This window comes from Burkholderia sp. BCC0398, from assembly GCF_902833245.1.
Classification (GTDB): domain Bacteria; phylum Pseudomonadota; class Gammaproteobacteria; order Burkholderiales; family Burkholderiaceae; genus Burkholderia; species Burkholderia sola.
Map to the genome: position 1 here is coordinate 283,347 of NZ_CADFEM010000002.1, position 56,338 is coordinate 339,684.

General features: G+C 67.5%; 55 protein-coding genes (1 of these 55 running past the window's edge). 20 read left to right on the forward strand and 35 right to left on the reverse strand.

The annotated features are described in order from the left end of the window. The first annotated feature begins 2 nt into the window (after positions 1-2). Positions 3-431 carry a ferric iron uptake transcriptional regulator gene (gene fur / locus HWX76_RS05130; protein WP_006400349.1) on the forward strand — a complete coding sequence of 143 codons (429 nt, stop codon included), beginning with the start codon at positions 3-5 and terminating at the stop codon, positions 429-431. 91 nt (positions 432-522) lie between these two features. Here fur and HWX76_RS05135 read toward each other — a convergent pair whose 3' ends face one another. From HWX76_RS05135 to HWX76_RS05145, 3 genes are all read right to left on the reverse strand, one after another. Beyond that, positions 523-1,056 carry an ureidoglycolate lyase gene (locus HWX76_RS05135; RefSeq protein WP_050013834.1) on the reverse strand — a complete coding sequence of 178 codons (534 nt, stop codon included), beginning with the start codon at positions 1,054-1,056 and terminating at the stop codon, positions 523-525. Between the two features lie 14 nt (positions 1,057-1,070). Beyond that, on the reverse strand, positions 1,071-2,078 hold the full coding sequence (gene alc, locus HWX76_RS05140) for an allantoicase (RefSeq protein WP_050013835.1): 1,008 nt from the start codon (positions 2,076-2,078) through the stop codon (positions 1,071-1,073). A gap of 104 nt (positions 2,079-2,182) precedes the next feature. Beyond that, positions 2,183-3,502, reverse strand: coding sequence for a C4-dicarboxylate transporter DctA (locus HWX76_RS05145; RefSeq protein WP_050013920.1), 1,320 nt, complete (start codon positions 3,500-3,502; stop codon positions 2,183-2,185). A gap of 211 nt (positions 3,503-3,713) precedes the next feature. Between HWX76_RS05145 and HWX76_RS05150 the strand changes: the two genes are divergently transcribed. Continuing rightward, complete coding sequence (locus tag HWX76_RS05150; RefSeq protein WP_176015575.1) at positions 3,714-4,436, forward strand: FCD domain-containing protein; 723 nt, start codon at positions 3,714-3,716, stop codon at positions 4,434-4,436. A 157-nt stretch (positions 4,437-4,593) separates the two neighbouring features. Here the strand turns inward: HWX76_RS05150 and HWX76_RS05155 are convergent, their stop codons facing one another. Further along, positions 4,594-5,652: an L-idonate 5-dehydrogenase gene (locus HWX76_RS05155; protein ID WP_050013837.1), complete on the reverse strand. Its 1,059-nt coding sequence runs from the start codon at positions 5,650-5,652 to the stop codon at positions 4,594-4,596. Positions 5,653-5,665: 13 nt separating this feature from the next. Next, positions 5,666-6,439 carry an SDR family NAD(P)-dependent oxidoreductase gene (locus HWX76_RS05160; RefSeq protein ID WP_050013838.1) on the reverse strand — a complete coding sequence of 258 codons (774 nt, stop codon included), beginning with the start codon at positions 6,437-6,439 and terminating at the stop codon, positions 5,666-5,668. A 151-nt stretch (positions 6,440-6,590) separates the two neighbouring features. On the opposite strand from HWX76_RS05160, the gene HWX76_RS05165 reads away from it, so the two are divergent. After that, entirely contained in the window at positions 6,591-7,481 is an 891-nt protein-coding gene (locus HWX76_RS05165; RefSeq protein ID WP_050013839.1) for a LysR family transcriptional regulator, read from the forward strand. A gap of 77 nt (positions 7,482-7,558) precedes the next feature. Here HWX76_RS05165 and gap read toward each other — a convergent pair whose 3' ends face one another. Both gap and tkt read right to left on the reverse strand, forming a co-directional pair. Then, positions 7,559-8,569 carry a type I glyceraldehyde-3-phosphate dehydrogenase gene (gap, locus tag HWX76_RS05170; protein ID WP_006476940.1) on the reverse strand — a complete coding sequence of 337 codons (1,011 nt, stop codon included), beginning with the start codon at positions 8,567-8,569 and terminating at the stop codon, positions 7,559-7,561. Between the two features lie 86 nt (positions 8,570-8,655). After that, positions 8,656-10,728: a transketolase gene (gene tkt, locus HWX76_RS05175; RefSeq protein ID WP_006485709.1), complete on the reverse strand. Its 2,073-nt coding sequence runs from the start codon at positions 10,726-10,728 to the stop codon at positions 8,656-8,658. A gap of 215 nt (positions 10,729-10,943) precedes the next feature. On the opposite strand from tkt, the gene speE reads away from it, so the two are divergent. From speE to HWX76_RS05190, 3 genes are all read left to right on the forward strand, one after another. Then, positions 10,944-11,801 carry a polyamine aminopropyltransferase gene (gene speE, locus HWX76_RS05180; RefSeq protein WP_050013840.1) on the forward strand — a complete coding sequence of 286 codons (858 nt, stop codon included), beginning with the start codon at positions 10,944-10,946 and terminating at the stop codon, positions 11,799-11,801. A gap of 87 nt (positions 11,802-11,888) precedes the next feature. Next, a complete protein-coding gene (locus HWX76_RS05185) occupies positions 11,889-12,305 on the forward strand; it encodes a glyoxalase/bleomycin resistance/extradiol dioxygenase family protein (RefSeq protein ID WP_089488163.1) in 417 nt (138 codons plus the stop codon). Positions 12,306-12,322: 17 nt separating this feature from the next. Beyond that, on the forward strand, positions 12,323-13,090 hold the full coding sequence (locus HWX76_RS05190; protein ID WP_050013842.1) for a 16S rRNA (uracil(1498)-N(3))-methyltransferase: 768 nt from the start codon (positions 12,323-12,325) through the stop codon (positions 13,088-13,090). A 107-nt stretch (positions 13,091-13,197) separates the two neighbouring features. On the opposite strand, the gene HWX76_RS05195 is transcribed toward HWX76_RS05190, so the two are convergent. The 3 genes from HWX76_RS05195 to HWX76_RS05205 all read right to left on the reverse strand — a co-directional run bounded on the left by HWX76_RS05195 (position 13,198) and on the right by HWX76_RS05205 (position 16,888). Next, entirely contained in the window at positions 13,198-13,761 is a 564-nt protein-coding gene (locus HWX76_RS05195) for a barstar family protein (protein WP_006476945.1), read from the reverse strand. 16 nt (positions 13,762-13,777) lie between these two features. Beyond that, the gene (locus HWX76_RS05200) at positions 13,778-14,209 is read right to left on the reverse strand and encodes a ribonuclease (RefSeq protein WP_050013843.1); all 432 of its coding nucleotides are present in this window, start codon (positions 14,207-14,209) and stop codon (positions 13,778-13,780) included. Between the two features lie 378 nt (positions 14,210-14,587). Next, positions 14,588-16,888, reverse strand: coding sequence for an NADP-dependent malic enzyme (locus HWX76_RS05205; RefSeq protein ID WP_050013844.1), 2,301 nt, complete (start codon positions 16,886-16,888; stop codon positions 14,588-14,590). Between the two features lie 176 nt (positions 16,889-17,064). Between HWX76_RS05205 and thiL the strand changes: the two genes are divergently transcribed. The 3 genes from thiL to HWX76_RS05220 are packed head-to-tail and all read left to right on the forward strand — an operon-like array spanning position 17,065 to position 19,130. Beyond that, positions 17,065-18,063, forward strand: coding sequence for a thiamine-phosphate kinase (thiL, locus tag HWX76_RS05210; RefSeq protein WP_050013845.1), 999 nt, complete (start codon positions 17,065-17,067; stop codon positions 18,061-18,063). Next, positions 18,053-18,598, forward strand: coding sequence for a phosphatidylglycerophosphatase A (locus HWX76_RS05215; RefSeq protein WP_050013846.1), 546 nt, complete (start codon positions 18,053-18,055; stop codon positions 18,596-18,598). Before thiL ends, HWX76_RS05215 begins: the two co-directional genes overlap by 11 nt. 31 nt (positions 18,599-18,629) lie before the next feature. Further along, positions 18,630-19,130 (forward strand): CinA family protein, encoded by a 501-nt coding sequence (locus tag HWX76_RS05220; RefSeq protein ID WP_050013847.1) that lies wholly within the window; start codon positions 18,630-18,632, stop codon positions 19,128-19,130. Positions 19,131-19,167: 37 nt separating this feature from the next. Here the strand turns inward: HWX76_RS05220 and HWX76_RS05225 are convergent, their stop codons facing one another. The 18 genes from HWX76_RS05225 to mpl all read right to left on the reverse strand — a co-directional run bounded on the left by HWX76_RS05225 (position 19,168) and on the right by mpl (position 39,034). Next, on the reverse strand, positions 19,168-20,226 hold the full coding sequence (locus HWX76_RS05225) for a hypothetical protein (protein WP_050013848.1): 1,059 nt from the start codon (positions 20,224-20,226) through the stop codon (positions 19,168-19,170). 199 nt (positions 20,227-20,425) lie between these two features. Beyond that, positions 20,426-21,253, reverse strand: a complete 828-nt coding sequence (pyrF, locus tag HWX76_RS05230) for an orotidine-5'-phosphate decarboxylase (RefSeq protein WP_050013849.1) — start codon at positions 21,251-21,253, stop codon at positions 20,426-20,428. Positions 21,254-21,292: 39 nt separating this feature from the next. Then, on the reverse strand, positions 21,293-22,354 hold the full coding sequence (locus tag HWX76_RS05235; protein ID WP_176015576.1) for an aldose 1-epimerase: 1,062 nt from the start codon (positions 22,352-22,354) through the stop codon (positions 21,293-21,295). A gap of 49 nt (positions 22,355-22,403) precedes the next feature. Next, positions 22,404-23,213: an SDR family oxidoreductase gene (locus HWX76_RS05240; protein ID WP_050013851.1), complete on the reverse strand. Its 810-nt coding sequence runs from the start codon at positions 23,211-23,213 to the stop codon at positions 22,404-22,406. A gap of 28 nt (positions 23,214-23,241) precedes the next feature. Continuing rightward, a complete protein-coding gene (araH, locus tag HWX76_RS05245) occupies positions 23,242-24,255 on the reverse strand; it encodes an L-arabinose ABC transporter permease AraH (protein ID WP_050013852.1) in 1,014 nt (337 codons plus the stop codon). A gap of 88 nt (positions 24,256-24,343) precedes the next feature. Next, on the reverse strand, positions 24,344-25,855 hold the full coding sequence (gene araG, locus HWX76_RS05250) for an L-arabinose ABC transporter ATP-binding protein AraG (RefSeq protein ID WP_050013853.1): 1,512 nt from the start codon (positions 25,853-25,855) through the stop codon (positions 24,344-24,346). 67 nt (positions 25,856-25,922) lie between these two features. Further along, a complete protein-coding gene (locus HWX76_RS05255; RefSeq protein ID WP_050013854.1) occupies positions 25,923-26,918 on the reverse strand; it encodes an arabinose ABC transporter substrate-binding protein in 996 nt (331 codons plus the stop codon). A 111-nt stretch (positions 26,919-27,029) separates the two neighbouring features. Continuing rightward, positions 27,030-27,809 carry an SDR family oxidoreductase gene (locus HWX76_RS05260; RefSeq protein WP_050013855.1) on the reverse strand — a complete coding sequence of 260 codons (780 nt, stop codon included), beginning with the start codon at positions 27,807-27,809 and terminating at the stop codon, positions 27,030-27,032. Further along, positions 27,809-28,486 carry a 2-dehydro-3-deoxy-6-phosphogalactonate aldolase gene (locus HWX76_RS05265; RefSeq protein WP_176015611.1) on the reverse strand — a complete coding sequence of 226 codons (678 nt, stop codon included), beginning with the start codon at positions 28,484-28,486 and terminating at the stop codon, positions 27,809-27,811. The genes HWX76_RS05260 and HWX76_RS05265 overlap by 1 nt, the downstream gene beginning before the upstream one ends. Positions 28,487-28,508: 22 nt before the next feature. Next, a complete protein-coding gene (locus HWX76_RS05270; protein ID WP_050013857.1) occupies positions 28,509-29,534 on the reverse strand; it encodes a 2-dehydro-3-deoxygalactonokinase in 1,026 nt (341 codons plus the stop codon). Next, positions 29,531-30,430 carry an IclR family transcriptional regulator gene (locus HWX76_RS05275; protein WP_050013858.1) on the reverse strand — a complete coding sequence of 300 codons (900 nt, stop codon included), beginning with the start codon at positions 30,428-30,430 and terminating at the stop codon, positions 29,531-29,533. The genes HWX76_RS05270 and HWX76_RS05275 overlap by 4 nt, the downstream gene beginning before the upstream one ends. Positions 30,431-30,780: 350 nt before the next feature. Then, positions 30,781-31,182 (reverse strand): EF-hand domain-containing protein, encoded by a 402-nt coding sequence (locus tag HWX76_RS05280; RefSeq protein WP_050013859.1) that lies wholly within the window; start codon positions 31,180-31,182, stop codon positions 30,781-30,783. An 80-nt stretch (positions 31,183-31,262) separates the two neighbouring features. After that, positions 31,263-32,873 carry a peptidase S10 gene (locus HWX76_RS05285; protein WP_176015577.1) on the reverse strand — a complete coding sequence of 537 codons (1,611 nt, stop codon included), beginning with the start codon at positions 32,871-32,873 and terminating at the stop codon, positions 31,263-31,265. 423 nt (positions 32,874-33,296) lie between these two features. Continuing rightward, the gene (gene mtgA / locus HWX76_RS05290) at positions 33,297-34,034 is read right to left on the reverse strand and encodes a monofunctional biosynthetic peptidoglycan transglycosylase (RefSeq protein WP_050013861.1); all 738 of its coding nucleotides are present in this window, start codon (positions 34,032-34,034) and stop codon (positions 33,297-33,299) included. A 14-nt stretch (positions 34,035-34,048) separates the two neighbouring features. Then, complete coding sequence (gene aroE / locus HWX76_RS05295; protein WP_050013862.1) at positions 34,049-34,915, reverse strand: shikimate dehydrogenase; 867 nt, start codon at positions 34,913-34,915, stop codon at positions 34,049-34,051. After that, positions 34,912-37,002 (reverse strand): RNB domain-containing ribonuclease, encoded by a 2,091-nt coding sequence (locus HWX76_RS05300; protein WP_050013863.1) that lies wholly within the window; start codon positions 37,000-37,002, stop codon positions 34,912-34,914. Before HWX76_RS05300 ends, aroE begins: the two co-directional genes overlap by 4 nt. 80 nt (positions 37,003-37,082) lie before the next feature. Continuing rightward, the gene (locus HWX76_RS05305) at positions 37,083-37,652 is read right to left on the reverse strand and encodes a YqiA/YcfP family alpha/beta fold hydrolase (RefSeq protein ID WP_050013864.1); all 570 of its coding nucleotides are present in this window, start codon (positions 37,650-37,652) and stop codon (positions 37,083-37,085) included. Beyond that, a complete protein-coding gene (gene mpl, locus HWX76_RS05310) occupies positions 37,649-39,034 on the reverse strand; it encodes a UDP-N-acetylmuramate:L-alanyl-gamma-D-glutamyl-meso-diaminopimelate ligase (protein ID WP_176015578.1) in 1,386 nt (461 codons plus the stop codon). Before mpl ends, HWX76_RS05305 begins: the two co-directional genes overlap by 4 nt. Before the next feature lie 246 nt (positions 39,035-39,280). Between mpl and HWX76_RS05315 the strand changes: the two genes are divergently transcribed. The 10 genes from HWX76_RS05315 to HWX76_RS05360 all read left to right on the forward strand — a co-directional run bounded on the left by HWX76_RS05315 (position 39,281) and on the right by HWX76_RS05360 (position 47,629). Then, positions 39,281-39,925: a UDP-N-acetylmuramate--alanine ligase gene (locus HWX76_RS05315; RefSeq protein WP_124556634.1), complete on the forward strand. Its 645-nt coding sequence runs from the start codon at positions 39,281-39,283 to the stop codon at positions 39,923-39,925. Between the two features lie 7 nt (positions 39,926-39,932). Next, positions 39,933-40,487, forward strand: a complete 555-nt coding sequence (locus HWX76_RS05320) for a TlpA disulfide reductase family protein (protein WP_176015579.1) — start codon at positions 39,933-39,935, stop codon at positions 40,485-40,487. Positions 40,488-40,681: 194 nt separating this feature from the next. After that, the gene (aroQ, locus tag HWX76_RS05325) at positions 40,682-41,134 is read left to right on the forward strand and encodes a type II 3-dehydroquinate dehydratase (RefSeq protein WP_027783493.1); all 453 of its coding nucleotides are present in this window, start codon (positions 40,682-40,684) and stop codon (positions 41,132-41,134) included. A 66-nt stretch (positions 41,135-41,200) separates the two neighbouring features. Beyond that, a complete protein-coding gene (gene accB / locus HWX76_RS05330; RefSeq protein WP_050013868.1) occupies positions 41,201-41,671 on the forward strand; it encodes an acetyl-CoA carboxylase biotin carboxyl carrier protein in 471 nt (156 codons plus the stop codon). A gap of 87 nt (positions 41,672-41,758) precedes the next feature. Continuing rightward, positions 41,759-43,126, forward strand: a complete 1,368-nt coding sequence (gene accC, locus HWX76_RS05335; RefSeq protein ID WP_050013869.1) for an acetyl-CoA carboxylase biotin carboxylase subunit — start codon at positions 41,759-41,761, stop codon at positions 43,124-43,126. Positions 43,127-43,128: 2 nt separating this feature from the next. Next, positions 43,129-44,031 carry a 50S ribosomal protein L11 methyltransferase gene (gene prmA / locus HWX76_RS05340; protein WP_006496752.1) on the forward strand — a complete coding sequence of 301 codons (903 nt, stop codon included), beginning with the start codon at positions 43,129-43,131 and terminating at the stop codon, positions 44,029-44,031. 45 nt (positions 44,032-44,076) lie between these two features. Beyond that, on the forward strand, positions 44,077-45,537 hold the full coding sequence (locus tag HWX76_RS05345) for a zinc-ribbon and DUF3426 domain-containing protein (protein WP_176015580.1): 1,461 nt from the start codon (positions 44,077-44,079) through the stop codon (positions 45,535-45,537). A 71-nt stretch (positions 45,538-45,608) separates the two neighbouring features. Next, entirely contained in the window at positions 45,609-46,112 is a 504-nt protein-coding gene (gene tpx, locus HWX76_RS05350) for a thiol peroxidase (protein WP_050013872.1), read from the forward strand. An 85-nt stretch (positions 46,113-46,197) separates the two neighbouring features. Continuing rightward, entirely contained in the window at positions 46,198-47,136 is a 939-nt protein-coding gene (locus HWX76_RS05355) for a carbohydrate kinase family protein (protein ID WP_176015581.1), read from the forward strand. 19 nt (positions 47,137-47,155) lie between these two features. Further along, a complete protein-coding gene (locus HWX76_RS05360) occupies positions 47,156-47,629 on the forward strand; it encodes a glycine zipper 2TM domain-containing protein (RefSeq protein WP_176015582.1) in 474 nt (157 codons plus the stop codon). A 230-nt stretch (positions 47,630-47,859) separates the two neighbouring features. Here HWX76_RS05360 and HWX76_RS05365 read toward each other — a convergent pair whose 3' ends face one another. The 7 genes from HWX76_RS05365 to ccsA all read right to left on the reverse strand — a co-directional run bounded on the left by HWX76_RS05365 (position 47,860) and on the right by ccsA (position 55,809). Next, entirely contained in the window at positions 47,860-48,525 is a 666-nt protein-coding gene (locus tag HWX76_RS05365) for a histone H1-like DNA-binding protein (RefSeq protein WP_176015583.1), read from the reverse strand. A gap of 28 nt (positions 48,526-48,553) precedes the next feature. After that, on the reverse strand, positions 48,554-48,880 hold the full coding sequence (locus HWX76_RS05370) for a hypothetical protein (RefSeq protein WP_080334256.1): 327 nt from the start codon (positions 48,878-48,880) through the stop codon (positions 48,554-48,556). Positions 48,881-48,962: 82 nt separating this feature from the next. Then, positions 48,963-50,174 (reverse strand): ribonucleotide-diphosphate reductase subunit beta, encoded by a 1,212-nt coding sequence (locus tag HWX76_RS05375; protein WP_014898151.1) that lies wholly within the window; start codon positions 50,172-50,174, stop codon positions 48,963-48,965. Between the two features lie 365 nt (positions 50,175-50,539). Further along, on the reverse strand, positions 50,540-53,542 hold the full coding sequence (locus HWX76_RS05380) for a ribonucleoside-diphosphate reductase subunit alpha (protein ID WP_050013876.1): 3,003 nt from the start codon (positions 53,540-53,542) through the stop codon (positions 50,540-50,542). 452 nt (positions 53,543-53,994) lie between these two features. After that, entirely contained in the window at positions 53,995-54,585 is a 591-nt protein-coding gene (ampD, locus tag HWX76_RS05385) for a 1,6-anhydro-N-acetylmuramyl-L-alanine amidase AmpD (RefSeq protein ID WP_050013877.1), read from the reverse strand. After that, on the reverse strand, positions 54,582-54,902 hold the full coding sequence (locus HWX76_RS05390; RefSeq protein WP_124630573.1) for a PP0621 family protein: 321 nt from the start codon (positions 54,900-54,902) through the stop codon (positions 54,582-54,584). Before HWX76_RS05390 ends, ampD begins: the two co-directional genes overlap by 4 nt. A gap of 13 nt (positions 54,903-54,915) precedes the next feature. After that, on the reverse strand, positions 54,916-55,809 hold the full coding sequence (ccsA, locus tag HWX76_RS05395) for a cytochrome c biogenesis protein CcsA (RefSeq protein WP_050013879.1): 894 nt from the start codon (positions 55,807-55,809) through the stop codon (positions 54,916-54,918). Between the two features lie 89 nt (positions 55,810-55,898). Here ccsA and ffh point away from each other — a divergent pair, with 89 nt between their 5' ends. Then, positions 55,899-56,338 carry the 5' end (the start) of a signal recognition particle protein gene (gene ffh, locus HWX76_RS05400; RefSeq protein ID WP_050013880.1) on the forward strand. Its footprint extends 928 nt past the window's final position, so the window shows 440 of its 1,368 coding nt (coding positions 1-440); it begins with the start codon at positions 55,899-55,901; its stop codon lies beyond the right edge, outside the window.

Here is a 56,338-nt window from a genome sequence, read left to right on the forward strand (position 1 = left end):
CCATGACCAATCCGACGGATCTCAAGAATATCGGGCTAAAGGCCACCCTACCGCGCCTCAAGATTCTCGAGATCTTCCAGCAGAGCCCCGTGCGCCACCTGACGGCCGAAGACGTCTACCGCAACCTGCTCAACGAGCAGCTCGACATCGGGCTCGCCACCGTCTATCGCGTGCTCACGCAGTTCGAGCAGGCCGGCCTGCTGTCGCGCAGCAACTTCGAGTCCGGCAAGGCGGTGTTCGAGCTGAACGAAGGTTCGCACCACGACCACCTCGTGTGCCTCGATTGCGGCCGCGTCGAGGAATTCTTCGACGCCGAGATCGAGAGCCGCCAGCAGGCAATCGCGAAGGAGCGCGGCTTCCGGCTCCAGGAGCACTCGCTCGCGATGTACGGTTCGTGCACGACCGAGAACTGCCCGCACCGCAAGCACTGAATCGCGCCACCCGCACACGGCACGGCCCGGCCGGCATCTCGCCGCCCGGGCCGTGTGCTTTTTCGGCGCGCGTGCCGCGCGCCCGGCATGCTTACGAAAGCCCTTCGGCGCGCGCGCAGGCCGGCTCGAAATCGAGCGCCCACGCGCGTTCCAGCGGGATCTCGTCGCAGTTCGGCTGCGGGCCGCCACGATCGACGATCACGAAATCGCTGACCGCATCGAGCGCGAGCAGCGGATGGTGCCAGACGCCCTTCGCATAATTGACGCCCTGCCAGCCCTCGGCCAGGAACGCGCGCATCGCGTCGGGCCGGAATTCGCCGGCCGGCGCGACGACGATCGCGTAGCGCGACACCGCCGCGAGCGGGATGAATGCCTGGCTGCCGTGCGGGTGGCGCTCCATCAGCGTGACCGCGACCGGCAGCGCGCGCGGCTGCGCACGAAACACGCTGACGAGCGGCCGGCCGCCGTCCGCGCACACGTCGATCGTCGCGAGATCGTGAAAGCGCTCGGTCGTGCCGCCGTTGATCGGGAAATGCCGCGCGCCTTCGAGCGCGATCACGTCGCCGAACGGCGCGAACGCTTCGCGGGTCAGGCGCTCGACGCGCAGGATCGGAGTTCCGCTCATGCCGCTGCCCTCCTTCAAGCCGGCTCGCCCCACAGACGCAGGCGCGACACGCCGCCGTCCGGGAAGATGTTGAACCGCACGTGCGTGACGGGGCCGAGCGCCGCGAGCTGATCGAACGTGTGCACGTGGTCCATCTGCAGCTTCTGCTCGCCGAGCAGTTCGGCCCAGAACATCGCCTGCGTGACGAGCGAATCGTCGGTGCCGCCCGTCACGTGCGCGGCCTGCAGCGAGCAGCGGTCGGGGAAATTGCCCTTGAAGAACGCCGTGTCGACCTCGACGCGCCGGATGATGCCCGGCCGCGCGAGCGCGACGATCGCCCAGTCGTTGCCCGGCTCGCGGCGGCGCCGCGTTTCCCAGCCGTCGCCCATGTTCGCGCCGCGCCCCGGCATCAGCATCTGCGAGGCCGGGCCGAAGTGCTGGTTGTTCGCGGCCACCAGATAGCCGCCGTTCTCGATCGCCGCGAGATCGACGAGCTCGCCCGCCGGCACGTGGCGCCAGTCGCGCTGCGGCTGGCCGTACACGCGCAGCCGCGCGAGCCCGCCGTCCGGATACAGGTTCACACGCAGGTGCGTGACCGGCCGCGCATCGTCGACGCTCACGTAGTGATGCGAATTGCCCTGCAGCGTCGTCGCGGGGACGATCGTGCGCCACTCGGCGTCGTCCGGCGGCGTGTCGCCGTCCACCGCGCACGCGTCGATCGACGCGGCCGGCGGGAAGTTGCCGGTGAAGTGGCTCGTATCGAGATCGACGCCATAAATCACGCCCGGCCGCGCGAGACGCACCACGCAGAAGTCGTGGCCGGTCGTACGCTTGCGGCGCGTTTCCCAGCCGTCCATCCACTTGCCGTGGTCGTCGTACTTGCCGGGAATGAACACGGCCGGCTCGGGATTGAGCATCCGCTCCTTCGGCGCGAAGAATTCGTCGCTGGCGAAGAGCGCCTGCGCGCCCAAGCGCGGGTCGGCGAGGTTCATGTAGCGCCGCGTGAAAGCCGGCGCGTTCGGATCGAGGATGGGGGCTGCCATGTCGTCTCCATTATTTTGAGAGGCGCCGGCGCGTCAGCGCGCCGGTCGCATGAAGGTCGGTCGCGCGGTGCGGCCGGGGAAGCCGCGCCGCGCGAGAGCGGTGTTCAGAGCGCGTGGGCCTGATCGCCGGCGACCGGTGCGGCGGCGCCCGGCGCGTCGGCCACGTAGCGCAGCTCGCGGTTCAGCACGCGCGTCGCCCGAGCGCGGTCGATGTCGTTCTCCCACACCGCGACGACCACCGTCGCGACGCAGTTGCCGATCAGGTTGGTCAGCGCGCGGGCGATGCCGACGAACCAGTCGACCGGCAGGATCAGCACGAGGCCGAGCACCGGAATCGCGGGAATCGCCGACAGCGTCGCCGCGAGAATCACGATCGCCGAGCCGGGGATGCCGTGCGCGCCCTTCGACGTGACGAGCGACACGAGCAGCACGACGATCAGGTCGTGCGTGGACAGCGGCGTGTTGGTGGCCTGCGCGATGAACAGCACCGCGAGCGTCAGGTAGATCGAGAAGCCGTCGAGGTTGAACGAATAGCCGGTCGGGATCACGAGGCCGACCGTCGAATCCTTGATGCCCATGTATTCGAGCTTGCTCATCACCTGCGGCAGCACCGCATCCGACGACGCCGTGCCGAGCACGATCGACAGTTCCTCGCGCAGGTAGCGGATCAGCTTGAACACCGAGAAGCCCGCGAGCCGCATCACCACGCCGAGCACGACCGTGACGAACACGAAGCAGCTCAGGTAGAACACCGCGACGAGGTAGCCGAGCTGCTTGAGCGACGCGACGCCGTACTTGCCGGTCGTGAACGCGATCGCGCCGAGCACGCCGAGCGGCGCGAGCTTGATGATGAAGCCGATGATCCTGAAGAACACGTGCGACAGTTCCTCGATCAGCGAATTGACGCGCTGCGCCTTGTCGCCGAGCAGCGACAGCGCGGAGCCGAACAGCACCGCGAACACGAGGATCTGCAGGATGTCGCCCTTCGCGAACGCGTCGATCGCGGTGTCGGGGATGATCTTCATCAGATAGCCGGCCGTGTCCTTCAGGCTTTCGGCGTTCTTCGCGTACGTCGACAGCGACGCCGCGTCGAGCGAGCGCAGGTCGATGTTCATCCCGACGCCCGGGCGCGTGACCCAGGCGAGGACGAGCCCGATGCCGAGCGCGAGCGTCGTCATCACCTCGAAGTAGACGACGGCCTTCAGGCCGACCCGGCCGACCTTCTTCAGGTCGCCCGCATTGGCCATCCCGCTGACCACGACGCAGAACACGATCGGGCCGATGACCATCTTGATCAGCTTCAGGAAGCCGTCGCCGAGCGGACGCAGCGACTCGGCGAAATGCGGGAAGAACGCGCCGAGCGCGACCCCTAGTATCAATGCGACGACTACCCGGCCAAACAGCGAATTGAGGAATTTCGACACGGCGCTCTCCCGATCCAACGGTTGCAGTTTCGTCTGTTCATACTGGTAAGACCAGTGATGTTATGGTGGATAGTAGGAAGCCGATATAGTCGCGTCAAGGACGAACAAAATAGGGATTTCCCGCCCCTCCAGCGGGGCCGGAACGCACCGGAATCGGCTTGATCGTGGCTTACCCGTAGGCCGCTCATGCGCCGAGCGCGTGCGGATTACAATGCTGGTCAGACCGGCCATCACTCATATCATGAAGAACGTTCCGCACACCGTGACCGACGCCGCCATCGCGACGATCCGCGACCGGATCGAGGCAGGCGTGTATCCGGTCGGCAGCCTGCTGCCGGCCCAGCGCCAGCTCTCCGAGGAGCTGGAGATCAGCCGCGCGTCGCTGCGCGAGGCGCTGTCGACGCTCGAGGCGCTCGGGATGCTGCGCATCCGCGCGGGCAAGGGCGTGTACGTCGAAAGCGCGCAGGCGTCGGCCGCGCATCCGTGGCAATTCGCCGAGCAGTCGTCGCCGCCCGATACGTACCAGATGCGCTATGCGCTCGAAGGCTTCGCCGCACGGATGGCCGCGCACGTCGTCAGCGACGATGACATCGCGTGGTTCGAGGACAACCTCGCCGACCTGCACGTCGCGCTGACCGAAAGCGCGCTCGACGAGGCATCGCGGCTCGACTTCGACTTCCACATGCGGATCATCCATCTGGCCGGGAATGCGGCGATCGAGTCGATCCTGCGCAGCAGCGCGGACATCATGAAGGAAAGCCAGCGCATGCCGTTCTACCGGCGCGAGTTGCTGCTGTCGACGTGGCACGAGCACCGCGCGATCGTCGACGCGCTGATCGCGCGCGATGCGGCCGCCGCCGGCACCGCGATCGAAACGCACATCGCGAACGCCGCGCAGCGCGCAGGCGTGTTCTTCCCGACGCCCGGCGCGTAATCCTCCCGCGCCGCGTTGGCACGCGGCCGGTCACGCAGTCATGCGGCGGGCCGGCGATCCGTTTCCGCCGCACGACGAAAAAGGCACGCGCCGCGCATCGCGGGCGTGCCTTTTTTGCAAAGGGCGCCGCTGCCGTCGCGACGCTAACGCCGCACCGTCACGCGGCCTCGTTCGCGAAATCGATCAGCACCTTCATCGCACGTTGGCGATCGCCTGCCAGTTCGAACGCGAGGTTCGCGTCGCGCATCGGGAACACGCGCGTGACGGCCGGCCGCAGGTCGACGCGCCCCGCGTTGATCAGTTGCACCGCGAGCGCGAATTCCGTGTGAAAGCGGAACGAGCCGCAGATCGACAGCTCCTTCGCGACCACCACATTCTGCGGCAGGCTCACGTCGCCGCCGAGCCCGAGCTGCACGACGACACCGCGCGGACGCATCACGTCGAGCCCATCACGCAGCGCGCGCGCATTGCCCGAACACTCGATCATCACGTCGAACGTGCCCTTGTCGGCGCTGTAGCGCTCGACCCAGCCGGTATCGGCCGCCGCATTGATCGTGCGGTCCGCGCCGAGCGCGCTCGCCACCGCCAGCGGCGCTTCGACGACATCCGTCGCGACGATCTCCGCCGCGCCGTGCACGCGCGCCGCCGCGACCGCCAGCACGCCGATCGGCCCGCAACCCGACACGAGCACGCGCTTGCCGATCAGCGGGCCCGCGCGCGACACCGCGTGCAGCCCGACCGCGAACGGCTCGGCCAGCGCCGCGAGCGACAGCGGCACGTGATCGGCGACCTTCACGCATTGCACCGCGTCGCACACGAGCGCATTGCGGAACGCGCCCTGCACGTGCGGCATCCGCATCGCACTGCCGTAGAAGCGCATGTCGAGACACTGGTTCGGCAGCCCTTCGAGACAGTAGCGGCATGCGCCGCACGGCCGGCTCGGATTGACCGCGACGCGATCGCCGACCTTCACCGACGTCACGTCCGGCGCCACTTCCGCGACCGTGCCGGCGACCTCGTGGCCGAGCACCATCGGCTGCCGCAGCCGGATCGCGCCGAAGCCGCCATGCCGAAAGTAATGGAGGTCGGAGCCGCAGATGCCGCCCATCGCGACGTCGACGCGCACCTGGCCCGGGCCGATCTCGCCCGCGTCCTGCTCCTCGACCCGCAGGTCGTTCGGCCCGTGGATCACCACACACATGCAACGCATACGCACGACATTCTCCTTGTCAGACCGCACTCGTCAGCCCGCCGTCGACGAACAGCGTCTGCCCGTTCACGAAATCGGATGCGGCCGACGCGAGGAAGATCGCCGCGCCGCACAGCTCGTCGACCTGCCCCCAGCGGCCGGCCGGCGTGCGCTTGCACAGCCAGTCCGAAAACGCCGCGTCGTCGACCAGCGCGCGATTCAGTTCGGTTTCGAAATAGCCGGGTGCAAGGCCGTTCGCCTGGATCCCGTGGCGCGCCCAGTCCGCGCACATCCCTTTGGTCAGCATCCGCACCGCGCCCTTGGTCGCCGCATACGGCGCGATCGTCGGCCGCGCGAGCTCGCTCTGCACCGAGCAGATGTTGATGATCTTGCCGCGGCCGCGCGCGATCATGTGCCGCGCGACCGCCTGCGCGACGTTGAACACGCCGTCGAGATTCACGCGCATCAGCGCATGCCAGTCGGCCGGGTCGAAGGCGTCGAGCGGCGCGCGACGCTGGATGCCCGCGTTGTTCACGAGAATGTCGATCGCGCCGACGCGCGCCTCGAAATCGTCGACCGCCGCGCGTACCTGCGCGTGCTCAGCCACGTCGAACACCGCATGGTCGGCCGCGAAGCCTTCATCGCGAAACTGGCGCGCGAGCGTCGCGGCCTTCTCTTCATTGCGATCGTTGATGACGATTGCCGCTCCGGCTTCCGCGAGCCCACGGGCGAGCGTCAGCCCGATCCCGCGGCCGGAGCCGGTAATCAGCGCGCGGCGGCCGTCGAGGCGGAACCGGTCAAGCGCGTGAGTCATGGATGTCTCCTCGTGCCAGTCGAGCCGGCTGCCCGTCGCGGCCGGTCTCGCGTTGACGGTATCTTCGACCGCCGGCCGGGTCCGCGCCAATGGTCTTTTTTGATCCGGTTATCATGAAAATTGATTACCACTCTCTCGTGCCCGCCGCCCCATGGAACTCAAGCAATTGCGCGCGTTCGTCACGCTCGCGGAAGACCTGCATTTCGGGCGCGCCGCGCAGCGCCTGTGCATCGTGCAGCCCGCGCTGAGCATGCAGATCAAGGCGCTCGAGGCGGAACTCGGCGCGCGCCTGTTCGAGCGCGACCGGCACAAGGTCGAGCTGAGCGACACCGGGCGCGTGTTCCTGCCCGAAGCGCGGGCAACGCTACAGCAGGCCGCGCGCGCGGAACAGATGGCGCGGCTGTCGAGCCGCGGCGAAATCGGCACGCTGCGGATCGCGTTCGTGTCGTCGGTGTTGCCGGCGCTGCTGCCGGCCGTGCTGCGCACGATGCGCGAACGCTATCCGTCGATCGCGCTCGAACTGAAGGACATGCCGACGCCCGACCAGATCGCCGCGCTACGCGACCGGCGGATCGACTTCGGGATGATCCGGCTGCCGGCCGCGTATGCGGGCATCGACACGCGCGTGGTGCTCGAGGAAGGGTTCGTCGTCGCGCTGCCGCTCGACCATCCGCTGGCCGCGCGCGATGCGATCGCGCCGGCCGACCTGCGCGGCCACCCCGCGTTCGTGCTCGCACGCCGCTATGCGCCTGGCTTTCACGACGACATGCTGCTCGCGCTGAGCCGTGCAGGCACGACGCTCGAGATTGCGCAGGACTTCGGCGAATTCACGACGATGCTCGCGCTCGTCGCGGCGGGAATGGGGATCGGGCTGATCCCGGCGCAGGCGGCGAGCGCGCTGCCGCCGAACGTGCTCGCGCGGCCACTCGATCTGGCCGGTCACCGCAGCGGCATCGGCCTCGCGTGGGCCGATCTCGACAGCCCGCTCAAACGGGCTTTCGTCGATGCGATCGAGCACGTGACGGCGAACGCCGGGCAATAAAAAACCCGGCCGGAAAACTCCGGGCCGGGTTCGTTCGCCACGCCGGCCGCCTTCCAGCGGCCGAGCGACGTACGCGATTACTTCGCGTTCGCGAATGCGATTGCCGTATCGAGCATGCGGTTCGAGAAACCCCACTCGTTGTCGTACCAGCTCGACACCTTCACGAGGCGGCCCGACACCTTGGTCAGCGTCGCGTCGAACGTCGACGAAGCCGGGTTGTGGTTGAAGTCGATCGACACCAGCGGTGCGTCGTTGTAGCCGAGGATGCCCTTCAGCGCGCCTTCCGATGCTTCCTTCATGATCGCGTTGACTTCCTCGACCGTCGTGTCGCGCTTCGCGATGAACGACAGGTCGACGATCGACACGTTGATCGTCGGGACGCGGATTGCGTAACCGTCGAGCTTGCCGTTCAGTTCCGGCAGCACGAGGCCGACGGCCGATGCCGCCCCCGTCTTCGTCGGGATCTGGCTGTGCGTCGCCGAACGCGCGCGGCGCAGGTCTTCGTGATAGACGTCCGTCAGCACCTGGTCGTTCGTGTACGCGTGGATCGTCGTCATCAGGCCGGTTTCGAGGCCGATCTTGTCGTTCAGCGGCTTGACGAGCGGCGCGAGGCAGTTCGTCGTGCACGATGCGTTCGAGATGACCGTGTGCTCGGCCTTCAGCACGTCGTGGTTCACGCCGTAGACGATCGTCGCGTCGACGTCCTTGCCGCCCGGCGCCGAGATGATCACCTTCTTCGCACCGCCCTTCAGGTGCGCGCTCGCCTTTTCCTTCGTCGTGAAGAAGCCCGTGCATTCCATCACGACGTCGACGCCCAGCTCGCCCCACGGCAGTTCGGCCGGGTTGCGGTTCGCCAGCACGCGGATCTTGTCGCCGTTCACGACGAGGTAGTCGCCGTCGACCGACACTTCGCCCGGAAACTTGCCGTGCGCGGTGTCGTACTGGGTCAGGTGCGCGTTGGTCTTCGCATCGCCCAGGTCGTTGATCGCGACGATCTCGAGATCGTGCTTCTTGCCGTTTTCATAGAACGCGCGCAGCGTGTTGCGGCCGATACGGCCGTAGCCGTTGATTGCGACGCGAATCGTCATGGTTATCTCCTGATGGCTGAAAAAATTCGTTTCGTGCAGCTTCACGGTGCGACGCGCGCAACGGGTGGCGCGCGCCGCGTAGGCTTTTAGGCCAGCACGGCCTTGGCCGTCTCGACGACGTGCTCGACGGTGAAGCCGAAGTACTTGAACAGCACGCCGGCCGGCGCCGATTCGCCGAACGTGTCGATCCCGACGACGCCGCCTTCGAGGCCGACGTACTTGTGCCAGAAGCTCGTCACGCCCGCTTCGATCGCGACGCGGCGCACGCCGTGCGGCAGCACGCGTTCGCGGTATTCGGCGTCCTGGCGATCGAACACGTTGGTCGACGGCATCGACACGACGCGCGCCGCGATGCCCTGCTGCGCGAGCGGTTCGACGGCCTTCATCGCGAGTTCGACTTCCGAGCCCGTCGCGATCAGGATGATCTTGCGCGCGACGATCTCTTCATCCCAGTCCTTCAGCACGTAGCCGCCCTTCTCGATGTTGGCGATCTGCGCATCGGTACGCGGGTTGAACGCGAGGTTCTGGCGGCTGAAGATCAGGCTCGACGGACGGTCGGCGGCGACCGCGTGGGTCCATGCGACGGCCGTCTCGACCGTATCGGCCGGACGCCAGACGTCGTGGTTCGGGATCAGGCGCAGGCTCGACACGTGCTCGATCGACTGGTGCGTCGGGCCGTCCTCGCCGAGGCCGATCGAATCGTGCGTGAACACGAAGATCGACGGCACCTTCATCAGCGCGGCCACGCGCAGCGCGTTGCGGCTGTAGTCGGAGAACGTCAGGAACGTGCCGCCGAACGGCTTGTGGCCGCCGTGCAGCGCGAGGCCGTTGATCGCGGCGCTCATGCCGAATTCGCGCACGCCGTAGTTGATGTGGTTGCCGAGCAGCACGCCCGCGCCTTCCGGATTCGCGCGCACCGCCTTTGACGCCTTCCAGTTGGTCAGGTTCGAGCCGGTCAGGTCGGCCGAGCCGCCGAGCAGCTCGGGCAGCGCGGCAGCGAGGCCTTCGATCGCCTGCTGCGACGCCTTGCGGGTCGCGACCGTCTCGGCGCGCTCGTTCGCGCCGGCGATGATCGCGGCTGCCTTCTCGGCCCAGTCGGCCGGCAGCTTGTTCGCCATCCGGCGCTCGAATTCGGCGGCTTCTGCCGGGAACTTCGCGCGATAGGCCGCGAACGTCGCGTCCCATTCGGACTCGGCGCGCTTGCCGGCTTCCTTCGCGTCCCATGCCGCGTAGACTTCCTGCGGAATCACGAACGGCTCCCACTTCCAGCCAAGTGCTTCGCGCGTCTTCGCGATTTCTTCCGCGCCGAGCGCGGCGCCATGCACGTCGTGGCCGCCGGCCTTGGTCGCCGCGCCCTTGCCGATCACCGTCTTGCAGCAGATCAGCGTCGGCTTGTCCGACAGCTTCGCCTTCGCGATGGCTGCGTCGACCGCATCGACGTCGTGGCCGTTCACGTTCGGGATCACGTTCCAGCCGTACGCTTCGAAGCGCTTCGGCGTGTCGTCGTGGAACCAGTTCACGACGTCGCCGTCGATCGAGATGCCGTTGTCGTCGTACAGCGCGATCAGCTTGTTCAGCTTCAGCGTGCCCGCGAGCGAGCAGGCTTCGTGCGAGATGCCCTCCATCAGGCAGCCGTCGCCGAGGAACACGTACGTGTGGTGATCGACGATCTTTGCGCCGTCACGGTTGAACTCGTCGGCCATCAGCGCTTCGCCGAGCGCCATGCCGACCGCGTTCGCGAGACCCTGGCCGAGCGGGCCGGTGGTCGTCTCGACGCCCGGCGTGATCCCGTATTCCGGGTGGCCCGGCGTCTTCGAGTGCAGCTGGCGGAAGTTCTTCAGCTCTTCGATCGGCAGGTCGTAGCCGGTCAGGTGCAGCAGCGAGTACAGCAGCATCGAGCCATGGCCGTTCGACAGCACGAAACGGTCGCGGTCGGCCCAGTGCGGGTTCGTCGGGTTGTGCTTCAGATGGCGCGACCACAGCGCGACGCCGATTTCGGCCATGCCCATCGGCATGCCGGGGTGGCCGGAGTTCGCTTGCTGGACGGCGTCCATCGCGAGCGCACGGATCGCGTTGGCCATCAGGGTGGTGGAGGCGGGAGACGAAGTCGTCATGTCGAGTCCGGAGAACGAGTCGAGGAAACGGGGGCACGGCGGCATCCGGAAGCTCGAGCGTCAATCGTTCCCGGCGCGCGGTGCGGCGCCTGACGGACGCGAAGCGGACGGAGCCAACGGACGGGGCTGCAAAGCTCGTCATTTTAACAGATGGGCCGACATTTCCCTTGTCGGCGCGTAGTGTTCCGGCACGGTTTTCCGTCGAACCGCCCGCCTCCTATAATTCAGGCGTCGGAACTGCCTGCCCCAGCGGCCCGCCCGTGAGCACCACCCTTCTCTTTCACCCGACGCCCGACGCCACCTACGGCTTCCCGAATGCGCGGCGGCTCGCGCACGTCGCGTCCGCGCACCAGCAGATCGAAGTCTGGGAAACGCCGCAGCTCGGCCGGCTGTTCACGCTGGACGGCCGGCCGATGACGTCGGTCGGCGACGAGTTCGTCTATCACGAGTGCATGACGCACCCGGCCGCGCTCGCGCATCCGTGCCCGAGGAAGGCGCTCGTGCTCGGCGGCGGCGACGGCGGCGCCGCGCGCCAGTTGCTCAAGCACGCGTGCATCGAGCGGATCGTGATCGCCGAACTCGACGACGAGGTGGTCGGGATGGCGCGCCGCTATCTCGACGACGTGCACCAGGGCGCGCTCGACGACCCGCGCGTCGAGGTCGTGATCGGCGACGCCGCGCATTTCGTCGAGTCGACGGTCGAACATTTCGATCTCGTCGTGTTCGACCTCACGCCGCCCGATTCGCCGGCGGCCGGCCTCTACACGCGCGACTTCTACGCACGGCTCAAGCGGATCCTGACGCCGCGCGGCGTGATCTCGATGCATCTCGGCTCGCCGGTGTTCCATGCCGCGCGCATCGCCGCGCTGCTCGACGACCTGCGCGCGCGCTTCGCGGTCGTCGATCTGCTGTCCGCGCACGTGCCGCTGTACGGCTCGCAGTGGCTGATGGCGATCGCGAGCGACACGCTCGATGCGGCGGCGCTGTTCGCGCACGACGTCGACGAACGGCTCGCGGCCCGCCGCGTCGGCGGCTTGCGCTATTACGATGCGCGGCTGCATGCGTCCCTCTTTACCCTGCCGCGCGCACTGCGCGATACACTGGGCGTTCGCCGCTGAACATCAGGACGGCTGCACCGTTCCGCTGCTCCAGCATGAGACCGGCGCAGGCGCCGACGCGCCGACACCGAGCAACAGGAGATTTTCATGACCGATCCACGTCCGGCCAACGTGCCTTGGTTGACGCCCTACCTGGCCGTACGCAACGCGCGCGCGGCCATCGAGTTCTTCAAGGCCGCATTCGGCTTCACCGTACGCGACGTGCACGACGAGGACGGCGCGATCATGCACGTCGAGATGGCCTATCGCGGCCAGCTGATCGTGATGTTCGCGCCCGAAGGCGCGTTCGGTTCGCCCGCGCTCACGCCGAAGCACGCGAACGCCACCGCGCCGCAATCGTTCTATCTGTATGTCGACGACGTCGACGCCACCTGGCAGCGCGCGCTCGATGCGGGCGCGAAATCGCTGAGCGCGCCGCAGGACCAGTTCTGGGGCGACCGGTTCGCGCAGATCGAGGATCTCGACGGCTACCGCTGGGCGCTCGGGTGCCGTCTCGACGCATGACCGAAACCGCCACACGCATGAACGAAGCCACCACCACCGCGGCCGTGCCGCGCTTTTTCGTCGATGTCGCGCTGCGCGCCGACGCCACGCTCGCATTGCCGGCCGACGTCGCGCGCCACGTGCAGGTGCTGCGCCTGCAGCCGGGCGACGTGCTGGCGTTGTTCGACGGCACGGGCGGCCAGTACCGCGCACGGCTCGTCGAGGTCGACAAGCGCAGCGCGCTCGTGCAGGTCGATACGTTCGAGCCCGTCGAGGCCGAGCCGCCCTATCGCGTGACGCTCGCGCAGGGGATCGCGGGCGGCGACAAGATGGACTGGGTGATCGAGAAGGCCGTCGAGCTCGGCGTCGCGGCGGTCGTGCCGCTGTCGACCGCGCGCGGCGTCGTGAAGCTGTCCGGCGAACGGGCGGACAAGCGCGTCGCGCACTGGCGCGGCGTCGTACGCGCGTCGTGCGAGCAATGCGGACGCAACCGCGTGCCCGACGTCGCACCGGTGGCCGGCTTCCACGCATGGCTCGATGCGCGGCAGGCCGCGCCGGCCGACGGCGAGCTGCGGCTGCTGCTGTCCCCGCGCGCGAGCATCCCGTTCGCGTCGCTGCCCGACGCGCCGCCCGCGGCGGCCGTCACGCTGCTGATCGGGCCCGAAGGCGGGCTGTCGCCCGACGAGGAAAATGCAGCCCGCGCACGGGGGTTCACCGCGCTGTCGCTCGGGCCGCGCGTGCTGCGTACCGAGACGGCCGGCGCGGCCGTGCTCGCGGCGTTGGCGGCGCGCTGGGGCGGGTGGTAAAGCGCGTCAGCGCGCCGCGCCATGCAGCCGAGCGCGAATCGCACACGCAAAAAAGCCCGCTCGAAGCGGGCTTGTTACCGAATCGGCCGCGCGGGCCGACCGTGCGCTTACGCGAACGAGTAGAACACGCGGAACGCGACCTTGCGCTCGGCCCAGAATTCGGCCGCCTCGCGGAACACGTCGAGCAGCGTTTCGCGCCCTTCCTTGTCGAATTTCTGCGCGATCGGCAGCCCTTCGAGGACGATCACGAAACCGGGCTGCGCGCCGGCCTTCGCGACGAGGTCGGTGAGGCAGTCGTACAGCGCGTCGTAGTTCTTCCCGAAATGCTTCGGAAACAGGAACGAGGTCGCGATCGTTTCCATCACTTCCTGCTTCGACTGCGCGGCGCCGCAATACGCATACAGGAAATGCTGGCCGAGCCGACCGGCTTCGTCGGCGAGATCCTGCACGCGGAACGCGCGGATCGACTGCACGAGATTGGGTCGCACGGTCGTGAAAAGGCTCATAGGCTCCTCGTTCGATGAAAGCCCGGGCTCGGCTTCCTGTTGCTCCGGCGTGCCGCCGGCCTGCGCCGCCGCGTGCAACTGAATCACACGCTGAAACAGATTGCCGTCGCCGGCCGCGAACAGTTCCGCCGCCGCCGTATCGTGCGCGTAGATGGAGTCGCTCATGCCATTCGTCCCGAAGTCATTCAACAATACGTTTAAAACTGGTGTAGTGGTCGCCCGTGTAATAACAGTTGTCGATCCGGCGCAACGGCCCGCCACAGACGATCCGGCGCGCGCCGCGATTGCGCGCACGCGGCGTCGGCACCGTGTACTCATGGTAGTAGCCGCGCTTCGCCTTCGGCAGGATCCGCTCGCGGTTGCCGAACACGACGCCGTCCTTCTCGTACGGATAGGGGCCGCCGGCGCCGATCAGGCCCAGCGTGGTCACGGCCTCGCGCGGAAGACGGGCGGTCGGGATCGTATCGAGCCCGCTCGCGGCCACGTCGGCCGGAACGGCCTCCCGTGCGTAAGCGGCGGAAACCAGACTGCCCGTCGGCGTGCCGACGATACCCATCGCGAACATCGCGAAGACGGACGCGAGCGCGCCGTTGCGGAGCCACTTGCGTGCCATGAACCAGGGTTCCCGCTGTTAAATCAAGTAGTTGACGACCAACAAAGGCGTTAGCGTAGCGTTATTGGCCGCGCGAATCAATGTCCGTTTGGGAATCGAAAGCCTCTCGGCACTCGAGATTCCGTATTTCTTACCGAAATTACACTACACTTATCTTACATGAGATAAAATGCGGGCGGCATCGCTCGTATGGCAAGACCCTGCCTCCTTGCCACACTCGCTACCCGGAGTGGAGAGATGCTGCTGTTGCTTTATGGGAAGCGCGGTTGCGCCCTACCCGCGGCGTGCCCCTTGCGGGCACGCCTCTTTTTGCCTTTGTTTACAATTTCGCCCGACCCGGGACGCCGGTTCGACCGGCGCCCGCGGGTTCGTTCCGGCTCAGCGTGCGGCGTTGACGTCGGCGACCAGCAGCGCCGCCATGTTGACGATGCGACGAACGGTCGCCGATTCGGTCAGCACGTGCACGGGCTCCGCGGCGCCCAGCAGAATCGGCCCGATCGCGATGTTGTTGCCCGCGGCCGTCTTCAGCAGGTTGTACGCGATATTCGCGGCGTCGATGTTCGGCAGGATCAGCAGGTTCGCGTCGCCTTCCAGCGTCGATTCCGGCAGGATTTCCTTGCGCAGCGCCGCGTCGAGCGCGACGTCGCCGTGCATTTCGCCGTCCACCTTCAGCTCCGGCGCGGTTTCCTGCAGGATCGCGAGCGTATCGCGCATCTTCTTCGCCGAAGGGGCGTTGCTCGTGCCGAAATTCGAATGCGACAGCAGCGCGACCTTCGGCTCGATGCCGAAGCGGCGCACTTCTTCCGCGGCCATGATCGTGATTTCGGCCAGTTCCTCAGGGGTCGGATCGACGTTCACGTGCGTATCCACGAGGAAAATCTGGCGGCCGGGCAGCACGAGGCCGTTCATCGCCGCGTACACGCTGCAGCCCGGGCGCTTGCCGATCACCTGGTCGATGAAGTGCAGATGGCGGTGCGTGGTGCTGATCGTGCCGCAGATCATCCCGTCCGCTTCGCCCTTCTTCACCAGCATCGAGCCGATCAGCGTCGTGCGGCGGCGCATCTCGACGCGCGCGAGCTGCTCGCTGATGCCCTTGCGCGCCATCAGCTTGTGATACGTCTGCCAGAAGTCGCGGTAGCGCTCGTCGTGCTCGGTGTTGACGACCGTGAAGTCGACGCCCGGATTCAGGCGCAGGCCGTAGCGCTGGATACGGTGCTCGATCACCGACGGACGGCCGATCAGGATCGGCTTCGCGAGTTTTTCGTCGACGATGATCTGAACGGCGCGCAACACGCGCTCTTCTTCGCCTTCCGCGAACACGACGCGCTTCTTCTCTTCCGGCGCGGCGCGCGCGATCTGGAAGATCGGCTTCATCGTCGTGCCGCTGTGATACACGAACTGCTGCAGATGCTGCTTGTACGCGTCCATGTCCTCGATCGGGCGCGTCGCGACGCCGCCGTCCATCGCGGCCTGCGCGACGGCCGGCGCGATCTTCACGATCAGGCGCGGATCGAACGGCTTCGGAATCAGGTATTCGGGCCCGAACGACAGATCCTGGATACCGTACGCGGTCGCGACGATGTCGCTCTGCTCGTGCTGCGCGAGTTCGGCGATCGCATTGACGGCCGCGATCTCCATTTCACGCGTGATCGTCGTCGCGCCGACGTCGAGCGCGCCGCGGAAGATGAACGGGAAGCACAGGACGTTGTTGACCTGGTTCGGGTAGTCGGTGCGGCCGGTCGCGAGAATCGCGTCGGGGCGCACTTCGAGCGCCGCTTCCGGCAGGATTTCCGGCGTCGGGTTCGCGAGCGCGAGGATCAGCGGGCGCTCGGCCATGCCCTTCACCATCTCCTGCTTCAGCACGCCCGCGGCCGACAGGCCGAGGAAGATGTCCGCGCCGTCGATCACTTCGGCCAGCGTGCGGGCGTCGGTTTCGCGCGCGAAACGCTCCTTGTCCGGATCCATCAGCTCGGTGCGGCCCTTGTAGACCACGCCGGCCAGGTCCGTCACCGTGATGTTCTCGAGCGGCAGCCCGATGTCGACCAGCAGGTCCAGACACGCGAGCGCGGCCGCGCCCGCGCCGGATGCGACGAGCTTGACCTTCTTGATGTCCTTGTTGACGACCTTCAGCCCGTTCGTGACGGCCGCGGCCACGACGATGGCGGTGCCGTGCTGGTCGTCGTGGAACACCGGGATCTTCATCCGCTTGCGCGCTTCGCGCTCGACGATGAAGCAGTCCGGCGCCTTGATGTCTTCGAGGTTGATCCCGCCGAAGGTCGGCTCCAGCGCGGCGATCACGTCGACGAGCTTGTGCGGGTCCGACTCGTTCAGCTCGATGTCGAACACGTCGATGCCCGCGAATTTCTTGAACAGCACGGCCTTGCCTTCCATCACCGGCTTCGACGCGAGCGGGCCGATGTTGCCGAGACCGAGCACCGCCGTGCCGTTCGTCACGACGCCGACCAGGTTGCTGCGCGCGGTGAAGCGCGCGGCGTTCAGCGGATTCTCGACGATCTCCTCGCACGCGTACGCCACGCCCGGCGAATACGCGAGCGCGAGGTCGCGCTGGTTGATCATCTGCTTGGTCGGGGCGATCGCGATTTTGCCGGGGGTCGGAAATTCGTGATAGTCGAGCGCGGCTTCGCGGAGCTTGGCTTTGGAGGAGGCTTGGGTGGACATGTGTCTCGTGACGGGCGGATTAGAATAACTGTTCGACGGCATTGTAGCGCCAATCATCGGCCGCCAGACCGGCGATTCGGGTGCGACAGCCGCGACAAAAATGAACTGGACAGTACAGGCGCGCCGCCGCCCGCCTCGTACAATGCCGTTCCTTCAACCGTTTCGGATCGCCCGCCGTGCCAGCCGCCCTCTCCGAGTTCTCGCTGATCGAACGCTTCTTCACGCGCCGCGCCGCGCAGGGCGCCCGCGCGTCGACGCTCGGCATCGGCGACGATTGCGCGCTGATCGCGCCCCGATCCGGGAAATTGCTGGCCATTTCGACGGACATGCTGGTGGAAGGCCGCCACTTCTTCCCCGATGTCGCGCCGGACGCGCTCGGCCACAAGACGCTCGCGGTCAACCTGTCGGACCTCGCGGCGATGGGCGCCGCGCCGCGGGCGTTCACGCTCGCGTGCGCGCTGCCGCGCGCCGACGCGGCGTGGCTCGAGGCGTTCAGCGACGGCCTGTTCGCGCTGGCCGAGCGCTACGGTTGCGAGCTGATCGGCGGCGACACGACGAGCGGGCCGCTGAACCTGTGCGTGACCGTGTTCGGCGAAGTCGCGCCCGACGCGGCGCTGCGGCGCGATGCCGCGCGCGACGGCGACGACGTATGGGTGTCCGGCACGCTCGGCGACGCGCGCGCGGGCCTCGGCGTCGCCCGCGGCGAATGGACGGCCGGCGCGGAAGAAGCCGCCGCATTCCGGCGCGCGCTCGAGCGTCCGGAGCCGCGCGTCGCGCTGGGGCTTGCGCTCGCGGGCGTCGCGCATGCGGCGCTCGACCTGTCGGACGGCCTCGCCGGCGACCTCCAGCACATCCTGACGCGCTCGAACGTGCGCGCCGAGATCGACGCCGACGCGGTGCCGCGCTCGGCCGCGCTCGCGACGCTGCCGGCCGACGTGCAGCGCCGCTGCACGCTGGCCGGCGGCGACGACTACGAACTGTGCTTCACGGCGCCGGTCGCGGCCCGCGCAGCGGTCGAAGCGGCGGGCGCCACGGCCGGCGTGCCGGTCACGCGAATCGGTACAATACGCGCGTTGTCCGCGCCATCGGCGCAACCCGCCATCGCGTGGCGCGACGCCGCCGGCGCGCCCCTCGCTCTCACGTTGCACGGTTTCGACCACTTCCATGCAGACTGATCCGACGCCCGCGCACGCCGCGGCCGAGCCCGGCGCCGCGCCGCCCGCGCCGACCCGCACGACGGCCCGCTTCATGCTGTCGCACCCGGCGCATATCGTGTCGCTCGGCTTCGGCAGCGGGCTCGCGCCGATCATGCCCGGCACGTTCGGCTCGCTGTTCGGCTGGCTCACGTTCGTCGTGCTCAACCGCTACCTGACGGTGCCCGAATGGTGGGCGCTGATCGCCGTCGGCTTCGTGGCCGGCACCTGGGTCACCGGTTTCACCGCGAAGAAGGCCGGCGTGTCCGATCCGGGCGCCGTCGTCTGGGACGAGATCGTCGCGATCTGGCTCGTGATGCTGTTCGTCACGCCCGCGACCTTCGTCGGCCAGCTGTGGGCGTTCGTCGCGTTCCGCTTCTTCGACATGCTCAAGCCGCCGCCGATCCGCTACTTCGACCGCCGCCTGAAAGGCGGGCTCGGCATCATGGTCGACGACCTCGTCGCCGCGTTCATGACGCTGCTGGTGATCGCGCTGTGGCGCTCCGTCGCCGGCTGACCGATTTCCCGACTCCCGTTTCCCGACGCGCATGCCAACCGATTCCGTCGTCCATCAGCTTGCGATCCGCGCAGGCAACAAGCTGCGTGACGAGCACCTGACGCTCGCCACCGCCGAATCCTGCACCGGCGGCATGATCGCCGCGGCGATCACCGATATTTCCGGGAGCAGCCAGTGGTTCGAGCGCGGCTTCGTCACGTATTCGAACCAGGCCAAGATCGAGATGATCGGCGTGCCGGCCGACCTGATCGACAAGCACGGCGCGGTCAGCGAGCCCGTCGCGCGCGCGATGGCCGAAGGCGCGCTGCGCAACAGCCGCGCGCAGGTCGCGCTGTCCGTCACCGGCATCGCGGGCCCGGGCGGCGGCAGCGAGAACAAGCCGGTCGGCACCGTGTCGTTCGGCTGGAGCAACCGGCTGCATACCGACGTCGAGACGCTCGTGTTCAAGGGCGATCGCGAACAGATCCGCACGCAGGCGGCCGCGCATGCGCTGCGCGGGCTGCTGAAGCTGCTCGACGAGCGCGAACGCTGACCGGGCGGGGCGCGCGTGCCGCGCCCGCTCTACTCGCTTACTGGATCGCGTCGGGCTTCACGACGATCCAGTTCTTGTCCGCCGTCACCGGCAGCCCGAGCGCCTTCTGCTTCGCGGCCGATTCGTCCGACCACGCGCGGATCTGCGTCATCTGCTTGTCCTTCTTGTTGACCCACACGCGCACGCCGCCGCGCGCGACGTCGGTCGCGTTCAGCAGCATGTAGCCGTCGGACGTCGGCGTGTCGCCCGCGACGAGCACCGGCTTCTTCCACTGGTCGATCCAGCCGACGATCGAACCGAGCTTGCCTTCGTACCACGTCATCGGGTTCATCAGGAACGGCGTGATCACGAGATTGCGGTTCGCAGCCTCGTCGTACTTGCCGGCCTTGATCTGCAGCCGCGACGTCGTCAGCGCGCCGGTCGCCGGGTTGCGCAGCAGCGTCGTCACGCCGATCACGTTCTGCGGCTTCACGTTGTAGCCGTACTTCGGGTCGGCCAGCACGAGCCGCGCGAGCTCCTCGTGCGCGGCCGTCATCACGTAGACGTCGATCCCGTTCTCGCGCAGCGCGTTGTACAGCTCCTGCATCCCGCGGAAGAAGCGCGGCGGGTTCACCGTGCCGTCGACCACCTTGTCGCCCTGCCAGTAGCGGATCGGAATCGGCTTGCCGTCGGCGAGCATCGCGTCGATGTGGCGCTTCAGGTCGGCGAGCGACTGCCCGGCAAACGCCTGCGCGATCCACGGATAGCAGACCAGATCGTCGATCTCGCAGAGCCGGTAGTAGTAGCTCGTCAGCGATTCCCGGTAGTCGGCGGAATCCTTGAACGGGATCAGCTTCAGCGACGGATCGAGCGAATCGCGCGTCAGCACCCCATGGTTCTCGAGATACGGCAGCAGCGCTTCCTCGAGGTCATAGCGGTAGGTCGTGTTGTCGGCGTCGAACACCGCGTAGTCGCCGCGGTTCGCGTGCGCGGCGATCATCGCGTTCAGCGCCTTCGCGCTGTCGGCTGGCCAGTGCGACAGATCCGCCGCATGGGCGAACGTCATGCATAGCGACGCGGCGAACGCGCTCAGAAGACGGCGGAACAGCTTGGGCATGGCGTCGCTCCTTTTCTTGACATTTTTGTGACGGATTGGTGACAACCGGCAGCATCGCGCGCCTAAATTGCGCATAGGCGATACGGAAGCGACGGGAAGTTGTTCGCGTGCGCCAGGACGGCGAACACGCGATGAACGCGCGCGGCCCGCGGACGCGGGCGCGGCGGTCGAAGGCCGCCCGGGGCGGGCGGCCGGTATTTCAGCGATGCGCGTTGATCGTGTCGCGCGTCTTCTGCGCGGCAAGCGCCGCGGCTTCAGCGAAATCCTCGCCCTTGCTCGCGTACAGGATCGCGCGCGACGAGTTGATCATCATCCCGGTGCCGTCGGCCGTGCGGCCCGCGTTGACGGTCGCCTGCACGTCGCCGCCCTGCGCGCCGATGCCGGGGATCAACAGCGGCATGTCGCCGACGATCCCGCGCACGATCTCGATTTCCTTCGGGAACGTCGCGCCGACCACGAGGCCGAGCTGGCCGTTCCTCGCGTTCCACTTGTTCGCCGCGAGATCGGCCACGACCTGGTACAGCGGCCGCCCGTTCGTATCGAGGAACTGCAGGTCGGACCCGCCCGGGTTCGACGTGCGGCACAGCACGATCACGCCCTTGCCTTCATGCTCGAAGTACGGCTCGACCGAGTCGTAGCCCATGTACGGGTTCACCGTGACGGCGTCCGCGCGATAGCGCTCGAACGCTTCGCGCGCGTACTGCTCGGCCGTGCTGCCGATGTCGCCGCGCTTCGCGTCGAGGATCACGGGCAGGCCCGGATGCTGGAGATGGATATGCGCGATCAGCCGCTCGAGCTGGTCTTCCGCGCGATGCGCGGCGAAGTACGCGATCTGCGGCTTGAACGCGCTCGCGTACTGCGCGGTCGCGTCGACGATCTGCCGGCAGAACTCGAAGATCGCGTCGGGCTGGCCGTCGAACTGCACGGGAAAGCGCGACGGCTCGGGATCGAGGCCGACGCACAGCAGCGAATTCGTGCGCTGCCACGCGGCGCGCAGCGATTCAATGAAAGTAAGCGGGGAAGACATGGCGGATACTCGCGGCAAACCGTTGGTAGACCGCGTATTTTACCCGCGTCGCCGGTGTCCCTCGCGTGTCGCGGCATGGCTGCGCACATCGGTGCGTCCGACGGTGAACGCGAAACGCCGCGTGAGCCGCTCGCCGGGCGCGAGCAGCGTCATCCCGTGCGCGGTCGCGCCGCCCGGCAGGTTCACCGCATTGATCGGATGATCGACCGGCTCGAAGCAGAAGAAATCCGCGCCCGGCGGCGTATAGAGCACGTACGCGTCGGCGTCGGCCGCGACGGTCAGCGCCAGCCGGCGGCGCGGCCAGCTCACCGTCGCGTGGCCGCCCCAGCCGGTGAACGCGTGATTGACGAGCGTGGCCGGCAGCGGATACGCGACGCCGAACTGCCAGGCCGGCGGCACGCTGACGTGCCGCACCGGCAGGAAATCGGCGCCCGACAACCACAGCCCGCCCGCCGCCGCGGCGAGCTCGGTCGCCGCATCGCGCACGAGGAACGGATGCACGCCGAGCCCGAACGGCAGCCGCGCGCGGCCCGCGTTCTCGATCGTCAGCGCGATCGACAGCGTCGCGTCGTCGAGTTCGAACGACTGGATCGCGCGGAACGCGTACGGCGCGCCGGCGGCGCGGTCGAGCGACAGTTGCAGCGACGTGTCGGTCGCATCGTCCACCTGCCACGGCGCGAGCCAGCCGTCGCCATGGATCGGCAGCGGCTCGTCGCGGCGGTTGCGCGGCACCGCGACCTTGCGCCCGTCGCATTCGAAGCGCCCGTCGCCGATCCGGTTCGAGTACGGCAGCAGCGGATAGCACGCGAGCTCGTTCGGGTCCGTCGCCGTCTCCGGGTGCTCGCACCGGCGGAACACCGGCATCAGCACGCCGTTGTCGCCGCGCCAGTCGAAGCGCGCGATGCCGCCGCCGAGGTGCGGCAGCACGTCGAGCCGCAGCGATGCGTTCGACAGCGTGACGACCGCCGCATGCGCGGCGCCGACGCCCTGCGCGAACACGGCCGTCTGCGGGCCGGGGCTGACCGGCTGGGCGGCGGCCGCCAGGCGCGCGCGGCGCGACTGGCTGGTGGACGACGATGCGCGCGAGGACGTGGCGGTCATGGTGAGCTCCTTTCCTTCGTCGAAGAAACGATGCAGGTCGTGCGAGCGGTCAGGCCCAGCCGCCGTCGACGATCACGTCCTGCGCGGTGATCATCCGGCTGTCGTCGGCCGCGAGAAACAGCGCCATCCGCGCGAGATCGGCCGGCAGCAGTTCGGCGTCGATGCACTGGCCGGCCTTGATCGCCGCCCGGCCCGCGTCGTCGAGCCACAGCCGGCGCTGCTTGTCGGTCATCACCCAGCCGGGCACCAGCGAATTCACGCGGATGCCGAACGGGCCGAGATCGCGCGCGAGGCCGCGCGTCAGGCCCTGCACGGCCGCCTTCGCCATCACGTAGACGGGATAGCCGCCGTTCTTCAGCATCCAGCTGATCGAGCCGAGATTGATGATCGCGCCGCCGCCCTGCCGCTTCATGTCGTCGATCACCGCCTGTGCGGCGAAGAACTGGTGACGCAGGTTCACCGCGATGCCCGCGTCGAACGACGCGGGCGTCACGTCGCCGATCGTGTGGCGCGTGTCGTTCGCCGCGTTGTTCACGAGCACCGCGATCGCGCCGATGCGTGCGCGGATCGCGTCGATCGCGCGGCGCAGCGCGTCGATGTCGGTCAGGTCGCAGGACAGGAACAGCGGCGCATGGCGTACGTGCGCGAGGCGTTCGGCCAGCGCGGCGCCGGCCGCCGCGTCGAGGTCGACGAACGCGACGCGCGCGCCCTGTTCGGCGAAGTGCTCGACGAACGACGCGCCGATGCCGGTCGCGCCGCCCGTGATCAGCACCGCGCGATCCTCGAGGCTCGGGTAGCGCGCGAAGCGCGCGTCGCTCGCCGCCGTGTTCGCGCCGTGCACTGATGTATCGATGGTCATGCGGATCGTCTCCGTGGAAACAGGTCGGTCAGTCGCGTACGCCGCGGTTCTTCAGCTGGTCGAGCAGCACGGCCGCGAGCAGGATCGCGCCGCGCACCAGGTACTGGTAGAACGCGTCGATGTTCAGCAGGTTCATCACGTTCTCCACGGTGCCCATGATCAGCACGCCGATCACGACGCCCGAGATCGTCGCGCGGCCGCCCATCAGCGACACGCCGCCGAGCACGCACGCGGAGATCACGTTCAGCTCGAAGCCTTGCGCGGCGTTCGGCTGGCCCGACGTGATGCGCGACGCGAGAATCACGCCCGCGAGCGCGGTCACCGCGCCCTGGATCAGGAAGATGTACACGCGCGTGCGTTCGACGTTGATCCCCGCGAGCCGCGACGCTTCCGGGTTGCCGCCGATCGCGAGCGTGTTGCGGCCATAGACGGTCTGGTTCAGCAGCACGCCGAAGCCGATGAAGCACAGCAGCGTGACCCAGATCGGCAGCGACACGCCGAACATCGACAGCCCGCCGAGCGCGATGAACGTATCCGACGACACGCCGACCGCCTGCCCCTTCGACACGATGAAGCCGAGCCCGCGCACGATCTCCATCGTCGCGAGCGTCGTGATCAGCGCGTTGATGCGCAGATACGCGATCACCGCGCCGTTCACGAAGCCGATCGCGGCGCCGGCCGCGACCGCCGCGATGATCGCGACGAACGTGTTGTCGGTTGCGTTCAGCACCATCGCGCACAGCACGCCCGAGAACGCGACGGTCGAGCCGATCGACAGGTCGAAGTCGCGCGACGCGAGACAGAACATCATCGTGCACGCGACCATGCCGATCTGCGAGATCGACAGCGCGAGGCCGAGCATGTTGTCGATCGAGAAGAAGTGATCGACGGTCAGCGACATCGTGATGAACATCACCGCGAAGATCGCGATCAGGCTGTATTCGGTCAGATGCTGCCACCACTTCTGGCGGTCGCCCTGCTGCGGCACCAGCGCGTCGGCCGACTTCACTGCGGCGCTGGCAAGGTTTTCGTTGGCTTGCATGGTGTGTCTCCTGCTCCTGCATCGCGCGACCCGCGCCGCGCGTGTTCGATTCGAATGTCCCGGGGTTGTCCGGACGTAGCCGGCCGCGTCAGGCTGCCTCGACCGCGCTCGTCTGCGGCAGCGCGAGGTTCAGTACCGCGTGCTCGTTCGCGTCGGCGCGCGGCAGCTCGCCGGCGATCCGGCCTTCGCGCATCACGACGATGCGGTCGGACACGCCGAGCACTTCCGGCAGTTCCGACGACACCATCACGATCGCGCAGCCGCGCTCCGCGAGCCGGTAGATCACGTCGTAGATCTCGTGCTTCGCGCCGACGTCGATCCCGCGCGTCGGCTCGTCGAGGATCACGACCTTCAGGTCGGGCTCCGCGAGCCAGCGCGACAGGATCGCCTTCTGCTGGTTGCCGCCCGACAGGAAGCGGATCTTCTGCCGCCGGTTCGGCGTCTTGATCTTCAGCCGCTGGATGAAGCGGTCGGCCGTCGCGCTTTCGGTCTTGCCGTTGATAAACAGCCCCGCGCGCAGCGAATGGCGGCGGCAGCTGATGTTGATGTTCTCCGCGACCGACGCGATCGCGATGATCCCTTCTTCCTTGCGGTCCTCGGGGCACAGCACGATGCCGTGGCGGATCGCGTCGCCGGTGCGCTTCACGTCGATGCGCTTGCCGTCGAGCGTCAGCGTGCCCGCGCGCCGGCGGTCCGCGCCGTACACGAGCCGCATCAGTTCGCTGCGGCCCGCGCCGACGAGCCCGAAGAAGCCGACGATCTCGCCCGCGCGCACCGAAAAGCTCGCGGGTTCGCGCAATGCCGGGCCGTCGACGCCTTCGGCGGAGAACCGCACGTCGCCGAGCGCGCGCGGCGCGTAATGGTAGATGTCCGCGATCTCGCGCCCGACCATCTCGGCGACCAGCCGCTCGCGCGGCACGTCGGCCAGCGCTTCGTGCGACGCGATCTTGCGCCCGTCGCGAAAGATCGTGCACGCGTCGCACAGCCGGTAGATCTCGTCCATCCGGTGCGAGATGTAGATCAGCGCACGGCCCTGCGCGCGCAGGTCGTCGACCAGCTTGAACAGCACTTCCGTCTCGCGATGCGACAGCGAGCTCGTCGGTTCGTCGAGCGCGATCACGCGCGCATTGCGCATCAGCGCCTTGCAGATCTCGACCATCTGTCGCTGCGCGATCGACAGCCGCCCGAGCCGCGCGTCGGGATCGAGGTCCACGCCCATCTCGGCGAGCCGCTCGCGCACGTAACGCTTCGCCTCGCGCTTCCTGACCCAGCCGAACGCATTCGGCAGGCGGCCGAGCAACAGGTTCTCCGCGACCGTCAGGTCGGGCACGTACTGCAATTCCTGGTGAATCACCGCGATGCCGGCCGCGATCGACGCGGCCGCATTCGCGAACTGCACGGGCTGGCCGTCGACCAGCACGCTGCCCGCATCGGGCTGATATTCGCCGCCGAGAATCTTCAACAGCGTCGACTTGCCCGCGCCGTTCTCGCCCATCAGGCCATGCACCTCGCCCGCATGCACGTCGAACGAAATGCCGTCGAGTGCGCGCACGCCGGGAAATACCTTGCCGATATTGTCAAAACGCAGTGCCGCTGACACGTCGTCTCCCCACTTCCAGATCCATCGACCGCCGGCCGCCGCGTCGCCGCGGCAGCCGGCGGGCCGCTTACTTCGACGCGAGCCCCATCTCCTCGCGCACCTTCGACACGTTGTCGCGCGTCGCGAGCATGCCCGTCGTCAGCGTCAACGGCGGCGGCGCCTTGCCCTGCGTGATCCACGTGTACATCAGGTCCGAGGTTTCCTCGCCGTGGCGCTTCGGGCTGATGATCACGGTGCCGTAGAAGCCCGTCGGCTGCGGCTTCTTGAACTCGTTCAACGCCGAATCGGAACCGCCGATACCGATGCCGATCATGTTGTCGGCCTTGAAGCCGCGCCCTTCGGCCGCGCGCACCGCGCCGAGCACGGCCTCGTCGTTCAGGCCGTACGCGACCCAGTGCTTGAACTGCGGGTTCTTGGTCAGCGCGATGTTCGCCGCGTTGAACGCGTTCTCGGTGTCGGTCTTCGCCTGCGGCGCCGCGATCACGTTCGCCTTCGGGAAGCCGGCGGCGACCAGCGCGTCGGTCGCGCCGCTCGTGCGGTCGTGCGCGGTCGGCAGCTGCTCGTAGGTGATGTCGATCGCGCCGACGTCCTTCATGTCCCAGCCGCGCTTCTTGATCTCGGCCGCGATGCCGTCGCCGACCTGCTTGCCGATGTTGTACGCGGAAATTCCCATGTGCGGCACCGCGTCGATCGGCTTGCCCGCGCCGTCGACGAGGCGGTCGTCGACCGTCATCATCTTCAGGTTGTGCGACTTCGCCTTCGCGACGATGCCCGGCCCGAGCTTCACGTCGGGCGTGCAGATGATGAAGCCCTGCGCCTTCTGCGCGGACAGGTTGTCGATCGCGCTCATCACCTTCTCGCCGGACGGCGCGCCGATCTTCACGAGCGTGAAGCCCTTCTGCTTCGCGGCGATCTCGGCGAATTTCCACTCGTCCTGGAACCACGGCTCTTCCGGCTGCTTCACCAGGAAGCCGATCTTGACCGGGTCGGCCGCGTGCGCGACCGGGCTGCCCATCACCACCGCGGCCGCGGCGGCCAGCGTTACGAACGTTCTGCGTTTCATCTCCAGTGTCTCCTTGTTTTCATCGAACAGGATGCAGCCGCTTGTTGGTTTCGACGCAGCGTGCGCGCGGCCGTCGCACGTGCGGTCTTTCGAATCGTTGCGTCAATCGTGTCAGTCGTGATACAGCGCCGCGCGCCCGCCATCGACGGTGATGCACGCGGCATTGATGAACGGCGCCTCGTCGGACGCGAGGAACACGGCCGTCATCGCGACCTCCTCCGGTTTTCCGATGCGCTTCATCGGCTGCAGCGCGAGCGTCTCGGCGCGCGCGGCGGCCGGATCGGGTTGCGCGTCCCACCAGTCGCGCGTCAGTTGCGTCTCGATGTAGCCCGGCGCGATCGCGTTCACGCGTACGTTGCGCGCCGCGTATTCGATGCCGAGCGCACGCGTCAAGCCGAGCACGCCGTGCTTCGCGACCGGGTACGGAAAGCAGCCCGGGATGATCCTGAATGCATGCGTCGACGCGATGTTCACGATGCTGCCGCGACCGCGCTCGACCATGCCCTCCAGCGCCGCGCGGCAGCCGTGCCACACGCCGTCGAGATCGACCGCGAAGCAGCGGCGCCAATCGTCGTCGGTCATCGTCAGCGGATCGGCGAAGACGTTGATGCCCGCGTTGTTCACGAGCACGTCGAGCGGGCCGAACGCCGCTTCCGTCTGCGCGAGCGCGTCGCGCACCGCCTGCTGCCGCGCGACGTCCGCCTGCAGCGGCAGCACGCGCGCGCCGTCGCATTCGCGTGCGATCGCGGCGGCCGTGTGCTGCGCCTGCGGGAAGTCGAGATCGACGAGCGCGACGGCCGCGCCTTCGCGCACGAACGCACGCGCGATCGCGGCGCCGATGCCACGGCCCGCACCCGTCACCATCGCGACCTTGCCCGCGAGGCGGCCCATCATGCGTCTCCGCCGCGCGCGACGCGCAAGCCGGCCTGGAACGCGCGCGCATTCGCCGCGGTCGTGTCCGCCGACTGGCCGGGGCGGTACAGCGCCGAGCCGAGCCCGAAGCCGTTCGCGCCGGCGTCGAGGAACGGCTGCATGTTGTCCGGCGCGATCCCGCCGACCGGAATCAGCGGCACCGCGCGGTCGATCACCGCGCGCCAGGCCTTCACGACCGTCACGCCGAGCTGCTCGGCCGGGAACATCTTCAGCACGTCGGCGCCGTTCGTCAGCGCCGCGAACGCTTCGGTCGGCGTCGCGACGCCCGGCGCGCTCGCGAGCCCGCGCTCGCGCGCGCGGCGGATCACGGCCGCGTCGCTGTGCGGCATCACGATCAGCGCGCCGCCCGCGTCCTGCACGCGGTCGACGTACTCGGCGCGCAGCACGGTGCCCGCGCCGACGATCATGTCGTCGGGCAGCGCACGCCGCAGCGCCGCGATGCTGTCGAACGGCTCCGGCGAGTTGAGCGGCACCTCGACGATCCGGAAGCCGGCTTCGTACAGCGCACGGCCATGGTCGGCCGCTTCGGCAGGCGTGATGCCGCGCATGATCGCGATCAGCGGACACGCGTCGAACGCACGCATCAATGCGGCGTGGGGCATGTACGGTGCGGGCAAGGTCAGGTCGGACGGCATCGGCAATTCCTCTTCAAGCAGTTCACTGGTCGGCACAGACGGGCTCGCCGTCCGCGCGCACGAGCCCGGCGCGCGACGCGATCCGCCACAGGCCGCGCTCGGTCGCATGCGGGGCGACACGCGCATGCATATGGCCGAATACCCGGAGCGCATCGACGTAGCGCGAACACAAAGCGTCGTCGCCGATCAGCAGCAGCGGCTGGTCCGCGAGCGCGATGCCGCGCTCCGCGAGCATCGCGTCGAGCGCGTTCAGCTCATGGCCGATCAGCAAGCCGGACAGATAGTCGCCCTGCGCATCGGGGGCGAGCCGGTCGGTCAGCCCCAGCGTGCGCGTGCTGAAAATCGTCGCGAGCAGGCCCGTGCGCTGCGCGCCGCGGGCGACTGCCACGCCGCGCAAGAACGCCGCGCGATCGGGTGATTCGCCCGCGCGCATCGTGCGGCCGAGGATCGTGTGGTCGCGCAATACCGCGAACAGCTCGCCGGTCATGAAGGTCTGGAAGCGTTCGATCAGGCCGTCCTTCACCCACGCCCATTTCGCATGCGTGCCCGGCAGGCCGATCAGTACCCCTGAACGATCAGCGCCAAGCGTGGGATCGCTCGCAAGCGCGCCGACGATCTGCGTTTCTTCGCCGCGCATCACGTCGGGCAATTCGCCCGTCGCGATCACGCCCGGCACGATCGAAACCGTCGTGCCGCGCGCCGTCGTCACGGTGATGAGACCTGCGACGAGCGCGTCGGCGCCGGCCGGCACCGCGACGTACGGCGCTTCGCGCCAGCCCTGCGCGCTGCCGACCATCCCGGCGGCGAGCACCGGCAGGCCGGGCGTGCGGTCGAGCCAGTCGCCGCACGCTTCCTCGAACACCGCGTCGAACGCACGCGCGCCGCCGCCCGGCACGTGCATCACGCCGGCCGCCCGGCTGCGCGTGTCGATCGGCACGCCGTGCGCGTCGTACAGATACGCGCGCAGCGACGTGGTGCCCCAGTCGAGCGCGATCAGCGACGGGGAGGCGGAACTGGCATCCGGAACGGGCCGGGTCGAAGTCGTCATCGTTTGATCCTGCGGGTACCCTGCGGCGGGCTCCAGCCCAGCTCCGCGGAAATGGCTCGCGCTTCGCGCTGCACGAGCGGAATCAGTTCGTCCATGCGGTCGTGCGGCATGTACGGAATCGTGCTCGCGACCGACACCGCCGCGACGATCGCACCCGATGCGTCGCGGATCGGCGCGGCCACGCAGCGGATCGACGCCTCGTTTTCCTCGAGATCGAACGTATAGCCGCCGGCCGCGTAATGGGCCATGCGCTGCAGGAACGCGCTCGTCTCGGGCCGGTTGTCGGGCTTGAAGTTGACGCCGGCCAGCGCGCGCCGCGCGGCTTCGAACAGCGAGCGCCACAGATCCGGATCGAGGTCGAGCATCATCGCCTTGCCGATGCCGGTCGACGCGAGCGGCATCCGGTGGCCGACGCGCGAGCGCATCTCAAGGCCGCGCGTGCCGGGAATCTTGTCGATGTACAGCACGTCGTCGCCGTCGCGCACGCCGAGATGGATCGTGTCGAGCGTCGCTTCCGCGAGTGCTTCCAGATGCGGGCGCGCCACCGCGGTCAGCGGCATCTGCTCGAGCGCGATCGTGCCGAGCTCGATCAGCTTCGGGCCGAGCAGGTAGCCGCCCTGCACCTGGCGCAGATAGCGCGCCTGCACGAGGCTGCTGACGAGACGGTGCGTCGTGCTGCGCGTCGTGCCGAGCGCGGCGCCGATCGCGCGCATGTCGCGCGCACCGTTCGCGATCGCCTCGAGGATCGCGAGACCGCGCAGCAGCGTCTGCGTGCCGGCCTGCTGCGCGGCGAGGTCGAGCGGCGTGCTGGTCGCGCCGATGCTGTCGGTCAGCGACGGTTCGGCCGGCATCGCACGCCGGGCGTCGAGGGCAAGAGAGTCTGGCATCTTGGTCATGGAACGGGGCGTCTTCAACGGAATCGGTGAAGCCGCTCGCGCGGCGCCGGAACTGCGTCCGGTGCGGCGGCGTGGCGGCGGTCGATGCACCGAGTAAAGCGCCCGGCGAACTTCATGGAAGGTGTCTCCGTGTGCGACGGGCGCCGCGCGATGCGTGGGTCCGAAGCTGTCGATGTGCTTCGGATTGTAGGAGCGCACGCACTCGCCTCCAATATTTGAATGCGTTGTCCAGATAATGAGAATTCAGGCGAAATCGGTGGCGGGCTCGATGTGCCGGCCGCGCCATGCATACGGGGGCGGGACCTGCCGTGTCGCAGGTTACGCCCCCGTTTTTTCATGCCGTACCGCGCTTACTGCTGGCTCGTGCTGCGCGCCTGCATGTAGCGCTGGACGTCGGCGAACGACACGCGGCCGCTGCCGCCCGCGTCGATCTGCCGGAAGTGGTTCGCGACATAGCCGAGGCCGGCCGCGCGCGCCTGCGACTCGGTGATCGAACCCGTGTTCTGCGTGTCGGCCGCGCTGAACTGCCGCGCGAGCTTGCGCACCACCTGCGCATGCAGCGCGGCGCCGGTGGTCTGCGTGCCGGCGGTCGCGTGGCGCGCGGCCGGCGGCACGTACGGATCGCCGAGCTGCGCCTGGCGCGCACGCGCCGGTGCGGCAGCGGCGTCGCTCGCCTGCGCGAACGCGGAAACGGATGCGGCGGCGCCGACGCATGCGAGCGCCGCGGCAACGACGATGAAACGATTCTTCATGTCAGGCTCCAGTCTGGAATGAGGTCGTCGACTGCCGGCGAGCGGCGCCGCCGAGGGCGCCCGTCGCCGGCGTGGCGCAATCAGTGCGCGGCCACGTTGTAGAAGGTCACGAGGTCGGCTTTCTCCTGCGGACGCGACGTATCGTCGAGATAGACCATGTGCCCGCCCTGATAGTCCTTGATCGTCAGGTTCGGTTGCGTGCCGAGCCGCGCGAGGTCGAGCTCGGTCTGGTAGAACGGCGTCGCGATGTCGTGATAGCCGTTCAGCGACAGCACCTTCAGCGCCGGGTTCAGCGTCAGCGCCGCGGCCAGATCGGGGATCGTGTCGGGCATCGCGAGGCCGTCGTGCGTCCAGTCCCACGTGTTGATCGCATTGCTGCTCACCGAGTAGGCCGACTGCGCGGTGTACTTCAGCTCGTTCGGCAGGTAGCTGCCGATCGTGTCGGTGAACGGCTTCGTGATGAACGAGCTGGACGGATCGCCGTCGGCCGCGAGCGGGCTCGACACGGGCACGTTCACGCGTGCGTCGTAGCGGCCGATCAGCGTGCCCGGCACCAGCGACAGCTGGAAGCTGTTGTCGAAGAAGGTCGGGACCACGTTGAAGTCCGCATTCCACAACGCCTGCTTCACGCCGGTCGAATTCGCCATCGTCGTGACGAGATTCGGCGGCGGCGGCGTATGGCTCGCGAGGTACGCGTTCACGGCGGGCGCGTAGCTGCCGGCCGTCAGCAGCCGCATCTGGTCCGCATACTGCGGCAGGTTCGACGGGTTCGGGTTGTCGAGCTGGTAATACGCGCCGACCGTGCCATACGACGGCACGAAGCCCGCGCAACTCACCGGGCTCGCGCCGTTGTTCGAGTTGCCGACATAGTCGCTCGCCATGTCGCAGTTCGTGTTGTAGTTCAGGATCGACGACTGCAGCACGATGCCGTCGAGCTTCACGCCGGCCGTCTCGAGCAGGTTCGCGAGCACGTCGGTGCGCGGCGTCCCGTACGATTCGCCGAACAGGTATTTCGGCGAATCGTTGCGCTGGTTCACGCTCAGGTAGCGCGTCACGAAATCGCGGAACGCGCCGGCGTCCTGGTCGACGCCCCAGAACGTCTGGTTCGTGTTCGGCGCGACCGCTTCCGAGAAGCCGGTGCCGATCGCATCGACGAACACGAGGTCGGTCGTGTCGAGCAGGGTTTCCTGGTTGTCGACGAACGGGAACGTCGACGCGTTCGCGTTCGGGTCGCCGGTCTGGATCCGGCGCGGGCCGAACGAGCCGAGGTGCAGCCACACCGACGCCGAGCCGGGGCCGCCGTTGTACAGGAACGTGACGGGCCGCTTCGCCGCGGGCTGGTTGTCGGCCGTGTACGCGACGTAGAAGAACGAGGCCTCGGGCGCGCCCGTCTGCGGATTGCGTGCGACGAGGTGGCCGGCCGTGGCCGTGTACCGGATCGTCTTGCCGTTCAGCGTGATCTGATGGTGCGTGACGGCGGCCTTTTCGACCGCGGTGGAGGCATCGAGCGACGCGTTCGCGCTCGACGAATAACTGTTTGGATCGTTGTACGCGCGGTCGACCTGACCGGCAGGGTCGGCTGAATTGGCGGCGCTCGCTGCAGACGACGACGTCACGTCGTCATTGCAGGCCGTCAGTATCAGCGAAGAACACACCACTCCCAACAACAGCTTCGCTTTGCTCGCTGGCATCGTTGCGTCCCTTCTCGCATGTTTTTTTGTCGAGCAGCCGGATAAGCCGCCCCCCGCCTCGATTGCGGCCGATGAGCCGAGGCGCCGGCCAATATACGCGAGCCCGCCGGCTTTGAAAAATTTGGAAATATTCGGCGCGCAAGCAGTGCAGCGCACACCTTTCAGGAATGCTTCGATTCGCGAAACGTTGCATTTCACGTCGCTTTCATCGACTTTCGCGTTTACTGGTAACGACTAAAAAAGCACCCGTTTCGTGCGATGACGCTCAACAAAAACATGCACTCGCCGATATTGCTCGCCAAAGCGAAATAGACGAATTCGTCTAAAGGATGCGGCCCGAAAGGGTGATGACACGAATGCGCTGCAACGCAGCAATCCTGCGCGAACGGCAGAACGGACAACGCAGCGACGCGGGCGCGCCGCTTACTCGGATTGCGGCAGCTCGGCCGCGCCCATCCGGCGTGCGATGATCGCCGCACGCTGCGCCTGGTAGGCCGAGCCGCGATGCGCATCGAACCAGCGCGGCTTCGGCAGCATCACCGCGAGACGCGCCGACTGCCACGCGCCGAGCCGGCTCGCGGGAATCTTGTAGTAATAATGGGCGGCCGCTTCCGCGCCGTACACGCCGCGCCCCCATTCGACCGAATTCAGGTAGATCTCGAAAATGCGCTCCTTGTCGAGCACCGTTTCGAGCATCCACGTGATGATCAGCTCCTGCCCCTTGCGGATGTAGCTTTTCTCGCGCGACAGGAACAGGTTGCGTGCGAGCTGCTGCGTGATCGTCGAGCCGCCCGCGACGATCCTGCCGCGCGCCTTGTTCTTCTCCCACGCCTGCAGGATCGCGTCGACGTCGTAGCCGTTGTTGGTCGCGAAGGTCGAATCTTCGGACGCGATCAGCGCGCGCTTCAGGTTGCGCGAGATCTGGTCGTACGGCACCCACTGGTGCCGGATCTGCGCGGGCGGCGTGTCGCGCGACAGCCACCACGCGTCGGTGCGCATGAACGCGGTCGAGCCGGGATTCACGAACGACCACAGCGCGATCTGCGCGAGATAGAACAGCTGCGTCGCGAGCCACGCGAGCGCGAACACCGATCCCGCATAGACGATCCAGCGCGCGATGCTCACCGTCCGCGTGCGCTGCGTGCCGCTCACCGCCGCCACGTGCCGCGCTCCGTTCAGCTCGCCGCGAGCGCCTGGCGCAGCGCGGCCAGCACCGGTGCGCCGTCCGGCCGCACGCCGCGCCAGATGAAGAACGATTCGGCCGCCTGCTCGACCAGCATCCCGAGCCCGTCGGCCGTGCGCGCGCCGAGCGACGCCGCGTGCTGCATGAACACGGTCGGCTGCGCGCCGTACATCATGTCGTACGCGAGCGTGCCGGCGCCGAACGCGGCCGCGTCGCATTCCGGCAGCGCGGCATCGAGGCTGCCGGCCGTCGCATTGATCACCACGTCGTACGGCTCGGCCCGCACGACGCCGGGCCCGCCGCCCGCGAGCATGCAGCCCGCATCGTGCGCGGCCTGCATGAACTGGCCGACGAGCGCCTCGGCCTTGCTCGCGGTGCGATTGACGATTCCGATCGACAGCGGCGCGCGGTCGAGCAGCGGCAGCACGACACCGCGCGCGGCGCCGCCCGCGCCGAGCAGCAGGATGCGCGCACCCGCGAGCGACACGCCGAGATTCGCTTCGATGTCGCGCACGAGGCCCACGCCGTCGGTGTTGTCGCCGTAAAGGCGGCCGTCGGCGTCGATGCGTAGCGTGTTCACCGCGCCTGCCGCCGCCGCGCGCGGCGACAGCGTGTCGGCGAGCGCATGCGCGTCGAGCTTGAACGGCACCGTCACGTTCGCGCCGCGACCGCCTTCGGCGACGAACGCGCGCACGGCGGCCTCGAATCCGTCGACCGGCGCGAGCCGGTGCGCGTACTCGATCGGCTCGCCGGTCTGGGCGGCGAACTGCGCGTGGATGAACGGCGACTTGCTGTGCGCCACCGGGTTGCCGAACACGACATAGCGGTCCGTGCCGCTCGTCGACGCAACTGCGTTCATGATGCGCGTCCCTCTTCGCCGTCGTTGCCGCTCGCGGCTTCGCCGCCCTGTGCCGCCGCGTCGCCCGATTCGGCCAGCGCTTCGGCCTCGGTTTGCGCCGACGCGTCTTCCGCGTCGACCAGCGTGTCGTCGCCGCCTTCGGCATCATCCTCTTCGTCGGCCTCGGCCGTATCGCCGCTCGTCACGGTCGGCGCGTCGAGCACGTTCAGCAGACGCACCGACGCCTCGATCGTCAGTTCGTCGAGCGACATCACGTCGAGCAGCACGCGCGTGCCGCGCGCATGCACGCCGAGTCCCGGCACGTGCAGCAGCAGCGGGATTTCCTCGAGGCGCACGAGATCGCCCTTGACGACGCTCGCGACGACCTGCTTCTTCTGCTCCTGCTTGAGCCAGCGCAGGCACCAGAAGTACTCCATCCGGCGCTGGTAGTCGGCGTAGGCCGTGTACGTATCGTCGAAGCCCTGCACGACCGCGTAGAGATCGGCGTCCTTCGGCTTGAACGGCGCGGCGAGCTTCGCGGTGACGCCGTGCTGCACGCACGCGAGCAGTTGCCACTGGTTCACGAGGTCGACGTAGCGGCGCAGCGGCGACGTGCTCCACGCGTACTGCGCGACGCCGAGGCCTTCGTGCGGCGCGGCCGTCGTCTGCATCCGCGTGCGCTTCGGGCCCGGCGCGCCGAAGCCGCGCTGGGACCGGTAGATGCCGGGCACCGTGTGATCGTGCAGGAACGCGCCCCAGGTCGAGTTCGCGAGGATCGCGAGCTCCGACACGATCAGGTCGAGCGGCGAGCCGCGGCGGCGCGGCGTGATCGTCACGTGCTCGCCTTCGACGTAGAAGTTGTAGTCGGTGTTGCGCTGCACTTCGCGCTTCAGGCCGTAGCCCGCGCGCGCGACCTGGCGCTTCTCGAACAGCGCCTGCGCGAGCGGCCACAGCACGGCGATGTCGTCCTTGTGCGGGTAGTCGCCGGTGCCGGCCGCGAGCGTCTCTTCGTTGACGAGCTCGTCGAGCGTGTTGTGGCGCAGGTTGTTCTTCACGAACACGAGCTCGGCGCGGGTCTCGTTCGCGACGATGTCCTGCGTGTCGCGGTTCACGATGATGTACAGCGACAGCGCCGGCCGGTAATCGCCCTCTTTCAGCGTGAACACGTCGACGACGTCGTCCGGCAGCATCGTGATCTTGTCGCCCGGCATGTAGACGGTCGACAGGCGCGCGCGCGCGATCGCGTCGACCGGATCGCCGCGCACGATGCCGAGCGCCGGCGCCGCGATGTGCACGCCGATCCGCACCCGGCCGTCGGCCAGGTGCTCGACCGAGAAAGCGTCGTCGATTTCGGTCGTCGTGATGTCGTCGATCGAGAACGCCTCGACGTTCGCGCGCGGCAGGTCGTCCGGCAGCGGGCCGACCGTGACGGGCGGAAAGCCGGTGCCGTGCGGGAAAAATTCCGCGAGGAAGCGCGCTTCGTGCAGCGCACGCGGCGACTCGATGCCGCCGCAGTCGAGCATCAGCCGCGCCGGCGACACGCCGCGCGCGCCGGCCGCCGCTTCCATCGCCTTGTATTCGATCGAATTCTTGTCCGGCCGCGTCAGCAGCCCGAGCACCTTGCCCGCGAACGCTTCCGGCAGCTTGCCCGCCTTCAGCTCTTCTTCATACTGCGCCTGCACGAGCGCCTGCTGGCGCTTGCGCTCGAGCGACGCGAGCGCCATCTTGAGCTGCTCTTCCGGCGCGCGCTGGTACTGGCCGCGCCCCTTGCGGCGGAAATAGACGGGCGAGCCGTGCAGCCGCAGCACCAGCGCCGCGCGCTCGACCGGGCCGTACGTCGCGCCGAAGTATTCGGCGGCGAGCGCCGTATACGCGAACTCGTCGGCCGGCGCGCATTCCCACAGGAAGTCCAGATCGATCTGCTGCGCGGCCGTGTCGGCCTCCTGCATCAGTTCGCCTGCAGCCGGCTTGTCGAATTCGATCAGCACGTCTTTCGCGCGCACCTTCGCGCGCCGCCCGCCGGGCAACTCGACCTGAAATGCGTCGCCCTGGCGCGACAGCACGCTGCCCGCCTTGAAACTGCCCGATTCCTCGAAGAAAACGTTCACTCAGTACTCTCGTTCAGACTGCCGGGCGCCGCGTCGGCGGCGCCGCATGATGATGGGAATTCGATTGGCACGTGGCCGGTTTATGACGTCTTTCCGTCGCAAAACGCGAGAACGTCGTCGACATAGTCGGCAAATTCGCTGATTCCGTGGTCGCTGCCGTCGATCACGCGGGTTTTCGCGCCCGGGTAATGGGCGAGCATCTCGCGGTAATCGAGCACTTCGTCGCCGGTCGCCGCGAACAGATAGTAGCGGTCGGCGCGCGTGATCGCCGGCACGCGCAGCGCGTCGAGTTCGTGCAGGTGGCGGCGCTCGACGACGATCGTGCCGCCGCCGTGCCACAGCGGCTGCTCGCCCAGATGTTGTTCCAGATCCCGCTGCGGCACGATCGCCGGATTCAGCAGCACGGCTTTCCAGCCATGCTTTTCGGCGAGCCACGTCGCGTAATACCCGCCGAGCGAGCTGCCGATCACGGTCACGTCGCGCGCGCCCGCGACCTCGGCTTCCGCCACCGCGATCGCCTCCAGCGGCGACACCGACAGCGACGGGCACCGCCACTCGTCGGCGCGGCCGAGTTCGGCCATCCGCGCGGCGAGCAGCCGCGACTTCTGCGATTCCGGCGACGACCGGAAGCCGTGCAGATACAGGATCACGGGCGGCCCCCGAGCGCGTCGAGCAGCTTCTGGTGCACGCCGCCGAAGCCGCCGTTGCTCATCACGAGCACGTGGTCGCCCGGACGCGCGGCCTCGACCACCGCCTTCACCAGCAGATGCAGATCGTCGAATGCGCGCGCGCGCTCGCCGAGCGGCGCGAGCGCCTCGGCGAGATTCCAGCCGAGCGCATCGCGCCCGGTCGGCGCGCCGTAGCCGAACACGAGATCGGCATCGGCCAGGCTCGCCGGCAGTTGCGACTTCATCACGCCGAGCTTCATCGTGTTCGAGCGCGGCTCGAGCACGGCGAGGATGCGGGCATTCTGGCGGCCGATGCGCGCACGAAGACCGGCGATCGTGGTGTCGATCGCGGTCGGATGGTGCGCGAAATCGTCGTAGACGGTCACGCCGTCCACGCTGCCGCGCACTTCCATGCGGCGCTTCACGTTGCGGAACGACGCGAGGGAAACCGCAGCCTGCGCCGGCGGCACGCCGACGTGGCGCGCGGCGGCGATCGCCGCGAGCGCGTTCATCCGGTTGTGGTCGCCTTGCACCTGCCACGCGACTTCGCCGACGCGCTCGGCTTGGCGATACACCGCGAAGCGTTCGTCGACCGGCACGCCGTCCTCGGCCGGCAGCGCCTGCCAGCCGCCGTCGACGCCGAAACGCTCGACCTCGCTCCAGCAGCCGCGCGCGAGCACGCGCTCGAGCGCATCCGAGCGGCCGTTCGTGACGATCCGCCCGACGCCCGGCACGGTGCGCACGAGATGGTGGAATTGCGTCTCGATCGCGGCGAGATCGGGGAAGATGTCGGCGTGATCGAATTCGAGGTTGTTCAGTACCGCGGTGCGCGGCCGGTAGTGCACGAACTTCGAGCGCTTGTCGAAGAATGCCGTGTCGTACTCGTCGGCTTCGATCACGAAGAAGCTCGAATCGGTGAGCCGCGCGGACACGCCGAAGTTCAGCGGCACGCCGCCGATCAGGAAGCCCGGGTTCAGGCCGGCATCTTCCAGCAGCCATGCGAGCATCGACGACGTGGTCGTCTTGCCGTGCGTGCCCGCGACCGCGAGCACCCACTTGCCGGCGAGCACGTGCTCGCCGAGCCACTGCGGACCCGACACGTAAGGCAGGCCGCGATCGAGGATTGCCTCCATCAGCGGATTGCCGCGCGTGACGACGTTGCCGATCACGAACAGGTCAGGTTTCAAATCGATCTGCTCGGCGCCGTAGCCCTCGATCAGCGTGATGCCCTGCGCCTCGAGCTGCGTGCTCATCGGCGGATAGACGCCCGCGTCGCAACCCGTCACCGTGTGGCCCGCCTCGCGTGCGAGTACGGCGAGACCGCCCATGAAGGTGCCGCAGATGCCAAGAATGTGGATGTGCATAGAGGAATGCTTTCGCGCCGCCGGGCGCCGTCGATTCGGAAAGGATGCGTGTGCGGCGCGCCGGCGAGGCCGTGCGGCCGGCGCCCGGCCAACGACCTGGCCGCGACACAAAGAGCAGTATTGTAACTGACGGCCTGCGATGCCCGGCGGCCCGAACGATGCGCGCGAGCGGCGCCGGCGCCCTCGGACGGCGGGCCGCCGCACCCGCGCTCGGGCGCCGTGGCGATCGAGTATGATTGCCGGATCATGTCTCGCAAACCTCTTGTCGACCCGCGGCGCGTCCGCGAGGAAATCGCCCAGTCCGCCGCCCGCCTGATCGCGGAGGACGGCCAGGACTATGCCGGCGCGAAGCGCAAGGCCGCGCGCCAGTTACTGGGCGATTCGCGCGTTGCCGGAGAATGGCTGCCGGATAACGACCAGATCGAGGAAGAACTGCGCGAGTACCTCGCGCTGTTCCAGAGCGACACGCAGCCGGACGAACTGCGCCGCCTGCGCGAAATCGCGCTCGACTGGATGGGCCGGCTCGCCGAGTTCCATCCTTATGTGACGGGCGCCGTGCTGAACGGCACCGCGAACGCGCATTCGGATATCCATTTGCAGGCCTTCACCGACAACCCGAAGGACGTCGCGATCTACCTGCTGAACCAGAACGTCCAGTACGACGTGTCCGAGACGCGGCATTTCGCGGGCCGCGGCGACGTCGAGACGCTCAGTTTCCTGTGGCGCCCGCGGCGCGACGTGGATGCGATCGGCATCCATCTTGCGCTGTATGCGAGCGACGACCTGCGCGGCGCGGTGAAGGCCGACGCGCGCGGCCGCGTCGCCCGCGCGGACGCCGCGGCGCTGCGCGCGCTCGTCGATGCAGGTCAGGCTCCTTCCGAACCGGAATGATTCAACGATGATGATGAAACGCATGTTGGCGCTCGCGGTGGTCGCGGCCGCCGCCGTTGCCGGCGGTTTCGCCGCCGGCCACTGGTTCCGCGGCGGCAGCGCCGACGACGGTGTCGCCGTCGCCGCGCCGGCCGCCCACGGCAATCCGGTCGACCAGCTGTGGGCGTCGTCGCTGACCGGCGTCGACGGCAAGCCGGCGTCGCTCGCTTCCTTCAAGGGCCAGAAGGTTGTGGTCAATTTCTGGGCGTCGTGGTGCGGCCCGTGCGTCGAGGAAATGCCCGAGCTCGTCGCGCTGTCACATCAGTACAAGCAGAAAGGCATCCGTTTCGTCGGAATCGGCGTCGATTCCGGGCAGAACGTGAAGAACTTCCTGCAAAAGGTGAAGGTCGACTATCCAGTCTTCGTCAGCGGCTACGCAGGCGCCGATCTGGCCCGAAATTTCGGAAATACCGCCGGCGCGCTGCCGTTTACCGTCGTCATCGACGAAACCGGCAAGATTCGCGAGACAAAATTGGGACAAATCCAACCGGCCGAGCTGAAAAAGACGCTCGACGCACTGTAATCGGTCCGAACGGCAGCCCGCACGTTGGCGGCGATTTGCAGGTCGATCGCGGCAATTTCGCGTGAATTCGCGGATACTTTGCGCCCGCGCCGGTAATTCTTGCAGGTCCGGCGCGCCTGGCCGTTCGGCAAAACTAGACAAATTTCTCTAAATAGCGCTAAAGTTCGCGCAATTCCGCAGAAATAGAAGCGACCATGACACGATTGCTGGTGTTGCACGGCCCCAACCTGAACCTTCTCGGCACCCGGGAACCGGAGGTGTACGGCCGCGTCACGCTCGCGCAGATCGATCAGGCGCTTGCCGCGCGCGCCCGGGAAGCCGGCGCCGAACTGTCGTCGTTCCAGAGCAACCATGAAGGCGCGCTGGTCGACCGCATCCAGGCCGCGCGGGAGGAACAGACCGATTTCATCCTGATCAATCCGGCCGCGTATACGCACACGAGCGTTGCGATCCGGGACGCGATCGCCGGTGTCGGCATCCCGTTCGTCGAGGTTCACTTGTCGAACGTGCATCGCCGCGAAGCGTTCAGGCACCACTCCTACTTTTCCGACCAGGCCGAAGGCGTGATCTGCGGGCTCGGCTGGAAAGGTTATCTGTACGCGCTCGAGTACGCGCTGGACAAGCTGCAAGGCGCGTCGCGCGGCTGATTTCGCGATCTAGATTCAGCGCCGGCCCCTCACCGGCGCTTTCACGTATTGAAAGGGGAATTCCCGATGGATCTTCGTAAGCTGAAAACTCTGATCGACCTCGTTTCCGAATCCGGCATCTCCGAGCTGGAAGTGACGGAAGGCGAAGGCAAGGTGCGCATCGTCAAGAACGCGCCGCCGGTCTACGTGCAGCCGACGGCTGGGTATGCCCCGCAAGTCAGCGCGCCGGCTCCGTCGGCCGCGCTGCCGACCGACGGCGCGGCGCCGGCCGCTGGCGCAGCCGCCGCACCGGCCGTCCCGCAGGGCCACGTCGTGACGTCGCCGATGGTCGGCACGTTCTATCGCGCGCCGTCGCCGGGCGCCGACCCGTTCGTGCAGGCCGGCGACACGGTCAAGGAAGGCCAGACGATCTGCATCATCGAAGCGATGAAGCTGCTCAACGAGATCGAGTCGGACAAGGCCGGCGTGATCAAGGAAATCCTCGTCGAGAACGGCCAGGCCGTCGAATACGGCCAGCCGCTTTTCGTGATCGGCTAAGCCCGCCGCGCGGCCCTGCCGGCCGCGCGCCGCCGAGATGCTCGCCAGGCGCCGTTCGCGCGCCCCTCGAAGAGACGAATACTCGCTATGTTTGAAAAAATCCTCATTGCCAACCGCGGTGAAATCGCGCTGCGCATCCAGCGCGCGTGCCGCGAACTCGGCGTCAAGACGGTGGTCGTGTACTCGGAAGCCGACAAGGAAGCCAAGTACGTGCGCCTCGCCGACGAAGCCGTCTGTATCGGCCCGGCCCCGTCGAACCTGAGCTACCTGAACATGCCGGCGCTGATCAGCGCCGCGGAAGTCACCGACGCCGAGGCGATCCACCCCGGCTACGGCTTCCTGTCCGAGAACGCCGATTTCGCGGAGCGCGTCGAGCAGTCGGGCTTCACGTTCATCGGCCCGCGCCCGGAAACGATCCGCATGATGGGCGACAAGGTCACCGCGAAGCAGACGATGATCAAGACCGGCGTGCCGTGCGTGCCGGGCTCGGAAGGCGCGTTGCCGGACGATCCGAAGGAGATCGTCAAGATTGCGCGCGCGATCGGCTATCCGGTCATCATCAAGGCGGCGGGCGGCGGCGGCGGGCGCGGGATGCGCGTCGTGCACACCGAAGCCGCGCTCGTCAACGCGGTCAACATGACCCGCGAGGAAGCCGGCCGTGCGTTCGGCAACCCGCAGGTGTACATGGAGAAGTTTCTCGAGAACCCGCGCCATATCGAGATCCAGGTGCTGTCGGACGCGCACAAGAACGCGATCTGGCTCGGCGAGCGCGACTGCTCGATGCAGCGCCGCCACCAGAAGGTGATCGAGGAAGCGCCGGCGCCCGGCATTCCGCGCCGCCTGATCGACCGCATCGGCGATCGCTGCGCGGACGCATGCAAGAAGATGGGCTACCTCGGCGCGGGCACGTTCGAATTCCTGTACGAAAACGGCGAGTTCTACTTCATCGAGATGAACACGCGCGTGCAGGTCGAGCACCCGGTATCGGAACTGATCACCGGCGTCGACATCGTGCAGGAACAGATCCGCATCGCGGCCGGCGAGAAGCTCACGCTGCGCCAGCGCGACATCCAGTTCCGCGGACATGCGATCGAATGCCGGATCAACGCCGAAGATCCGTTCAAGTTCACGCCTTCGCCGGGCCGGATCACGTCGTGGCATACGCCGGGCGGCCCCGGCGTGCGCGTCGATTCGCACGCCTACAATGGCTATTTCGTGCCGCCGAACTATGATTCGATGATCGGCAAGCTGATCACCTACGGCGCGACACGCGAGCAGGCGATCCGCCGGATGCGCATCGCGCTGTCGGAAATGGTCGTCGAAGGCATCCAGACCAACATCCCGCTGCACCGCGAGCTGATGATCGACGCGAAGTTCGTCGAAGGCGGCACCAGCATCCATTACCTCGAAAACCGGCTCGCGCAGAAGCAGCAGGTCGCACCGGAAGAAGCGTAAGCATGAGTTATCGCGAACTCGTCGTCGAACTGGCCCGCGAGCATGCGGAGGCCCTGTCCGACGCACTGCTCGATCTCGGCGCGCTGTCGGTGTCCGTCGAGGACGCCGACGCCGACACGCCCGACGAACAGCCGCTCTTCGGCGAGCCGGGCCTCGTGCCCGACCGCACCGCGTGGCAGCACTCGCGCGTGGTCGCGCTGCTGTCGGCCGATCACGAGCCGGCCGTGCTGCTCGCGGCGGCCGCGAACGAGATCGGCCTCGCCGAGACGCCCCAGTTCGTCGTGCGCGAAGTCGAGGAGCAGGACTGGGTGCGGCTCACGCAGTCGCAGTTCGAGCCGATTCCGATCGGCGAGCGGATCTGGGTCGTGCCGTCGTGGCACGACGCGCCCGATCCCGATGCGCTCGTCCTCGAGCTCGACCCCGGCCTCGCATTCGGCACCGGCAGCCATCCGACGACCCGTCTGTGCATGGAGTGGCTCGAGCAGTCGGTGAAGCCCGGTCAGTCGGTGCTCGACTACGGCTGCGGCTCGGGCATTCTCGCGATCCTCGCGAAGAAATGCGGGGCGAACCCCGTGATCGGCATCGACATCGATCCGCAGGCAGTCGAATCGGCGCGCCAGAACAGCGAACGCAACCGGGCGGAAGTTACGTACGGGCTGCCCGATGCGTGCCCGGACGGCGAATTCGACATCGTCGTCGCGAACATCCTGTCGAATCCGCTGAAGCTGATGGCGTCGATGCTCGCATCGAAGGTCAAGCCGGGCGGGCGCATCGCGCTGTCGGGCGTGCTCGCGCGCCAGGCGGACGAAGTCGCGGCCGTTTATGCGCGCTACGTCGACATTTCGGTCTGGCGCGAACACGAAGGCTGGGTATGCCTTGCCGGAACGCGCCGCGAAAGCCATTAGAATAGCGCTGTCCTTCACTCTGGCCAGCAGGCCGCCCGGCTCGACATGCTTCTTGCGACGCGCTGCCCTCATTGCGAAACCGTCTTCCGGCTGCAGCAGGAACAGCTCTCGCTGCATCAGGGGCTCGTGCGCTGCGGCCATTGCCACGAAGTCTTCAACGCCGCCGAATCGCTCGTTCCCGAGTACGCGCCGCAGCCCGAGCCGGCATTGACCGAACCGGCTGCCGCGCCGCACGGCGGCGACGCGCATCCGCAGGCCGCCCCGGCCCGGCTGTTCACCGCCGACGCGCCGCCCGAATTGCCGACCGGCGCCGATTACAAGCCGGAAGGCTGGGACATGTGGGCGCCGTGGCTCGACGCCGGCGTCGATCCGTCGCTGCAGCACAGCGTCGAGACCGTGCGAACCGAGCCGTTGATACCGCTCGCGCTGCCGTCCACGGAAGCGGGCGTCGTCCACCTGTCGGGTACGCCCGAGCCGTTCGCGTCGTCGCCGGCCGAGCTCGATGCTTCGGCTGCCGTCGAGCAACCGGCCGAACCGCATTCGCCGCAGACGCGGCACGAACCGCACGAAACCGAAGAAGCCGCGCCGTCGCCCGTACCCATCGCGCCCGTCGAGCGCGATCCGCGCGAGCCCCGCTTCGTCGCTCACGTTCCGTCCGACACGGAAACCGCCGCCGGACCGGTCGAACCCGCGCCGATCGAACCCGTCGTCCCCGCGCACTTCGTGGCGCCGGACGACGAACGCGCGCCGCGCGAACCCCGTTTCGCGTTCACGCCCGCACCGGCCTTCACCGAAGCCGAGACCGCATCGGAACCCGGCACCTTCACCCGGCACGACAACGCGTCGACCGCGGCGGCAACCGATGAACCGGTCGCCCGGACGGTCACCCAACCGCCGGCCCAGCCCGACGTCCAACCGGCCGCCCAGCCGGTCGCCCAGCCGGTCGCCCCCTTCCCCGCCGCCCTGACCGACGACGATCGCCCGCACTTCGCCGTCACGCGCGAGACGCGCGCGCCGCAGCGACGCGGGATGCTCGGCGGCTTTTTCGGCGGCCTCGTCGCGGCCGCGCTGGTCGGGCTGCTCGTCGCGCAACTGGCGTGGTGGCAGCGCGAGACGCTAATGATCTACTGGCCCGTCACGCAGGGCTGGTTCCGGCAGGCGTGCGCGCCGCTCGGCTGCACGGTCACGCCGCCGCGCGCGATCGACGGGCTGCGGCTCGAGCCGACCGACCTGCGCCAGCTCGACGGCCCGCGCGAGCTCGAACTGAAGGTGCCGCTGACGAACCGCTACCGCGTCGCGCTCGCATACCCGTCGCTCGAACTCACGCTGCTCGACGACACCAATCACGTCACCGTGCGCCGCGTGCTCGCGCCGCGCGACTACGTGCGCCCGGGCACGCCGATCGACGCCGGGCTGCCGCCCGGCACGACGCAGACGATGGTCGTCCGCCTCGAAACGAACGGCACGCCCGCCTCGAATTTCCGCGTCCAGATCTTCTATCCGTGACGCGCCGCGGCGCGCTTGCGCGCCCGTCTCAACCCGCGCGCCCGAGCGGCGCGCTATTTCGGAGCACGAACATGAGCAAAGTTACGCTGGGTGGCAACCCGATCGATCTCGCCGGCACATTCCCGGCCGTCGGCGCGCAAGCCGCCGATTTCAAGCTGGTCGGCAAGGATCTCGCCGATCTGACGCTCGCCAGCTTCGCCGGCAAGCGCAAGGTACTGAACATCGTGCCGAGCCTCGACACGCCGACCTGCGCGACGTCGACCCGCAAGTTCAACGAAGCCGCGTCGTCGCTCGACAACACGGTCGTGATCGTCGTGTCCGCCGACCTGCCGTTCGCCGCCACGCGCTTCTGCACGACCGAAGGCCTCGCGAACGTCGTGACGGCATCGACGTTCCGCACCGGCCGCGCGTTCGCGAACGCCTACGGCGTCGACGTGACGAGCGGCCCGCTGAACGGCCTGACCGCACGCGCGGTGGTCGTGCTCGACGCGCAGGACAAGGTGATCCATGCGGAACTCGTCGGCGAAATCAAGGACGAGCCGAACTACGATGCAGCGCTCGCCGCACTGAAGTAAGCTTTCTTCCGCTTTCCCCTGCCGCGCCGCGCCCTTCGCGCGGCGTTGTCGCGCAGGGCCCCTCATTTCTACAGGAACGCACACCTTGGCTACGCTGATTTGCGGCTCGATCGCCTACGACTCCATCATGACCTTCGAAGGGCGGTTCCGCGAGCACATCCTGCCCGACCAGGTGCACCTCATCAACCTGAGCTTCCTCGTGCCGACGATGCGCCGCGAATTCGGCGGCTGCGCGGGCAACATCGCCTACGCGCTGCACCTGCTCGGCGGCGATGCGCGCATCATGGCCACGATGGGCGCGTTCGACGCGCAGCCGTATCTCGATCGGTTCGACCAGCTCGGCCTGCGCCGCGATCACGTTCGCGTGCTACCCGATACGTACACCGCGCAAGCGATGATCACGACCGATCTCGACAACAACCAGATCACCGCGTTCCACCCGGGCGCGATGATGCAGTCGCACCTGAACCACGCGGGCGACGCGCCGGACATCAAGCTGGCGATCGTCGGTCCGGACGGCTTCGACGGGATGGTGCAGCACGTGGAAGAGCTCGCCAAGGCCGGTGTGCCGTTCGTGTTCGATCCGGGCCAGGGCCTGCCGCTGTTCGACGGTGCGACGCTGCGCCGCAGCATTGAACTTGCGACCTATGTCGCGGTCAACGACTACGAGGCCAAGCTGGTGAGCGACAAGACGGGATGGTCCGAAGATGAAATCGCCAGCCGGGTCGACGCGCTCGTCATCACGCGTGGCGAGCACGGCGCGACCATCCGCCACAAGCAGGGTGCGGAGCAGATTCCGGTCGTGCCGGCCGAGCGCATCGCCGATCCGACCGGCTGCGGCGACGCCTTCCGGGGCGGCCTGCTGTACGGCATCGAGCACGGCCTCGACTGGGCAACCACCGGCCGCCTCGCGAGCCTGATGGGCTCCGTCAAGATCGCCCATCAAGGGCCCCAGACTTACGACCTGACGCGCGCCGAAATCGACGCACGCTTCGAGACTGCGTTCGGTTACAGTCTCAAATGAATATTGTGGGAGAGCAAAGATGTTGACGAAAAAAACCCTCACGCTCGCGGCCATGCTGGCGGCCACGCTGACTCTCGCCGGCTGCTTCACGGCACCCGGTTCGGCGGATGTCTATAGCGTCGGCCAGGCGCAGCGCGAACAGACGGTCCGCATGGGCACGGTCGAAAGCGTCCGTGCGGTGCGCATCCAGTCCGACGGCGGCGGCAGCGCGATCGGCACGCTCGGCGGCGGCGCGCTCGGCGCGGTCGCGGGCAGCGCGATCGGCGGCGGCAAAGGCTCGATCCTGACGGCGATCGCCGGCGGCCTCGTCGGCGCGGTCGCGGGTAACGCGGTCGGCGAAAACCTCAGCACGGCGAACGGTGTCGAAATTACCGTGCGCCTCGACAACGGCGATCTGCGCTCGATCACGCAGGCAGCCAGCGGCGAAGCGTTCCGCGCCGGCGAGCGCGTACGCCTGCTGTCGAGCGGCGGCGTCACGCGCGTCACGCACTAACCGGTATCCTCAGCGCGCGGCGCAAGCCGCGGTCGAACGCATGTGCGAAGCCGCACATGCGTTTTTTTTCGTCCATGCGCTTTCGTCCACGTTCGCGTCGGCCGGCCGATCGACGACCCATACGGACGAAAAAAATCCCGCCATCTGAGCCAGATGGCGGGATTGATTGAGTAGCGCTACTCAACCCACGGACACCACGTGCGTGTCCGGGTGATGCTGCTCAGCCGCGATTACGGACGGCTGCCGGTCGGGAACGGCCATGCGGCTGCCGGGTTGAGCGCGGTCTTCACGCCCGATGCCGGCGCAACCGATGCGGTCGACGCGGTCGTTGCCGGCGCAGCCTTCTTCACGACGGCCTTCTTCGGCGCAGCAGCCTTCTTCGCCGGTGCGGCAGCCGTCTTCGCAGGGGCAGCCTTCTTGGCGGGCGCAGCCTTCTTCGCGGCAGCCTTCTTCGCAGGCGCGGCCTTCTTGGCAGCAGCCTTCTTCGCCGGCGCAGCCTTCTTCGCAGCAGCCTTCTTCGCCGGCGCGGCCTTCTTGGCGGCAGCCTTCTTCGCCGGTGCCGCCTTCTTCGCAGCAACCTTCTTCACTGCGACTTTCTTGGCTGCAACCTTCTTCGCAGCGGCCTTCTTGGCCGGTGCCGCCTTCTTCGCTGCGACCTTCTTGGCTGCGACCTTCTTGGCTGCAACCTTCTTCGTTGCGACCTTCTTTGCAGCGACCTTCTTTGCAGCGGCCTTCTTCGCCGGTGCTGCCTTCTTCGCGGCAACCTTCTTCACCGCGACCTTCTTCGCAGCAACCTTCTTCACTGCGGCCTTCTTCGCCGGCGCAGCAGCCTTCTTCGCAACGGTCTTCTTGGCGGCAACCTTCTTAGCAGCCGGTTTCTTCTTGGCAGTAGCCATGTTGTTCTCCTTCAGGTTCAGATGAGAGTCAGTTCAAACTACACCCTTCGTCAAAACCCGCTTCCCGCGGACGCTGTTCAGGACGTGCGCTTCGAAGCGGGCTATTCATCGGCGTACGCAGATACCGCGCGCTTACGCTAATGAATACGGTATGGCGCGCGTGACCCCATGGCCTCGCACGCCAAATCAAGTCGGTAGCCGGCGCACCTCGCGCCGCTACCCCTAATCGCTTGATCAAGCGGACCGCCACACGGCCGTCCGCTTTTTCCGGAGGGAAGTTTGCCCATCCCACTGAAGGGTTCGCAAAGTGCCTGTCGTATCGTTGGGCCGTTAAGGCACCGGGCATGCTTTGCATCAGGCGTTCTTGCTCCTAAACCTTGGGCCAGGGCCGAGAGGCCACCGGCTGCTCCATCATGTAACGGGTTCGCTGCTGCGGGTTATTCCCAGGACAGCGCGCCCCCCGTCTGATACTCGATCACACGCGTCTCGAAGAAGTTGCGTTCCTTCTTCAGGTCGATCATCTCGCTCATCCACGGGAACGGGTTTTCCTCGTTCGGATACAGCGGGTCGAGGCCGATCTGCTGGCAACGGCGGTTGCTGATGAAGCGCAGATAGCTCTTGAACATCGACGCGTTCAAACCCAGCACGCCGCGTGGCATCGTGTCCTCGGCGTAGCGGTATTCGAGTTCGACAGCCTGCTTGAACAGCTCGCGGATCTCGGCGCGGAATTCCGCGGTCCACAGATGCGGGTTCTCGAGCTTGATCTGGTTGATCAGGTCGATGCCGAAGTTGCAGTGCATCGACTCGTCACGCAGGATGTACTGGTATTGCTCTGCAGCACCCGTCATCTTGTTCTGGCGGCCGAGTGCGAGGATCTGCGTAAACCCGACATAGAAGAACAGGCCTTCCATGATGCAGGCGAACACGATCAGCGACTTCAGCAGCTTCTGATCCGCTTCGAGCGTGCCGGTCTTGAAGGCCGGGTCCGTCAGCGTATGAATGAACGGGATCAGGAATTCGTCCTTCGCGCGGATCGACGTGACCTCGTGATACGCGTTGAAGATCTCGCCTTCGTCGAGGCCGAGCGATTCGACGATGTATTGGTACGCGTGCGTGTGGATCGCTTCCTCGAACGCCTGGCGCAGCAGGAACTGCCGGCACTCCGGCGCCGTGATGTGGCGGTACGTGCCGAGCACGATGTTGTTCGCCGCGAGCGAATCGGCCGTCACGAAGAAGCCGAGGTTGCGCTTCACGATGCGGCGCTCGTCCTCGGTCAGACCGTTCGGGTCCTTCCACAGTGCGATGTCGCGGGACATGTTGATTTCCTGCGGCATCCAGTGGTTCGCGCAACCGGCCAGATACTTTTCCCACGCCCACTTGTACTTGAACGGCACCAGCTGATTGACGTCAGTCTGGCCGTTGATGATGCGCTTGTCGGCGACATTGACCCGCGCTTCCGACCCGCCGGCGGGAACAGCCGATGCTTGCGGCGGCACCGCAAGATCGCCTTCGAAAATGTCGCGGACCTGATGGGCGGCAGGCGTTGCAGCCTGCATTCCGACAGCCATCCCGGCGGAGGTGCGCATCGCGTTTTGCTGCGCTCCGCTCGCGGGGGTTACGGCAGTCTTCTCGTCATCCCAGTTGAGCATAAATTCTCACCATCAATTTAGAACGGTTTGTACCATCTTTTCCTGAGCGATAAAAGGGTTCGCTCACGAAAAATCCTTTTTTCGATTCGCGTTGCGACCTCGATACAACACTTTGAGCAACGCATCGTCGTTCATGCAGCGCGCGATGTGAGTCGCGCGTGTATCGCGAGGTGCGCTCGACGCATCGAACGCCGATCGAAACGCGACGCCGTCGGAGATGTTTCGATCGCTTGTCATTGCCTGCAACGCAGGTGTCGCGTTACAGATTCCTTATCATTTTTTTAGTTGAGCGCGGCGCACACTTCAACCTCGATCGGTCGTCGTGTGCGCCGCGCAGGCCTGCTTCTCAGGTCAGGCGCACTGCGTTACTGGCACGCTTCGCACTCGTCGAAGCCGGGGTCGCCCGGACGCATCGTGCACACCGGACCATCCGCTTCGACCGGCGCGAGTGCCGGCGCCGCGTTGACCGCGCCCGACGACGCACCGCCGCCCGCCGCACCGAAGCCGCCCGCCGCGCCTTGCGCGCCGCCGCTGCTCGAGCCGCCACCCGCACCGCCCGTCGGCACTGCGTTCAGCGCGCCGTGTGCGACCGTCGACTTCTCGACGTGCGTCGCCGCCATCGTGCGGAGGTAGTAGGTCGTCTTCAGGCCGCGCAGCCATGCGAGCTTGTAGGTCTCGTCGAGCTTCTTGCCCGACGCGCCGCCCATGTAGATGTTCAGCGACTGCGCCTGGTCGATCCACTTCTGGCGACGCGATGCCGCTTCGACCAGCCACGTCGGGTCGACCTCGAACGCGGTCGCGTAGATCGCGCGCAGGTCGGCCGGGATGCGGTCGATGCGCGACAGCATGCCGTCGAAATACTTCAGGTCGGCGACCATCACTTCGTCCCACAGGCCGCGTTCCTTCAGATCGCGGACGAGGTACTCGTTCACCACCGTGAATTCGCCCGACAGGTTCGACTTCACGTACAGGTTCTGGAAGGTCGGCTCGATACAGGCCGACACGCCGATGATGTTCGAGATCGTCGCCGTCGGCGCGATCGCGACGCAGTTCGAGTTGCGCATGCCGTGCGCGGCGATCCGCGAACGCAGCGTCGTCCAGTCGAGCGATTCCGACGTGTCGACCTCGACGTAGCCGCCGCGCGCCTCCGTCAGCAGCTTCAGCGTGTCCTGCGGGAGGATGCCGCGATCCCACAGCGAGCCGCGGTAGCTCGAGTAGCGGCCGCGCTCTTCGGCCAGCTCGGTCGACGCGTAGTACGCGTAGTAGCAGACGGCTTCCATCGAACGGTCGGCGAACTCGACCGCCTCTTGCGACGCGTACGGCGTGCGCAGCAGGTGCAGGCAGTCCTGGAAGCCCATGATGCCCATGCCGACCGGGCGGTGCTTCAGGTTCGAGTTACGCGCCTTCGGCACCGCGTAGTAGTTGATGTCGATCACGTTGTCGAGCATGCGCATCGCGACGCTGATCGTGCGCTTGAGCTTGTCGTGGTCGAGCGCGTAGCTGCCGTCGGCCTGCTTCACCAGGTGGGCGACGAGGTTCACCGAGCCCAGGTTGCACACCGCGATTTCGGTGTCGCTCGTATTCAGCGTGATTTCCGTGCACAGGTTCGACGAATGGACGACGCCGACGTGCTGCTGCGGCGAGCGCACGTTGCACGGATCCTTGAACGTGATCCACGGGTGGCCCGTCTCGAACAGCATGCCGAGCATCTTGCGCCACAGCTGCTGCGCCGGGATCTTCTTGAACAGCTTGATCTCGCCGCGCGCGACCTTGTCTTCGTAAGCCGTGTAAGCCTTCTCGAATTCGGCGCCGAACTTGTCGTGCAGGTCCGGGCAGGTCGACGGCGAGAACAGCGTCCAGTCGGCGCCTTCCATCACGCGCTTCATGAACAGGTCGGGAATCCAGTTCGCCGTGTTCATGTCGTGCGTACGGCGACGGTCGTCACCGGTGTTCTTGCGCAACTCCAGGAACTCCTCGATGTCGAGGTGCCACGATTCGAGGTACGCGCAGACCGCGCCCTTGCGCTTGCCGCCCTGGTTCACCGCGACGGCCGTGTCGTTCACGACCTTCAGGAACGGCACCACGCCTTGCGACTTGCCGTTCGTGCCCTTGATATGCGAGCCGAGGGCGCGCACGCGCGTCCAGTCGTTGCCGAGGCCGCCGGCGAACTTCGACAGCAGCGCGTTTTCCTTCAGCGCTTCGTAGATGCCGTCGAGATCGTCCGCGACCGTCGTCAGGTAGCACGACGACAGCTGCGAGCGGTGCGTGCCCGAGTTGAACAGCGTCGGCGTCGAGCTCATGAAGTCGAAGCTCGACAGCACGTTGTAGAACTCGATCGCGCGCGTTTCGCGGTCGATCTCGTTCAGCGACAGGCCCATCGCGACGCGCATGAAGAATGCCTGCGGCATTTCGATGCGGGTGCCTTCGACGTGCAGGAAGTAGCGGTCGTACAGCGTCTGCAGGCCGAGGTAGCCGAACTGCAGGTCGCGGTTCGCGTCGAGCGCTTCGCCGAGGCGCTTCAGGTCGAACTGCAGCAGCTTGTCGTCGAGCAGGCCGGCGTCGACGCCGCGCTTCAGGAACTGCGGGAAGTATTCGGCGTAGCGGGTCGACATCTCGGCCTGCACGACTTCCTCGCCGAGAATCTCGCGACGGATCGTGTGCAGCAGGATGCGGGCCGTGACCTGGCTGTACGCCGGGTCCTTTTCGATCATCGTGCGCGCCGCGAGGATCGCCGAGTCGTAGACCTGGCTCATCGGCACGCCGTCGTACAGGTTCTTCACCGTCTCCGCGACGATCGGGTCAGGGTTAACCGCAGCGCCGAGGCCGTCGCACGCCGACACGATCAGCGCGCGCAGCGCGTTCAGGTCGAGCGGGCGCGTGACGCCGTTGTCGACGACGTTGATGCCGGTGGTCGACTCGCCGCCCGCTGCCGCCGCTTCCTCGCCCGCATGCTGGCGCTCGAGGTGACGCTTCTCGCGATACAGCACGTACGCACGCGCGACGTTGTGCTCGCCGCCGCGCATCAGCGCGAGTTCGACCTGGTCCTGGATGTCTTCGATATGGAACGTACCGCCGTTCGGGCGGCTGCGCACGAGCGCGCGAACGACGTTGTGCGTCAGTTGTTCGACCTGCTCGCGCACGCGCGCCGATGCCGCGCCCTGCCCGCCATTGACGGCCAGGAAAGCCTTGGTCACCGCGATCGCGATCTTCGAAGGTTCGAACGACACCACGCTGCCGTTGCGGCGGATCACCTTGTAGTCGGCGAACGTGGCCTGCGGCGCGAGCGCCTTCGCGCCCTGTTCGGTCCCGCCGAGCGGACGGCTCGAGGCGCTCTCGTACTGGGACGTCGCGTTGTCGGTGGTTTGCATGTGCAAAGCTCCTGGTGTTGGATGGTGCGGAGAGAACCGCGGATTAAAACGAACGCTGCGCAATGCGGTGCGCGAGCGGTAAGAGGCGAGCGATGCGCCGGGGAAGCCGGTTCGGTCGATGCGCGACAACCCAGCCGGTCGTGTGCTTCGTCATGTGTACCCTGCCCCGTCGATGTTCGCTGCGCTGGTCGCGACGCCCGGACCGCCCGGCCTGACGCGCCGCCGTGAGAACCCTGTCCGCCGACGTTGCCCGCCGGCCGGTGCCGCTCGGGTTTTCCCCTGCGACACACACTATATCTAGTACAGAACTACTCAACTGGCACCAAGTATAGTGGACATTCGGAGGACGTCCAAACGGATAATTTGCGGCGAAGGTCTTGACATCGCTCGCGCGCAGACACGGCAAGGCATTGGTCGGAGAAAAAACTTTCTCCGCTCAAAAAACCCCGCGATCAGTGCTGACGGAAAGGAAAGTATTCGGCGGAAAAACCGGCATCGCTCGCGAAGCGTTGCCAATCGAAGTGCGGGCCCGGGTCGGTCTTGCGGCCCGGCGCGACGTCCGAGTGACCCGCGAACGCGTCGACCGGATAGTGCGCGGCGAGCGCGCGGGAGAGCGCGGCGAGCACCGCGTATTGCGCATCGTCGAACGGGACGTCGTCCGCGCCCTCGAGCTCGATGCCGATCGAGAAATCGTTGCAGCGGGTGCGGCCGAAGAACTCGGACGAGCCCGCGTGCCACGCGCGCTCGTCGCACGACACGAACTGCACGAGTTCGCCGCCGCGGCGGATCAGGAAATGGGCGGACACGCGCACGCCGCGCAGGTGGCGCTGGTAATAGGGGTGCGCATCGCAGTCGAGGCGATTCAGGAACAGCGCCTCGATCGCGTCGCCGCCGAATTCGCCGGGCGGCAGGCTGATGTTGTGGACGACCACGAGCGTCGGCGCCGCACCCGCGGGCCGCGCCTCGAAGTTCGGCGACGGCGCATGGCGCGCTTCGCGCACCCAGCCGTTCGCGTCGACCGACAACACCGGCGCGTCGCTCATCGCGCGTCGCGGCCGTTCACGCGCGTGGCGTGGCGCTGCGCATGCTCGGCGCTGCAGAAGTATTCGCCGCTCGCGGCGACGGCGTCGCCCTTCGGCGCGTGCACGCCGCATTCGGCGCAACGCACCATCGGCTCGGGCAGCGACCGCGCGTCGCCGTTCGGGCGCGCGGCGCCACCACCGACACCGGCACCAGGCGCGCCGTCGTAACCGGCGCCGCGGCCGGTGCGCGCCTGCGCCTGTTCCTGCGCGTGGCGCAGCTTGCGCGCGAGCCAAGAACCGGCGAAGAAGAGAAGGATCAGGAGAAGAATCTGTCGCATCGGAAACCTGCGGTCAAACCACGGAGCGGTGCAGCAGCACCTCGAACACGAATCGGCTGCCGACATACGCGAGCAGCAGCGCGGCGAACGACACGAGCACCCAGCGCGCGGCGCCGCGGCCGCGCCAGCCCGACGTCTTGCGGGCGACCAGCAGGCCGCCGAACATCAGCCACGACAGGATCGCGAACACCGTCTTGTGGTCGAGCCGCAACGCGCGCGCGTCGACCTGTTCGCTGAACAGGATGCCCGACGCGAGCGTCAGCGTCAGCAGCACGAAGCCGGCGCCGATCAGGCGGAACAGCAGCTTCTCGAGCGTGAGCAGCGGCGGCAGCGTTTCGAGCCAGCTCGCGATCCAGCCGGTCGAGCCGTCGCGCCCGCCGTGCCGCAGCGACTGCAGGCGCCGCTCGACCATCAGCATCAGGATCGCGTGCAGCGCGGCGATCGCGAAAAGGCCGTACGCGATGTTCGCGATCAGGAAATGCAGCTTGAACAGCGGCGCTGCGGCATAAGGCAGCACCCGCACGCCGCCGAACACGAGCGGCAGCAGCGACGCGCCGCACGCGAGCGGCAGCACCAGCAGGCGCAGGCTGTCGAGCGGGAAGAAGAAGCTCTCGATCCAGTAGATGCCGGCGCCGAGCCAGAACATCGCGGACAGCGCGAACGCGAAGCCGAACACCATCGCGTCGTTCGGAAAGATCGTCATGTGGAGCAGCACGCCGTGCGCGAGCAGCGCGGCGAACAGCAGCGCGCGACCGGCCCCGCTCATCCCGGACGCGGCCGATGCAGGGACCGGCACGGCCGGCACGCTCGCGACGAGCGGCGTCGCGCCCTGGCGATGCGTGCGCCAGCCTGCGACGGCGAGGCCGCCGTACAGGAATGCGGTGAGGGCATACAGTACAATATCCATGTTCGAAGTTTACACTAGGCCCCCTTCCCGCGACGGCTCCCTTTGTTCGGTTCCGCCGCGCCTTCGGGCCCCACTGTCCATCGCTCCCCATGCTCGACAATCTCACTCAACGGATGGCGCGCGTCGTCAAGACGCTGCGCGGCGAGGCCCGGCTCACCGAGGCGAACACGCAGGAGATGCTCCGCGAGGTGCGTCTCGCGCTGCTGGAAGCCGACGTGTCGCTGCCGGTCGTCCGCGAATTCATCGCCAAGGTCAAGGAAAAGGCGCTCGGCGAAGAAGTGATCAGCAGCCTGTCGCCGGGCCAGGCGCTCGTCGGCGTGGTCCAGAAGGAACTGACCGCCGTGATCGGCGGCGACTACGAAGGCAAGGCCGCCGAGCTGAACCTCGCGGTCACACCGCCCGCCGTGATCCTGATGGCCGGCCTGCAGGGCGCGGGCAAGACCACGACCGTCGGCAAGCTCGCGAAGCTGCTGCGCGAGAAGTACAAGAAGAAGGTGCTCACGGTGTCGTGCGACGTGTATCGGCCGGC

Bases quoted from the DNA above. Each gene is read 5' to 3' on its own strand.
- fur (WP_006400349.1), top strand. From the start codon at position 3: ATGACCAATCCGACGGATCTCAAGAATATCGGGCTAAAGGCCACCCTA.
- HWX76_RS05135 (WP_050013834.1), bottom strand. From the start codon at position 1,056: ATGAGCGGAACTCCGATCCTGCGCGTCGAGCGCCTGACCCGCGAAGCG.
- alc (WP_050013835.1), bottom strand. From the start codon at position 2,078: ATGGCAGCCCCCATCCTCGATCCGAACGCGCCGGCTTTCACGCGGCGC.
- HWX76_RS05150 (WP_176015575.1), top strand. From the start codon at position 3,714: ATGCTGGTCAGACCGGCCATCACTCATATCATGAAGAACGTTCCGCAC.
- HWX76_RS05160 (WP_050013838.1), bottom strand. From the start codon at position 6,439: ATGACTCACGCGCTTGACCGGTTCCGCCTCGACGGCCGCCGCGCGCTG.
- HWX76_RS05165 (WP_050013839.1), top strand. From the start codon at position 6,591: ATGGAACTCAAGCAATTGCGCGCGTTCGTCACGCTCGCGGAAGACCTG.
- gap (WP_006476940.1), bottom strand. From the start codon at position 8,569: ATGACGATTCGCGTCGCAATCAACGGCTACGGCCGTATCGGCCGCAAC.
- tkt (WP_006485709.1), bottom strand. From the start codon at position 10,728: ATGCCGCCGTGCCCCCGTTTCCTCGACTCGTTCTCCGGACTCGACATG.
- HWX76_RS05185 (WP_089488163.1), top strand. From the start codon at position 11,889: ATGACCGATCCACGTCCGGCCAACGTGCCTTGGTTGACGCCCTACCTG.
- HWX76_RS05190 (WP_050013842.1), top strand. From the start codon at position 12,323: ATGAACGAAGCCACCACCACCGCGGCCGTGCCGCGCTTTTTCGTCGAT.
- HWX76_RS05195 (WP_006476945.1), bottom strand. From the start codon at position 13,761: ATGAGCGACTCCATCTACGCGCACGATACGGCGGCGGCGGAACTGTTC.
- HWX76_RS05200 (WP_050013843.1), bottom strand. From the start codon at position 14,209: ATGGCACGCAAGTGGCTCCGCAACGGCGCGCTCGCGTCCGTCTTCGCG.
- HWX76_RS05205 (WP_050013844.1), bottom strand. From the start codon at position 16,888: ATGTCCACCCAAGCCTCCTCCAAAGCCAAGCTCCGCGAAGCCGCGCTC.
- HWX76_RS05215 (WP_050013846.1), top strand. From the start codon at position 18,053: ATGCAGACTGATCCGACGCCCGCGCACGCCGCGGCCGAGCCCGGCGCC.
- HWX76_RS05220 (WP_050013847.1), top strand. From the start codon at position 18,630: ATGCCAACCGATTCCGTCGTCCATCAGCTTGCGATCCGCGCAGGCAAC.
- HWX76_RS05225 (WP_050013848.1), bottom strand. From the start codon at position 20,226: ATGCCCAAGCTGTTCCGCCGTCTTCTGAGCGCGTTCGCCGCGTCGCTA.
- pyrF (WP_050013849.1), bottom strand. From the start codon at position 21,253: ATGTCTTCCCCGCTTACTTTCATTGAATCGCTGCGCGCCGCGTGGCAG.
- HWX76_RS05235 (WP_176015576.1), bottom strand. From the start codon at position 22,354: ATGACCGCCACGTCCTCGCGCGCATCGTCGTCCACCAGCCAGTCGCGC.
- HWX76_RS05240 (WP_050013851.1), bottom strand. From the start codon at position 23,213: ATGACCATCGATACATCAGTGCACGGCGCGAACACGGCGGCGAGCGAC.
- araH (WP_050013852.1), bottom strand. From the start codon at position 24,255: ATGCAAGCCAACGAAAACCTTGCCAGCGCCGCAGTGAAGTCGGCCGAC.
- HWX76_RS05255 (WP_050013854.1), bottom strand. From the start codon at position 26,918: ATGAAACGCAGAACGTTCGTAACGCTGGCCGCCGCGGCCGCGGTGGTG.
- HWX76_RS05260 (WP_050013855.1), bottom strand. From the start codon at position 27,809: ATGGGCCGCCTCGCGGGCAAGGTCGCGATGGTGACGGGTGCGGGCCGT.
- HWX76_RS05265 (WP_176015611.1), bottom strand. From the start codon at position 28,486: ATGCCGTCCGACCTGACCTTGCCCGCACCGTACATGCCCCACGCCGCA.
- HWX76_RS05270 (WP_050013857.1), bottom strand. From the start codon at position 29,534: ATGACGACTTCGACCCGGCCCGTTCCGGATGCCAGTTCCGCCTCCCCG.
- HWX76_RS05275 (WP_050013858.1), bottom strand. From the start codon at position 30,430: ATGACCAAGATGCCAGACTCTCTTGCCCTCGACGCCCGGCGTGCGATG.
- HWX76_RS05280 (WP_050013859.1), bottom strand. From the start codon at position 31,182: ATGAAGAATCGTTTCATCGTCGTTGCCGCGGCGCTCGCATGCGTCGGC.
- HWX76_RS05285 (WP_176015577.1), bottom strand. From the start codon at position 32,873: ATGCCAGCGAGCAAAGCGAAGCTGTTGTTGGGAGTGGTGTGTTCTTCG.
- aroE (WP_050013862.1), bottom strand. From the start codon at position 34,915: ATGAACGCAGTTGCGTCGACGAGCGGCACGGACCGCTATGTCGTGTTC.
- mpl (WP_176015578.1), bottom strand. From the start codon at position 39,034: ATGCACATCCACATTCTTGGCATCTGCGGCACCTTCATGGGCGGTCTC.
- HWX76_RS05315 (WP_124556634.1), top strand. From the start codon at position 39,281: ATGTCTCGCAAACCTCTTGTCGACCCGCGGCGCGTCCGCGAGGAAATC.
- HWX76_RS05320 (WP_176015579.1), top strand. From the start codon at position 39,933: ATGATGATGAAACGCATGTTGGCGCTCGCGGTGGTCGCGGCCGCCGCC.
- aroQ (WP_027783493.1), top strand. From the start codon at position 40,682: ATGACACGATTGCTGGTGTTGCACGGCCCCAACCTGAACCTTCTCGGC.
- accB (WP_050013868.1), top strand. From the start codon at position 41,201: ATGGATCTTCGTAAGCTGAAAACTCTGATCGACCTCGTTTCCGAATCC.
- accC (WP_050013869.1), top strand. From the start codon at position 41,759: ATGTTTGAAAAAATCCTCATTGCCAACCGCGGTGAAATCGCGCTGCGC.
- prmA (WP_006496752.1), top strand. From the start codon at position 43,129: ATGAGTTATCGCGAACTCGTCGTCGAACTGGCCCGCGAGCATGCGGAG.
- HWX76_RS05345 (WP_176015580.1), top strand. From the start codon at position 44,077: ATGCTTCTTGCGACGCGCTGCCCTCATTGCGAAACCGTCTTCCGGCTG.
- tpx (WP_050013872.1), top strand. From the start codon at position 45,609: ATGAGCAAAGTTACGCTGGGTGGCAACCCGATCGATCTCGCCGGCACA.
- HWX76_RS05360 (WP_176015582.1), top strand. From the start codon at position 47,156: ATGTTGACGAAAAAAACCCTCACGCTCGCGGCCATGCTGGCGGCCACG.
- HWX76_RS05365 (WP_176015583.1), bottom strand. From the start codon at position 48,525: ATGGCTACTGCCAAGAAGAAACCGGCTGCTAAGAAGGTTGCCGCCAAG.
- HWX76_RS05370 (WP_080334256.1), bottom strand. From the start codon at position 48,880: ATGCAAAGCATGCCCGGTGCCTTAACGGCCCAACGATACGACAGGCAC.
- HWX76_RS05375 (WP_014898151.1), bottom strand. From the start codon at position 50,174: ATGCTCAACTGGGATGACGAGAAGACTGCCGTAACCCCCGCGAGCGGA.
- HWX76_RS05380 (WP_050013876.1), bottom strand. From the start codon at position 53,542: ATGCAAACCACCGACAACGCGACGTCCCAGTACGAGAGCGCCTCGAGC.
- ampD (WP_050013877.1), bottom strand. From the start codon at position 54,585: ATGAGCGACGCGCCGGTGTTGTCGGTCGACGCGAACGGCTGGGTGCGC.
- HWX76_RS05390 (WP_124630573.1), bottom strand. From the start codon at position 54,902: ATGCGACAGATTCTTCTCCTGATCCTTCTCTTCTTCGCCGGTTCTTGG.
- ccsA (WP_050013879.1), bottom strand. From the start codon at position 55,809: ATGGATATTGTACTGTATGCCCTCACCGCATTCCTGTACGGCGGCCTC.